This window comes from Pseudoalteromonas sp. S2721, assembly GCF_005887425.1.
In the GTDB taxonomy this organism is placed as follows: Bacteria; Pseudomonadota; Gammaproteobacteria; order Enterobacterales; family Alteromonadaceae; genus Pseudoalteromonas; species Pseudoalteromonas simplex.
In genome coordinates this window covers 1-57,671 of sequence record NZ_PNCZ01000044.1, presented here as the reverse complement: position 1 = coordinate 57,671, position 57,671 = coordinate 1, and the positions used below count along the sequence as shown (strand labels likewise).

Below are 57,671 nucleotides of genomic sequence, written 5' to 3'. Positions count from 1 at the left end.
ATGAGTTTCACGAGCGCTCAATTGCCGCAGATACGGCTTTGGCATTTGCCCTCGAAACACAGGCGGCACTTCGCGATGATTTAAAAATCTTACTGATGTCGGCAACCTTAGACGGCGAACGTTACAGTGAGTTTTTCAGCTGTCCTATTATCTCATCACAAGGACGAAGCTACCCTATTGATGAAGTGTATATTCCACTTAAAGACGAAAGCCGTTGGCTCGATGACATACCTGCACTAATAAAACAGGCGCTTAGTGAGCAATCGGGCAGTGCTTTAGTGTTCTTACCTGGGCAGCGTGAAATCATGCGCGTTCAGCAGTCTTTAAATGATTTAAATGATAGCGTTGAAGTATTTAGCCTGTATGGTGAGCAAAATAAAAAAGAGCAACAAGCTGCTATTGCGCCCGCTAAAAATGGCAAACGCAAAGTGGTACTAACCACCAATGTCGCTGAAACCAGTTTGACCATTGAAGGAATACGTATTGTGGTTGATAGCGGCAAACGCCGTGCTGCCAATTTCAATTTAAAAACCGGTGTTACAGAGCTTGTTACGCAAAGTATCTCTCGTTCTTCAGCTATACAGCGCGCAGGTCGTGCTGGGCGAATTGAGCCGGGGGTTGTGTATCGTTTAGGCTCTAAGCAAACCTTTGAGCGCCGTAACAGTCATGATGCGCCAGAAATTCTGACCAGTGATATTAGTCAGTTGTTATTAGAGGCAAAGCAGTGGGGGGCATCACTTGCTGAGCTTAGCTTACTCGACCCACCTAGTAACCAGCAAATTAAACAGGCAACGGCACTTTTGAAAATGCTCGAAGCCATTGATAAAAATGAAAAGCTAACACCCCTTGGCAGTCAAATGCTGAGTTATGGAGCCGATATTCGTCTCTCACACATGCTCATTAAGGCAAAGCAACTGGATCAGCGCATGCCTGGTATTTATATATTAGCGGGGTATTTAACGGCGCTGCTTGAAAGCCGCATTAGTATGCCAGCTGATCTTAATTTGGCATTACATAGTCAGCACAGTAAACCGCACCCAGTATTTAAGCAGCAATTAAATTATTGGCTATCGCGCTTACAGCTCAAGCCGGTTAATGAGCTTAAAACAGAATACTTGTCGCTGCTGGTGGCACTTGCCTTTCCTGACCGTTTAGCCAAAAAGCGCGGTAATGGTTATTTACTTGCCAATGGTGCAGGCGCCGACTTAAGTGAGGAGTTTTGGCATAACGATGATTATATTGCCATTGCTCACATGGGCGGTCATAAGGGAAACCGGGTTTTTGCTGCTGTTGCCTTTATGCCAAGTGAGCTTGAAGATGATCTTTCGCATTTATTTACTGAGCAAACTCGCTGCGAATACGATGAAAAAGCAGGGCGCTTTATCCATCAAGATGAGCTCAAGCTCGGTGCTATCACCATAGCGAGTCAACCAAGTAAACAGCCTCTAGATAAGAGCGAGCGCACTAAAGCGTGGTTAAACTTATTTAGTAAGCAGGGCTTTTCGTTATTTAATGAACAGCCCGATAGTGAGCAGTTACTTATTCGAATGAGCTTGGCAAGTAAGCTGTTACCAGAGTCATTCCCGCGTTTAAATCATGATGATTTAATTGCCGATAGCCAATGGCTTGCACCTTATTTGGATGATATAAAAAACCTTGAGCAATTAAAAAAGTTCAATTACAGCGAAGCGATTAAAAGCTGTTTTGATTGGCAGCAGCAAAGTTTATTGAATGAATTGCTCCCCTTACGATTAACGGTGCCAAGTGGTTCAAATGTAAAAGTGACCTATCAGCTTGATGGCCCTGCGAAGCTCAGTGTGCGCATGCAAGAAGTATATGGCATGACCAGCACGCCTTTGCTGGCCCAAGGTAAACTGCCATTATTAATGGAGCTATTATCACCAGCGCGGCGACCACTGCAGTTAACTCAAGATTTAGCTAATTTTTGGCAAACGAGTTACCGCGATGTGCAAAAAGAAATGAAAGGGCGTTACCCAAAACATTTTTGGCCAGATAACCCCGCAACCAGCCAAGCGACTAATAAAGTAAAAAGTAAGATGTGATTTTAATGAAGCTGAATGCTCAAAATTACAACACTTTGGATTAGGCTTAAGCGATTACTTCTAACCCTTTTTGCTCTGCCAGAGTGAGCATTTTCAATGCTGCTCCTCTTGGTGAGCTATCACCTTGCTCCCATTTTTTAACTAACTTGTCACTGACATTTAAGTATTGAGCAAAGACCGGTTGTGAGAGATTGTATTTCAGTCTTAAGTTACGAACTTGTTCGGGGGTAAATTCATGAACACTTGTAAGGCATAATGCGTCAAATTTACGCATCGTCGTTTTGTCTATAACTCCTGACTTTTTTAATCCACTCACTGTTTTGTGAACTGACTTTAATATGTCACTCATGATCATCACCTACAATTAAAAGTTCGCCATCATCGACTAGTTGTTCAAGTTCACTTTGGGAAAAACGAATAAACTCTTTTGCTAACTCTTTTAATGCTAATTTTTCTTTCGCATTTATATTAGCTCTAGCGTTTTTAGCAAACGCATAGAGAAAGAAATATTTATCACCAATTACCGCCCCGACGATAGTTCTATAACCAGTTCTTTTTCCTTTACTGCCCATGGCTACGCGCTTTTTATAAACATTACCACCTAGGTCTGCATCGTAAAGGCCTGCTGACATCTCTTTGCAAGCGTTTATTAAATCAATATCAGACAAACTTTCTTTTTTCGTGCGCGAAACAAAATCCTTTGTTTTATAAATTATAGTATACTCCGTTAGGGTACACTTTCAATGTTTCACTCAGTAGCCAATCAATGATAATGAGGTTTTCATTGGTGTCCCTCTAATGTTGATAGCAGAAGTAATGGGTGATTACCAGCTATCTATCTGCGCAAAACCAATACGAATAAAATAAACCGTTACAATTTCTAACCCTGTTTTGGTTTCTCTTTTATTGGCTGTTTAGTAGTCTAATTGAGTCATTAGTAAAAAGAGAAAGCCAGTGTCTGCAGCTATTTCCCTTGCTCAATACGTTAAAAAACGTACAGGTGTGCCTCTGGGGCATAAAGATTCGCTGCGCAATATGCTGACACGCTCGCTGGGTGCTAACTCGTTTTATTTGTTTTGGCGATATTGGAATCCGGTGTGGAGCTATTACTTATCTCGGTATGTCATGAAGCCTTGCAATGACATTATGCCGGTTTGGTGTGCGGTTGTTGTTACTTTTGCCGTCAGTGGGGCGCTGCACGATTTAGCGGTGAGTTTAGTGAAGTTAAAGCCACTATTCTTTTTTACTCCTTGGTTTACTGTGATGGGCGCTTTGGTATTAGTAAGCAAGTATAGCCAAATACAGTTTAGCTCTGCTCCATGGTGGTTAAGAGCGCTCGCCAACATCAGCTTTATTGTATTGAGCTATTGGTTGACGAGCCACCTTTTTTAGCGCGTTACTGCGTTGCTAAAGGGTAGTCAGTGTAGCCTTTTGCACCGCCTCCAAATAAGGTATCTGGATCATGCTGCGTAAGCTCAATACCTTGTTCAATGCGCGCTGGCAGATCTGGGTTGGCAACAAACGGGCGACCAAAACCAATTAAATCAGCCCAGCCTGCGGCTAATGCTTGCTCTGCTTTATCGCCAGTGTATTTGCCCGCATAAATCATTAATCCAGCATAGTTTTCACGTAGCGCTTGCTTAAAACTTTGCTCCATTAAAGGCGCATCATCCCAATCAGCTTCGGCAATGTGCAGGTAAGCAACGTTAAGGTCATTGAGTACTTTTGCTGCGCCAATATAGGTTTCAAACGGGTTATCATCGACCGTTCCATTGAGGGTTGTGAGTGGAGCAAGGCGTACGCCAACACGCTCAGCGCCAATTTCATCACAAACCGCTTGTGTCACTTGTTGTAAAAAGCGTAAGCGGTTTTCTAAACTGCCGCCGTATTCATCAGTGCGTTGGTTCGACTCTGAATCAATAAATTGATTAATTAAGTAACCATTGGCAGCATGAAGTTCAATACCATCAAACCCTGCATCTACAGCATTACGGGCAGCTTGACGGTATTCGTTTATAACCTGTTTGATGTCGTCATGGCTCATTGCGCGTGGCTGTGCAGTGGCAACAAAATCGGGTTTGTCATCTTCATCAATAAAAACTTTAACGTCTTTAGCTGCAATCGCTGATGGCGCAATTGGTTGCTCACCACCTGTGTTACTTGGGTGAGATACGCGGCCAACATGCCAAAGCTGAGCGAACATAATGCCACCAGCTTGATGAACTTTGTCGGTTACTTTTTTCCAACCGGCAATTTGCTCGGCAGTGTAAATACCCGGTGTCCAAGCATAACCCTTACCTAGGGCTGATATTTGTGTACCTTCGCTAATAATTAAGCCGGCGCTCGCACGCTGGGCATAGTAGTCGGCCATTAACTCATTGGCGATATCACCCGGTTGTGATGAGCGAGAGCGGGTCATCGGTGGCATAACAATGCGGTTTTTTAATGTATGACCGGCAAGTTGTACGGTATCGAATAATTTGTTCATTACGGCTCCTTGAAAGCGAATATGCTTTCAGCATAACGAAAATCATTTATGAAATTAATGCTACTAATCACAAAACACTTTTGTTAAAAGTGCAAAAAACTAAAGCGTTAACCTTGGTGCTATAAAGTCTAAAAACGCTAATACTCGTGATGACACACCGCTGTTTTGATAATACACCGCATGCACTTTTTCGCGGCGATTAGGGCTCAGTACTTCGCCTTCGAGCACTTTAACTAAACGGCCTGCTTTTAAATCTTCGTTGATCATAAATTCCGACAACAAGGAAATGCCATGACCTTGAATACAAAGTTGGCGCACAGTTTCACCGCTTGATGCACTGATTGAAAATTTAAGGTCTAAAGGGGTGGTTAGCGGCCAGTGATTTAAATGCGGCGCATCGGTAAAACCAATAAGCTGGTGCGAGGCTAAGTCGGTTAGCTCGTTTAATGGCGGTGCCGCTTTTAAATAATTAGGGCTGGCAACGAGCTGTAACTTACTGACTCCCAAAGTGCGCGCATGCAAGTTTGAGTCAGCAAGCTCACCAATACGAATAGCAATATCGGTTTTATGCTCAAGCAAATCGATAATGTTGTCGTGGCTGGTGATCTCAAGTTTTATGTCAGGATAAGCTTGGTTAAAGGCTTTTAAATGTGGTGCTAATTGGTGAAACACAAAAGGACTTGCAGCATCGACTCTTAATTTTCCTGATGGCGCACAATGCAGAAGCTTTAAGGCTTCTTCGCCTTGTGCAAGCTGACTGAGTGCTTCTCTAGCATAGCCTAAAAATAACTGACCTTCTTCGGTTAGCTCAATACGTCTTGTAGTGCGGTTGAATAAGGTAACGTTTAAGGATTTTTCGAGTCGAGTTACCGCCCGTGATATTTTTGCAACTTGCTCATCTAAGGCATTGGCTGCACTTGAGAAGCCGCCGGTATCAACCACGCTAATAAATGCTTCTAAATCTTGGGTGTTGGAGATCACGCTCATGGGTTTACCTTTTCATTTTTGACAAAAGTATTTTGTCACTACTGCTATTTTTTGCAAATTTAATTTTAGCCACAATAGCCGCACTTTCAAAATTAAATAGAGGATATGTGATGCCAATAGCATTACTTGCATTAACTCTCAGTGCGTTTGCCATAGGCACCACTGAGTTTGTGATTGTCGGCTTAGTGCCAACTATCGCTGATGATTTAGCGGTTTCGTTACCGAGTGCCGGGCTACTTGTTAGCTTGTACGCATTAGGGGTTGCGGTGGGGGCGCCAGTATTAACTGCGCTTACCGGACGCTGGAATCGAAAACATGTATTACTTAGCTTAATGAGCCTATTTGTAATCGGTAATTTACTGGCTTGGCAAGCACCTAGTTATGGTAGCTTGATCACCGCAAGGATTCTAACAGGCCTTGCCCATGGGGTGTTTTTCTCAATTGGTTCAACCATCGCTACAGGGCTTGTCAGTAAAGATAAAGAAGCTAGTGCCATTGCGATTATGTTTACCGGTTTAACGGTTGCATTAGTAACCGGTGTGCCATTAGGAACGTGGATTGGTCAGCACTTTGGCTGGCGAGCGACCTTTTTAGTGGTGTCTTTACTGGGATTAATTGCACTGATTGGTAGCGCGTTTTTAATTCCGAGCAACTTAAAGCAAAGTAAACCAGCTACTTTGAGTGAGCAGCTAAAAGTAATGGTGCAACCTAGGCTTTTACTGGTGTACTTGATGACCATACTTGGTTATGGCGGCACATTTACTGCCTTTACCTATTTAGCGCCAATTTTAGAGCAGCAAACTGGATTTGCATCAGCCACCATTAGCTTAATTATGCTGGTATATGGGGTATCGGTTGCTGTTGGCAATATCTACGGCGGTAAGTTAGCTGATAAAAAAGGCCCGATTAGTGCGCTGACCATTATCTTTAGTGCTTTGAGTATTGTGCTGTTAGTGCTGACCTTTACCATGCAATCTAAAGTCGCTGCGGTACTGACCATACTTGTATGGGGGGCATTTGCGTTTGGTAATGTGCCTGGGCTGCAAGTATATGTGGTTAAACTTGCCGAAAAGTTCACACCGAATGCTGTCGATGTGGCCTCAGGGTTAAACATTGCAGCGTTTAATATCGGTATTGCGCTGGGCTCAGTGTTAGGTGGTGTTGTCGTTGAAAACTACTCATTGCAAGACACTGCTTGGATTGGTGCTATCATTAGTCTAGCGGCGTTAATTGCAACACGATACAGCGGTTATTTAGATAAGCGAGCGCTTATAAAGCAACAAACAGCTTAAACTAATATATTGATAGTTCGGGGCTTTGTCGTTATTTTAGGTGCGTAGTTTGATTATTAGTCAATAACTAAAACCACAAGGAATAACGATGAAGCACCTTTATTTTCTAGCTATTTGTCTGTTAAGCACATTTAGTAGCCAAGCAAAGCAAGCTAATCCAGAGCTCACAGCATTAGCACAGCAGTACTTTAATACCATGGTTGCAACACAAGCACCTAATGCTACCAACAAAGAGTTAGAAGCTTTTTTAGCTTTATTAACTGATGATGTAGCAAACCAACATTTACCTTATCAAACAGATGATTCAAGAGAGCCAGATGGCAAAGCGATGATGCGCAAAGGCATGACTTTTTACCTTGGTGCGCACACTGAATACCAAGCAAACTTACTCGATACCTTTATTTTTAATGATTCTGCCATTGCTTTACGTTATACCCATCATGCTAAAGGTATACATCCGCAAAATCAGCAAGAAATTGAATACACACAAACCATTATGGATGTGCTCGAAATCGAAGATGGCAAGATAGCGGTTATTCGTAAATACCACGAATGAGCCTCGCTTAACTTTTAGCCTAATATGAGCGCTTTTATAAGCGCTTTTTTATTAAAAATACGCCTGCAATAAATTTTCTCTTTTTTCCGCATTTCAGCTTAAATTCATACTTTTTAGGCTTTATTTTGAATAAATTTAAAACTTTTTTATATTTCGGATAATAAACGTAAGAACAGTGGGTTAGCTTAACTTACCAGTGTAGCTTTGCGGTTGTTTACAATTTGTCAACCTTGAATTGCCATGCTCATTACCTTAACCTTTATTTTAATTGAACGTTCAATCAATAAAAAATTATGCCGAAAGTTGGAATGGAACCTGTTCGTCGTCAGCAGTTAATTGACGCCACAATAGAGTCGGTTGCAGAGCTTGGTTTGCAAGGCACCACCATAAATAGCATTAGTAAAAAGGCGGGCTTATCGTCTGGCATTATCAGTCATTATTTTGGTGGTAAGCAGGGCTTAATTGAAGCCACTGTGCGTTATTTATTGACCAGCTTAAAGCAAGCTCTGATGAACCAAGTAACGCCGCAGACCAGCCCTGAGCAACGATTAATGTTTATCGTTGAAGCAAACTTTTCGCGCATTCAGCAGCAAAGCAATAACACCAAAACTTGGTTGAGCTTTTGGGCGCATTCAATGCACGACGCCCAGTTGCATCGCTTACAAAACGTAAATAGTAAACGTTTATTTAGTAACTTATTAAACTCATTCAAACAGTTAATGAGCGATAGTGATGCCAACTTAGCCGCTGAGTTAAGTGCAGCCATGATCGATGGTTTATGGCTAAGAGCTGTATTAAGTAAGTCAGACCAAGATCAATTCGAACATTGTGAGCAATTAGCTAAAGACTACATTCGTTCACTGATAAAACAGTATGGAGCCTAAAATGACCACACCTGTTTACGAAAATTTTATTAATGGCCATTTTTTAAAGAATCAAACTGGCGATACCTTTGCGGTTAAGAACCCTGCAACGGATGAAGTGATTTATCACGTTGAAATCGCTGATGAGTTTATTCAAAACGCGGCAATCGAAAGCGCAAAACAAGGGTTTGCAGCATGGTCTGCAATGACGCCAATTGAGCGTAGCCGTATTTTATTAAAAGCCGTGGCAATCTTACGCGAACGTAACGATGAACTGGCAAAAGTAGAAGTACTTGATACGGGGAAGCCTTGGCAAGAAGCCGAGTGTGTCGATGTTGAAACAGGCGCCGATGTTATCGAATATTTTGCTGGTCTTGCTCCTGCGCAAGTGGGTCAGCAACAAATGGTTGGCAATGACTTTTACTACACACGTAAAGAGCCTTTAGGTATTTGTGCCGGTATTGGTGCATGGAACTATCCACTGCAAATTGCGTGTTGGAAATCAGGCCCAGCACTGGCTGCGGGTAATGCGGTTATTTTCAAACCTTCTGAAGAAACACCTCTTGGTGCAATTAAACTTGCAGAGATTTTCATCGAAGCGGGTGTACCTGCTGGCGTATTCAACGTTGTGCAAGGCGCTGCTGAAGTAGGGCAATGGTTAACAGCAAACCCAAATATTGAAAAAGTGTCTTTCACTGGTGAAGTAGGCACAGGCAAAAAAGTAATGGCAAGCGCTGCTGGTTCACTTAAAGATGTGACCATGGAGCTTGGTGGTAAGTCACCGTTATTAGTATTTGATGATGCCGATGTATCACAAGCTGTTAGTGCGGCAATGTTAGGTAATTTTTATACGCAAGGCGAAATTTGCACTAACTGTACGCGCATTTATGTGCATAAAAATGTTTATCAGCAGTTTATTGATGAGCTGAAAACACGCACTGAGCAAAATATTATTGCTGGCGACCCAATGGATCCGGAGGTGAATTTAGGGGCGCTTATCTCTAAAAAACACCAAGAGCTTGTACTTGGCTATATCGATAAAGGTATTCAAGAAGGCGCAACCTTGCTAACCGGTGGTAAGGCTCTGTCACCTGCATCTGCACCAAACGGTTACTTTGTTGAACCGACCGTTTTTGTCGACTGTAAAGACGACATGACCATAGTTAAAGAAGAGATCTTTGGCCCGGTAATGAGCGTGTTGGTGTTTGATGATGAAGATGACGTTATTCAGCGTGCAAACGATACCCACCTTGGCTTAGCCGCAGGCGTGTTCACTAAAGATATTCAGCGTGCACACCGCGTGATCCATCAATTACAAGCCGGTATTTGTTGGATAAACAGCTATGGTAATTCACCTGCAGAAATGCCAGTAGGTGGTTATAAGCAATCAGGAATCGGCCGTGAAAACGGTATCGAAACTTTAGATCACTATACCCAAACTAAATCGATTTATGTGGGTATGAGCAATATAGAGAGTCCATTTTAATGAGTACACAGAACTATGATTACATCATAGTCGGTGCTGGCTCAGCAGGCTGCGTGTTGGCAAACCGACTATCAGCAGACCCTTCTAATAAGGTGTTATTACTTGAAACGGGCGGTAGTGATAAAAGCATTTTTATAAAGATGCCTACCGCGCTATCAATCCCAATGAATACTGACAAATATGCATGGCAATTTCATACCGAGCCAGAGCCATATTTAGATAACCGCCAGATGCACTGCCCGCGAGGTAAGGTGTTAGGTGGCTCATCATCTATTAACGGCATGGTGTATGTACGTGGCCATGCCAAAGATTTTGATGAGTGGCAGCAACACGGCGCTAATGGTTGGGATTACCAAGCATGCTTACCGTACTTTAAACGTGCTGAATCATTCTACTTAGGTGGTAACAGTTACCGTGGCGATAACGGCCCATTAGGGGTTAATAACGGTAATGAAATGGCTAACCCGCTTTATAAAGCCTTTATCAAAGCGGGCCAACAAGCAGGTTATGCGCAAACTGATGACTACAATGCAGCCCAGCAAGAAGGTTTTGGGCCAATGCATATGACGGTAAAAGATGGCGTAAGAAGCTCTGCTAGCCGTGAGTATTTAGACCCTGTTAAGTCACGTAAAAACCTAACGCTAATCACCGGTGCTTTAGCTGAAAAAGTATTGCTCGAAGGCAAAAAAGCCGTTGGTGTTGAGTTTTCAGTGTCTGGCTCTAAGCAGCAGGCATTTGCAGCAAAAGACGTTATTTTAAGTGCGGGCCCAATTGGTTCACCGCATATTCTGCAATTATCAGGTATTGGTGATAAAGACATCCTGAGCGAAGCGGGGGTTGAGGTTAAACATCACTTACCAGGTGTTGGCCAAAACTTACAAGATCACTTGGAGTTTTACTTCCAATATAAGTGTAAGCAACCAATTACTTTAAACGGAAAATTAGGCCTTGTTTCAAAAGGGCTAATTGGTGCTCGTTGGCTATTAAACCGCTCAGGTTTAGGGGCAACGAACCATTTTGAATCATGTGCATTTATTCGCTCAAAACCGGGTGTTGAATGGCCAGATATTCAGTATCACTTTTTACCAGCAGCCATTCGTTATGACGGTAAAAGTGCCTTTGATGGTCATGGTTTCCAAGTTCATGTTGGGCATAACAAACCAAAAAGCCGTGGTGCAGTAACGATTAAGTCGGCGGATCCACAGGTTGCGCCAAAGATCCAATTTAACTACTTACAGCATCAAGATGACATTGAAGGCTTTAGAGCTTGCGTACGTCTAACTCGCGAGATTATTGAGCAAAGTGCGTTTGATGAGTATCGCGATGGTGAAATTCAACCCGGTAAAGATGTTCAAAGCGATGAAGAAATCGATGCGTTTGTTCGTCAAGCGGTTGAGAGTGCTTACCATCCGTCATGTTCGTGCAAGATGGGTGAAGACGAGATGGCCGTGGTTAACTCGCAAACTCAAGTACACGGTATCGAAGGTTTACGGGTTGTAGATTCATCTATTTTCCCAACCGTTCCAAACGGTAATTTAAATGCGCCAACCATTATGGTGGCAGAAAAAGCGGCGGACCACATTTTAGGTAAGCCTGTGTTATCGGCATCAACTGCAGATGTTGCTATGGAAAAACAATGGCAATCAACGCAGCGTAGTTCGGAGATCTAATAAGGCCACCCGCAGTTTCGGCTGTGGGGCTTGCAGTGGCGCGCATCACGAGTTGTTTGTGATGCGTTAATGCGAGGAATAAAACTGGAGAAACAATGAAGTATTATTACTTATTTTGGGGGGGTAACTATGACCTTTTGGCTTAGTGCTGGCATCATTTTTACCCTGTTAGCAATTGCGGTTATTTTATTTAAATGGGGTACGGTAAGGTGTGTTGGCGTCACACCGGTTAGAACGTTTACGTTCATTGCAATTTTATTTACATCGGGCCTAGATGTTGGCTTGATTATGTTTCCACTGACAGAGTTTGCAGGTTATGCAGACATAAAAGCAAGCCCAGAGTATGCGTTTGCCAATCCATTAGCCATCGAGTTTGGTTTTTGGGGCTTCTTGATCTGGGGATTTTATTTCCTTACGTGCTTTTATTTCTGTGTAATAGAACCCAAAGTAAAATTTTTTGAAATTGCTTGGGTAAAACTAATAAATAACATAGTTATTATTGGTACATGCGCATTTACTGCATTTTTACTGCTGTCGAATTTACCTTGGTATTTGCCGTCGCTTGGTGATGGTGAGTCAATTATTCCGACATTCTACTTAATGGTGTTTGCAGCGATTTGTTTTGCTGTGTATTCGAGCACAGACATTAAGTATGTACGCTTTTTAAGTATTTCTACTACTTGGTTGTTTATCGCTTTAATCGCATTTATGTGGTTCGGTGCCTTTGTGGGTTCTGATGCACAAACATCAGCATTTGTTGATAACCTTGCGTTAATTGGCAGCTACTTTGGCAATATTCATGAGTTTGTATTACCACTAAATGATTACCATGCCTTCTACCTGTTTTGGTGGTTTGCTTGGAGCATTATGATTGGTCAATTTACTTCGCGCTTTGTGGGTGGTTTAAAAACTTACCAAGTACTGGCAGCTATGTTGATTTTCCCGTCTATTCCAATCGCTATCTGGTTTAGTGTTTTGTATCAATACCATGAAGCGGGTATTGCAACAGCAGGCCTGAAAAACATCGCTATGGTGTTTGTTGGTGTGGTGTTTGTGATCAACTCACTTGATTCTTTGATCCGTTTATACACAGATAACCTAAACTTAACGGTGAAACGTTTAGGTAAATTTAATTATATTGCCTTAAATGTGGTGGCGCTTTCATTGTTAACCCTGCTGTTTAAGTTCGACTTTTTACAGATCCAATGGGTTGGTGCGCTCGTTATTGCATTATTTTTCGGCTGTGCTGCGTTTATTGGCTACAGCAAGTTAAAAACAGTGAAAAATATCGAAGGCTCACCAAAAGACAATAAATTAGATTACACAAAAATAGAAACAGTTAGCTAGGGGAAACCAACATGACAACAAGACAAACAGTATTAGCAGCAGCGTTGCCATTGGCATTACTATCGACATCAGCGATGGCTGACTTATCGACTACGGTTACATTGGCATCAGATTACACCTTCAATGGTGTAAGCCAGACTCAGAATGATCCTGCAATTCAAGGTAGTTTAGATTACGCCTTTGCCGATTCAGGCATGTATGTAGGTACTTGGGCTTCAAATGTAGATTTTGGTGAAGGTACTGACATTGAGTGGGATGCTTATTTTGGTAATTATGTTGAGATAAACGATGCCCTTAGTGTTGATTATGGTATTGCTTATTACTCTTACCATGGTGAAGATTACTCAAGCGACGGTAATTATTTTGAGACTTATGCAAAGTTTGGTTACACCAATAGTCTGGGTTTCACAGAACTTAACTTTTGGTACGCTTGGGATTATTTCGGTACCGATGCTGGACATGTAATTTCTATGCTTGCGCATACCTTTGAAATTGCCCCAAATCATGCAATTCGTGCCAGTTTTGATGTATCTAACTCATTAGATGGCAATAAGTTTGCTTGGGATGGTAATGACAAGTCATACAACCATTATCGTTTAGCCTATCAAACAAGCTTTGCAGGTTTTGATTTTGAGCTTGCTGGCGAAAATACCAGCCTAGACTGGGATACCGCAGACGAGCGTATTGTCGCGTCTATTTCACGTAGCTTTGATTTATAAGTAGCGTTTTATAGTACGGCTTTAATAAAACGGCTAACCTTCGTTAGCCGTTTTTTTATGCTTAGAATATGGGGATTAAATCTCTTCACCTTCGTGTTGCATCGCTAAATCATCAAGCTCTGCAAGGGTGTAATCAAAGCCACTATTATCGACTTCGTAACGTATTTTCACGCCATAACCACCTTGGCAAAGACTCGCAGTGACCTTAGCCACTGACCAATGCTTAAGCTTGTTTAAAAACCGATTGGCGGTTTGCTGTGAGTCAAAGCGATAACTGACTTGCGATTCCATCTCTTTTCTAGCCTAAAATTTTTTCGAGAGTGTATGAAATTGCTCTGTTTAAATCAATTGCTCATTGAAAAACGCCAATGTGCGCTGCCACGACAGCTCCGCCTGTTTTTCATCATAACGAGAGGTAGAGTCGTTATGAAAACCATGATTTGCCTGTTCATACATATGCATAGTGTAAGGCACTTGATGTGCTTTTAAGTCGCTCTCGTATTCTGGCCACGTTGCATTAACGCGTTTATCAAATTCAGCTAAGTGTACAAGTAGCGGGGCTTTGATATTTTGTCTGAGTTCTTTAACGGCTGGAGTGCCGTAATAGGGCACGCCCGCATTGATTAGTTTGCTATCAACGGCTGCTAGGTAGTTAACCATATAACCACCAAAGCAAAAGCCTACCGCACCGAGTTTGCCATTACTATTTGGGTGTCTTTTTATGTATTCAGCTGCGGCAATAAAGTCTTGTTGGATTTTTTGTTTATCCATAGAGCGCTGCATGGCGCGACCTTCATCGTCATTGCCAGGGTAGCCACCAAGAGGGTGTAATGCATCTGGCGCAAAGGCAATAAATCCAGCTTTGGCAAGGCGACGAGCAACATCTTTAATATAAGGGTTTAAACCCCTGTTTTCGTGGATCACTAATACTATTGGGAGCTTGCCGGTTAAATTAGCGGGTTCTACTAAATAACCTTTACCTTCGCCATGTCCTTTAAACGAGTCAAAGGTTTTATAGCTAGCTTTGATATCAGGGTCATTAAAGGACACTTGCTCAGCTAATGCGTAGTTTGGCAGTAAAGCGCTACTTAGCATTGCCATTGAATAACCAAGGGCGACTAAGCCACCTAGCTTTTTCATAAAGGTACGGCGGTCCATCAAGCCATGGGCGTATTCATCGTACCAATCGAAAGCTTCTTGGGGAATGTGATTATGGCGTTGCTCAGTCATACTTATATCCTTTAAAAACGAGTTAGGTTTATAACTTTAGCTGAAATATCAGCGATTAACAGCCAGTTGCTTTGTTTGTATTACCACATCCATAAAGCGGCGCTGCCAAATAGCCTTAAAGGCTTTATTAAATAGGTATAAAAATATTAGCGGCATTAATAACAGCTTTAAAATCAGTAGAGACAAGATATTCAAAAAGTCGATGAATAAGTCTTCGACGGCTGCCACCATGTTGCTAATGCCAGAGCTAACGGTGTCTATAATTTTACTCACTTGCGACGATTGGTCTTGATTGAGTGATGCATTTAAGTTTTCTAGTTGCTCATTTAAGGCGTCTTTGTCTAGGTTTAGCTGTCTTTGCTGGTTTAGTACCGCATTAAACTGCGCTGTTAATTGCTGCTTTTTATCAAGTAATGGCTTGGCTTGTTCAAGCTCAGTAAAGGTCAGTCGCTCAGACAAGCTGCGAGTTGCTTGAATCGCTTCTATTTGGCTATCGACCTCTGTTAGCTTAACTTTGAGTTCTGTCGCTTGCTGGTGGTTCTTAATCTGCTGCTCATTTAATAGAGAGAGCTTGTCGAAGATGGTTTGTTTTTCACTATCGACCTCGGCCTTTAGCTTGGCAGATATGGCCGAGGTATTATTTGCACTGCTATTCACTGTCTCGACTTTCTCGCTCACCAGCTCACTTTGCTGGTTAATTTGCTCATCTAAGAATATCTGGCTGACGAGGCCTGTTGCCAGCACCACCGCAGGCACTAAAAAGCGAATTAAAATCAGGCTTGCCATAATCTTATGACGTAAGTTAGGTAAATAGTTACGCCATTCACAGATAAAGTAAGCGACGACCGAAACAGTAAAAACACCACTAAAAATAACCCCAGAAGAAATGGTGTATAAAATGCGCTGTAAAAATAACGAGCCTATTGCAAGGCGCATAGCATCCGACATGTATTCAGCTAGGTCATTGACTGGGTCGAGTAGTTGTGCAGGTTGAATACTGGCAATACCAATGCCCACTTCGGCTGATTGCAATAGCGATATAGCAGCATTAACTGTACGAGATGAAGCATACACTAGGGTTGATTGTACAAGGGCGCTGTCGATAAAGCGCATAATGAAATGGTTATAATGCTCTAGCCAACAAAGAAGTAGCAGTATTGTAAGAGATAAATACTTGATAATATGTTGTTTAGTTAGCATAACGCCCCCGACAGTTAGTACGCTTCTTCACGCTACACTATTCATAGCCGTTGAAGCAATCTAATAGGATTGAATTATTTTGCCGATTAACTGTCTATGAATTGCTATTCATCGCTTTAGAGGAAATATGAAAGAACCTGCATCAATTGGCCAGTGCTGTATTGAAGATTTAGAACCCGTGCAAGACTTAGGTCGCTTAGCCTCTTATTTACGTTCAAATCTGGTGACTCATCTTGATAATGCGTTAGAGGATAAAGAGCTAACGTCGGCTCAGTATATCGTGGTTGTGCTACTTGCACGCGGTAAAGTAAATACCTTGGCTGAGCTTTGTGAGCACATGGTGTATGACCGTGGTGCCATGAGTCGATTACTTTCTCGTTTAGAAGACAAGGGCTTAGTTGCTAAGAAGCAGTCAGTTGAAGATCGCCGTTCAACTCTTTTATGCCTCACAGAAAAAGGCCAACAGCTCTACCCGGAAATTTTACCCACTGTAAATGATATCTATCGCAAAGCACTCACAGGCTTCTCTGATGATGAGCAAAAGCAACTCGCAAGCTTAATGTTTAGAGCAATTCATAATTTAAAAGCATAAATTTCTCTAAGCGGTACATTGTCGCTGTAGATGCATTTTGATAATATAGTTGCCTAGGCATTTAATTTTAACAAGTCCGGGTTGTTATGTTTGAATCATCTTTGCTTGCGCAGCTTCACGCTCAATTTCCAGCTCATCAATTTAGCCCAGAAGGTTTGTCGGTTGTTCACACAGGCCGCTTTGCCAATGCCATTGTCTATCGTTATAAAGACGCGCAATTTGATCTAATTATTAAAGACTTTCAGCACAGCCCGTGGTGGATGAGAAAAACCATCGCGCCGCTATTTATCAATCAAGAGTACAAGGGGCTGGCACGCCTGCAAGACGTAGACGGAGTGGTCGATAACTTTTGTCGTTTGTCATCAATTGCCATCGCTTATGATTTTATTGAAGGCACGCCACTTCGCCAGCTTGCCTTGCAACAGCAGCATTTACCGGGTGAGTTCTTTAAAGAATTTGAGCGTTTGGTAGCAAAAATGCATCGCCGCGGCGTGGTGCACCTCGACTTACGTAATTTGGGAAATGTGATTTGTTCAAAAGATGGCAAGCCTTATATTATTGATTTTCAGTCAGCGATTCGCTTTGCACGCTTTCCGCGCTGGTTACAGCGTTTTATGCGTGGTGCCGATATGAGTGGGGTTTATAAGGCGTGGCAGAAGTTAGCCAAAGACTCGTTACCGCAAGCAAAGGCGGATTATTTGCACGACTTTAATCATGTGCGTAAGCGTTGGATTTTTAAAGGTTATCCGATTCAACGTGCCTATTTGTGGTGTAGCGGAGCAGTTACTCAGATTCTTAATTCTGAATTTGTTCGCAGTCTTTTAGATAGATTGTAAAAAGCGCGCTTGCACGCGCTTAGTGGGGAGAACTAGTATTTAGGCCAACCGTTTGCATCCCAATTCAGGGTGCTGATGAGCAATTTAGGGGTACCATTATCACCTGCATCATAGGCATGACGAACAATCACATCGGTATTTAAAATGTCTTGTCCACCTGGACCTACCCATTGGCTGTTACCCGCATCAAGAATGCTCCCGCCGCTAGCTAGCATGTCGGTGCCATTTTTATCTAGGTATGGGCCGCGGATGTCACTAGAGCGACCATACGCAATACGGTAAGTACTATTCGTGCCATCACAGCATTTGCCAACTGAAACAAACAAATAGTAATAGCCTTGGCGATACACTATGGTAGGCGCTTCGATGCCACCAGAGCGACTTGCTAAAGAGTAGATTTGACCAAATGGTTTCATGGTTATAGGGTTAATTCGTGTTAGTTTAATACCCGAATTCCATGAACCAAAGGCAAGCCAAGGTGCACCATCTTTTGCCACCACAAGATCAGGGTCAATGGCGTTGTAATCATTGCTATTAGTCGTGTTAATGACTAAACCATCATCACGCCAATCACCGGTTGCTACACTGCTTGCTGATGTAAGGCCAATAGCACTGACACGTGAACCAAAGGTCGAAATCGAATAATAAAGCCAGCTACGACCATTGTAGCTTTTTAATTCAGGCGCCCAGACATCAATTCCATCATGATCTGGCACATAGTTGCTCCACCAGCTTAAACCATTTGAGAAAATTGGTTGCGCATCATTCCAATCTACACCGTTGCTTGAATATTTACCGTAGATACCAGGGCCTGTTTGAAAAACCCACCAAGTGCCATTTTCATAGCCAAGGGTTGGATCGTGGGTGACTAAATTACCTGTAAGTGGCCAGTGATCTGCTGCGCCATTGGTTGTGGATGGATCCCAAGGGGTTGATTCAACATTAGCAAGCTTGGTTAGCTGCCACTGCTGTGCATCGCTGCCGTTGTAGCTCCACTGGCTAATATTTGCGCCATCGTTGCCATTAAAAGCATAAAGGTCGAGTGCCTTACCACTGTGATCGTTAATGAAGCTGTAATAGCCGCTACCTTCATCATTAATTTGCCAGTGTTGGCTGGCAACATCAGCGTACTCATATTGCACCACATTACCGCCATCGGCAGTCGAGAAGTCAAACACTTCGAGGGCTTTACCACTGTTTAAGTTAATAACCGAATAGTTGCTGCCTCCTATGTTGGTGATTAACCAGCGCTGGGTGTCGTGATTAGTGTCAGCCCACTGACTAACATTTGCACCATCGTTGGTTTGCGCGCTGGCTACTTCAACAAATTTAGCACTGTACTTTGATTTAATGGTGTATACGCCATTATCAATCGCATAAGCATTGGGCAGTATGAGTGTTGTTGCCAAGCTGAGTGCAGCTAGGGCTTTTTTTGAAAGTATCATTGTGTCTCCAAATCATTGTTATTGAGCTTTCCTTGTGTGTTCTGCTCCTTGGATGAGTTTTGATCAACACCAATTAATTAAGAGTAATGGTGCAAATGAAAACTATTTATAATACTTTATTATATTATTACCTTTGTAAAGGTGAACGGTAAAGATAATTAACAAAAATTTTACCTTCAACTGTTTTGGAAGGGACTTTAGTGTTTAGCTGAGATACAAAAAAGCCACTCAGTGAGTGGCTTTTCGGATGTTATTGAGTAATAAACTGGCTGGGAATATCCCATTTGAGGGTATGCAGTTGGCCTTGCCAAGTTTGTATTGTGATCCACAGTTTATCATCTGCTGAGATGGATTTAGGAGCTATCGCATGGGCGTGCTGACCATGATTGGTGCCATGCATTATGCCTTCTTCATCTTTAGCAAACTCCGTTAGTGCTAAAGGCGCTTGGCCAATATTTAAATACGCCTGACGAACATTGCTTATGTCACCTTGATTAAAGGCGATAAAGAAATCTTTCACATACTCATTGTGGTGTGAGTACGGGGCATCTTCATTTAGCGGCATCGGGGCGATTTTAAATTCGCCCGCTTGTTGCTCTTGCCAAAGTGCAGGAAACTGAGGGTTTAATGACTGATAAATAAACCATACAGGTAAAGCCAGTACCACAGCATGTAAAACATACTTTTTACGTTGCCACCAAGTTGCTTGTAAACGAGCCATTAGTTTGCCTCCTGAACGTTATTCACTGGCGCTGATTGGCGCGCTTTTACAGGTTTGTTATTTACTAATTTTGCGGCGTACATCATAAAACCAGTGATCGACATACCACTTAAAATCAAACCAAAGATAAACCAAATAACCTTTGTCCACAGACCGCCAATATTACCGTAATGCAGCGGATCGGCGATATGCGAAAGGGTGAGTAATCCCGACATGGTTTCTGGGCTTTTACTTGCTGCAATTTCACCCGTCCAAGGATTGATTGAAGTTGAGTAAGCGTAGTTATCGTAGAAAATAGTATCGCCACTGCCCATGATATTAAACATGCCGCGGTTATGCTCTGGCAGCATCACATAACTAGGTTTGAAATCTGGGAATTTCTCTTTGGTAATAGCCAGTGCCGCTTTTAAATCGGTTGGCGGTGTTTGTTTATTCGCAGGCAAAGTTGAAACCGCCACGAGCGGTGCATGCTCTTCTATGTCTATTTCGTTATGCCACATGATGGCTTGCACTAAATACCACAGGCCTGTGAGTGCCATTACTGCCATAAACCAAATTGACCAAACGCCACTTAGGGTATGTAAATCTTTTAGGAAGGTTTTTTTGCCTTGGTTAAAACGTAGTTTTGGCTGACTAAATGCACGCCAAAAGTTTTTATAAATCACTAAGCCTGTTACTAGTGCACCTAAAATAACAAAAGCCATGGCGCTGACAAGATAGTAACCTACGCTGTAACCCTCTTGCCAAGGGAAGAATAGCCAGCCGTGCAGGGTACGCATAAATTCAATGAATGAGATAGTGTCATTAACCGCTTGTACTTCGCCAGTGTATTGATTGACGTAAGCCACAGCGTAAGGTTTGTCGGTATCAGTGAAAATAACCGCATTTACCAAGTAAGGCTCATAATTGAGTACACTCATTACATCGGCAGTCGGGTAGGCTTTTTCAACGCTATTAATAACTTGATCAACACCAAGTGCTGGTAAATCATTTGGGTTGTTTGCACGTGCTTCACTGTTGGTCAGCCAAGTAAGCTCATGGCTTATCACAGATACAGTGCCTGTGACGCAAATAAAGCAAAATAGCACCCATACTGGGAGCGAAAACCAACCATGTAGTTGGAACCAAAGACGTTTACTCATGGTAAAAATAGCCCGACGTTAATTGATGATAGTAATTGTTATCATTTAAATTGTACTACAATCTTTTGAGTAAACACAATCTCTGTCGACGAGCTGCAAAAAAGGCGCTTTAAGCGCCTTTATCATTAGTTTGGTTGAGGGTAACAATTCGTTGTGGGAAAGGTATTTCGATATCCGCCTCTTGAATTACTTTAAATACATTGCGGTTCACCGCTAATTTAGTCTCAATAATTTTGGTGGTTGGCACCCAAAAGCGATAGCTCAAGGTAACACCGCTCTCAGCAAAGCGCTCGATACCGACTTGTGCATGAGGAGAATCACTAACTAGCTCATGATCGTTTAGCACCTTTTCGATAAGCTCAATTGCAAGGTCTGCATTGGCATCATAAGCGATGTCTATTTCACCTTTAACTAACGAATAGCTAAACGAGTTATGTATAATTTCGCCAACAATATGTTTGTTAGGAATGGTGATTTCGACTTTTTCTTCGTTAATCAGAATAGTGTGACCAAGTTCAATGGTTTTAACTTGTCCACTGACACCTTTTACTTCGATGGTATCGCCAACGACAAAGGGTCTTGTTGCAATGATAGCAAGGCCCGCACCGTAGTTTGAAAGCATGCCTTGCATTGCTAAGCCAGCACCTAGTGATGCGGCACCAATGGCAGCGACAAATGGGGTCACGCTAATGCCAATTTTGCCAAGGGCAATAACTAAGAACATAATGATCAGCAATACTTTGATGACATTGCTGACAAAGTTGGTGAGGGTAATATCGATATTGTGACGCTGCATGAGGCCAGCAACCATGTTCGATACTTTTTGCGCAATCCATAGGCCAATAAATAGAATTAAGATGGCACCTAAAATTTGCATACTATAGGTGACCAAATATTCCATGATTAGATTGTAGTATTTTTCGACTTGTTGTATTTCTGAGTCAATCATGTGTTTTCCTAACAAGGTTACTGCGAATTCTGACTATACCAGAACATGCTGTATTACAGGATAGAGTAGCGGCACGATTATAGCACTGAGCAGCGCACTTAATGCCATCGCCACAGAGGCAAAGGCCCCCGCTTTTGGCTGATCACTAATCAATGATGCTGTGCCAATGGCATGGCAAGCCGTACCAATGGCAACGCCTTTTGCTTGGGCATTGCGAATATTTATCAGCGAGAAAATCAAATTACCAAATATAGCCCCAAGTACGCCAATAAAAATCACCATGGCTGCCGCCAAAGAAGGTATGCCGCCTAGTGACTCAGTTACTAACAAGGTGATGGGGGTTGTTACAGATAAACTTGCTAAAGATGCGCTTAACTGTGCTGGGGCTGCAAAAAAATAACAAATAAGCGACGCGACAAAGGTGGCATTGATCACCCCTAAACTACAACTTATGAGAATTAGCAGCAGGTTCTTTTTGACATGGATAAATTGCTGATAAAGCGGTAAAGCCAATGCCACAATGGCAGGCTCAAGCAACCAGCTTAGGACTTTACTGTGCTCGGCAAAAGGCTCATAGGGGAGCTTAAGTGCCACTAACAAGGCTGCAATTAACACAATTGCCCAGCACACAGGGTTACTAAGCGCTTTAGCAGTGGCATGCTGGGTTTTCGCGTTTAAAAATCGCAGTACTAAGAAAAGTACAATAATAAGCGGGACGCTGAGCCACCATAAACTAACTGTCATTTTCACGGCCCTTAAAATAGGCGATAACAGCGCCTATGATTAAAACACTACTCAGCGGCACGACTATAAAAATAGTCAGTAATAAAGGCCAGTTCTGTGAAATTAAACCCAGATGTTCAATAATACCAACCCCTGCAGGGATGAAAAACAACGGCATGTAATTAAGTAAAGGGCTGGCTGTTGGTTTTAAATGCTGTTCTTTAACGAGGCCTGTTAACAGTAGCACGAGCAGTAACACCATACCGAGTAATGGAGCAGGGAATGAGCTTTCAAGCAAAGCCGTTAAAAACTTTGCAACGGCTAAGCAGGTAAGAATAATAACGCTACTGATAAGGTATTTCATAAGTCAGGATAATTGCGAATAAAGTACAACTACATCATACCCTTGTCAGTTGTACTATGCGACTTTAGCTTACCATGATTTGGCATTATTAAACTTGATATCCTCTGCGCCTTTCGCTTTTGCAATCGCTTTTTTAGTATTTGGATTCATCAGTAAGCGAATTTGACTCCAGGTTTCTTTAGCGAGAATCTTGCGCTGCTGTGAGCGAAAGCTTTGCTGTGTGATTCGTTTAATTGCAGCAAGGGTATCCGGCGAGCGCGCCATGAGGGTTTCTAGTACAGCATCGGTTTGTTTATCAACGTCATCAGTAAGTTGTGTAACTAAGCCATATTCTTTAGCGTCTTCAGCTGAGACAGGCCCTGCATGACTTGCCAACCAAAGTGCTTGGTCACGCTTCATTAAACCTGCAAGCACCACGTTAGCCCCCATATCAGGGCATAAGCCCCACCGGGCTTCCATGATCGCTAATTTAGCGTTTTTATCGACGATGCGATAATCAGCGCCGAGTGCGATTTGCATACCGCCACCAAAGCAGTGTCCGGTTACTTTTGCTATCACCGGAATACTTATGTCTTGCCAACCTAGCACCACTTTTTGCGCTAGATTTTGGTTTCCTGGTAACCATTTGAATAAAAGCTTGATGATATTGCTTGGCTTTTTCATCACTGCAGCAACATCCAGTCCAGAGCAAAAATGTTCGCCTTCGCCAGAGATAACCACTGCACGTAAGCTGCGATCACGTTTAATTTCTTTGATTACGTTTGAAAGCTCAACGAACATAGCAAAACTGAGTGCATTTTGTTTCTCGGGACGAGCAAGGCTAACCCATGCGACTTGTTGTTTTATTTCTAGTTTTATCATGGTAACTCCTCTGACCTGTTTGTTAGAGCTTACGAGTTAATTACATCTAAGTAAAGAATTGCTGATGTGTCGCAAGTAATCATTAAATTTTCCAAAAATGGGTAACCTTGTCATATATTTAGTTACAAATTGGTGTATATTTTTAAAACAAAGGTGCTAGTTCGCAGCTAGCTTTGTTTTGTGATTAGTTAGATACTTTCGCAAAATCTCATGACACGACTAGACTTAGTTTTAAGTCGCGCTACTAGGAGTAAATATATGCTGATGGGCAAAACAGCTCGCATAACTAAACAATCATCTCGTTCTTTGGCTTTTGCTGCAATTTCTGTCGCATTAACAACCACATTAGTTGGCTGTTCAGATGATAAAGCACAACAACAAACTACGCCGCCACCGGCCGTATCAGTATTTAATGTCGTCACACAGGAAGTTGGTAATTACCGAGAGTTTGTCGCGCGTACTGAAGCATTCCAAGAGGTTGCTATTAGAGCCCGAGTTGAGGGTGAACTCATTGAACGCCACTTTAATGAAGGCTCATCGGTTGAGAAAGATCAGCTTTTATTACGTATTGACCCATCTGAGTATCGCTCAACTGTTGCAGAAGTTGAAGCTGATTTAAAAAGTAAAATTGCCGCAGCGGGCGCCGCTGAAAGAGATTTAAAACGTGGTAAAGATGTGGCTGCGCAAGGTTTTATTTCACAATCAGACCTCGATAAACTCACCACAAATTTTGAACAGGCTACAGCAGCTGTAAAAGCCGCGGAAGCTGAGCTTGAAAAAGCAAAACTTAATTTAAGCTATACTGAGATACGCGCACCGTTTGCAGGGCGCATCGGTAAAGTGAACTATGATGTGGGTAATATTGTTGGGCCATCATCCAATGAGCTTGCAGAGCTGACCGATGTTGACCCAATTTATGTAAGTTTTCAGGTTGAAGAAGCTGACTACATCTCTTATCGCCAAAATAATCAAGCACCTTCAGATAAAGACCCTCGTGATGTGCCTATCGACTTAACTTTGCGTTTACCAAACAACTCAACTTTTGCTGATAAAGGCGAACTTGATTTTGCAGATACCAAAATTAACCGCAATACAGGCACGGTTGAGCTAAGAGCCGCTTTTGATAACCCTGATGGCATCGTTATGCCGGGTCTATTCGTCACTTTAATCGTTGAAAGTACGAATAAACAAAACTTGGCACTCATTCCTCAAGTTGCAGTGCAAGAAAACCAGCAAGGTAAGTTTGTGCTCGTTGTTGATGACGAAAACAAAGTGGCTATGCGGATTGTTAAGCTGGGTCGTCGTATTAATGCAATGTGGGTGGTTGAGTCTGGTTTAGAGGCGGGTGAAAAAGTCATTATTGAAGGTTTACAAAAGGTACGCCAAGGCGCTGAAGTGAAAGCTGTTGAAAAAAATGTCGATGAAACAACCGGCACTATTTCTAGCAAAGCTAACTCTTAGGAGTGAGATATGATCAGTAAAACCTTTATATCTCGCCCAAAATTTGCCTTGGTAATTTCGATTGTTATTACCATTGCGGGTTTAATTTCAATGGCTTTGCTGCCAGTGAATATGTACCCGCAAATAACCCCTCCGCAAGTACAAATTAGTGCTAGTTACCCAGGTGCAAGTGCGCAAATTGTCGAAGAGTCGGTGATCCGGCCCATAGAAGAGCAGGTTAATGGTGTTGAAGATATGATGTATATCGAATCAACATCGTCTAACAATGGCACGGCAAGTATCACTGTGTATTTTAAAGTCGGCACAGACACAGATATAGCCCAAGTTAACGTACAAAACCGTGTGGCACTTGCAGAAGCTGGGTTACCTGAAGAGGTTAAACGCCAAGGTGTGTCGGTTAAGAAAAAGTCGAGTTCGATGCTTCTCGGTATCAACTTGTACTCGAATCAAGAAAATATCGACGCTATTTTCTTAAGCAACTATGCAACCAACTACTTAACCGAGCCACTTGGCCGTATTAATGGGGTTGCCTCTGCTGAAGTAATGGGGGAACAAACCTATTCAATGCGTTTATGGTTACGCCCAGATCGAATGGCTTCACTGGGTTTAACTGTGTCAGAAGTTCAAGCAGCGCTGCAAGAGCAAAATACCATCGTAGCAGCAGGTAAACTCGGTGCTGCACCCTCTGCACCGAGCCAGCAATTTGAATATTCGATTCAGGCAAAAGGGCGTTTAAAAACCCCTGAAGAGTTTGGCCAAACCATTATCCGCTCGAGCAAAGATGGTAACTTTGTGCGCTTAAATGATATTGCCCGTATTGAATTAGGTGCAGCAAGCTACAGCACAACAGCAAAATTAAACCAGCAAGACACTGCATTCATCGTTATTTATCAGCTAACAGAAGCGAATGCGACGCAAGTAGCTGCTGATGTAAAAGCCCGTATGGCAGAGCTGGCTAAACAGCTACCTGATGGTGTTGAGTACTCAATTCCTTATGACACCACAGAGTTCATCAATCGCTCGATTGATGAAGTGGTTGTCACCCTTGTCCAAGCGGTTGGCTTGGTTATTTTAGTGGTGTTTTTATTCTTACAAAATTGGCGCGCTACGCTCATTCCAACGGTGGCTATTCCGGTATCTTTGGTGGGGACTTTCGCGTTTATGATGATGATGGATTACTCCATCAACTTAATCACCTTGTTTGGTTTAGTACTTGCAATCGGTATTGTGGTCGATGATGCCATTATCGTTATTGAAAACGTTGAGCGAATACTAAAAGAAGAAAAGCTGCCAATTAAAGAAGCGGTTACCAAAGCGATGGAGCAGGTATCGGGGCCAATCGTGGCAACGACCTTAGTATTACTTGCGGTGTTTGTGCCAGTAGGCTTTATGCCGGGAATAACTGGGGAGCTTTATAAACAGTTCTCGGTGACGATTTCATTTGCGGTACTCATTTCATCTTTAAATGCACTGACTTTAAGCCCTGCATTGTGTGCTTTATTGTTAAATGAAAAAGCCATGAAGCCGATTAAATGGTTAGCCCCATTCGAAAATATCATTACTCGTTCGACCAATGGCTACAGTAAAGTTATTAACTTTATCCTCAAACGTACCGCGAGAATGGCATTGTTTGCGGTGGTTATTTTTGCGGCTGCAGGTTGGCTAGTAAAAACAGTGCCTACAGGCTTTGTACCAGCAGAAGACCAAGGCTTTCTTTTTGTTGATGTGCAATTACCAGATGCGGCAGCTAGCGGTCGTACCCAAGATGTAATGCATAAGCTGGGCGAGATTGTAAGAAATGAACCAGCGGCAACTGACTTTATTGCGGTTTCTGGCTTTTCATTACTCGGTGGTGCGGGTTCTAATAATGCGCTTGGTATTGTGGTACTCAAGGATTGGGAAGAGCGTACCAGCCCAGAGCTTGGCTTACGTGCAGTACTAACGCGCCTGATGGGGCAGTTCTGGGCGATGCCAGATGCGCAAATCATGGCCTTTAATCCGCCTTCAATACCTGGACTTGGCACAAGCGCAGGCTTTGAGTTTAGGTTACAAGACAGTGAAGGACGCGAGCCTGCTGAACTTGCACAAGTGTTAAATGGCTTAATTTATGAAGCGAACCAGCGTCCAGAGCTGTCAAATGTTTACAGTACATTTAGAGCAAATGTGCCACAGTATTTCCTTGAAATTGACCGTAATAAGGCAAAAGCTCAAGGGGTGGCGCTTAGCGATATTTTCTTAACCTTGCAGGCGCAACTTGGCTCGTTATACATAAATGACTTTAACCAATTTAGCCGTACTTACCGCGTTATCATGCAGGCGGAAAGCCGTTTTCGTCAAAACCCTGCAGACTTACAGTACTACTATGTACGTAATGATGAGGGAGCAATGGTGCCGCTCACTACATTGGCTAAGCTGGAGCCAATTTTAGGCCCTACAAGCTTAACGCACTTTAACTTATATCGTAGTGCAAGCATTAGCGGACAACCTGCAGCAGGTTATGCCAGTGGTGATGCCATTAAAGCAATGCAAGAGCTAGCTGAGCAATTACCTACAGGCTATGTGTATGAGTGGGCTGGGCAGTCTAAACAAGAGATTGAAGCGGGTAATATGGCGCCAATCTTATTTGGCTTAGCGGTGGTATTTGTGTATCTATTCTTGGTTGCGCAATACGAAAGCTGGACAATTCCGTTTTCGGTCATTGCAGCGGTACCGTTGGCGTTATTTGGTGCCATGCTTGCGCTGTATGTGATTGGTATGGAAAACAACATCTATGCGCAGGTTGGTTTAGTGTTACTGATTGGCCTATCCACCAAAACCGCTATTTTGATTGTCGAATTTGCTATGGAAGAGCGTGCGGCAGGTAAAGGTATTTTTGAAGCGGCTCTTAATGCGGCAAGATTACGCTTTAGGGCCGTATTGATGACGGCATTGTCGTTTGTACTTGGCGTATTACCGCTGGTGTTTGCAAGTGGCGCAGGGGCTGGCAGTCGAATATCGCTCGGTATTACCGTGTTATTCGGGATGTTAGCTGCAACCATTTTTGGCACCTTGCTTGTTCCGCTATTTTATACGCTCGTGCAATCAATGCGCGAAAAGATAAAAGGCACAGCAAGTGCGGAGTAAAATCTGTTATTAATTACAAAAAAGTCAGGGCAACCTGGCTTTTTTTTTGGTAAAACTCAAAAGAGGTTTGTTATCATAGCCAGATTCAAAGCGATACACATGTGCAGAGGTTTAAGGAATGGCTGGTCCACGCTTATACAGTGAAGAAGAAGTAACTCATCAGGCTTATGATATCTTTTTAGAGTTAGCACCTGATAATTTAAGCGAGCAAGATATTGCTGATTTTAACGAGCACAGAGAAGAGCTTGGCTTTATTGAAGAAGGTGAGCCTGACGAGCAGTGGCAAGATTTTGTTGCACTAGAAATTGAACCTGAGCTATTTGTGCAAGTCTTAGTAGGACTTGAATTCGACAATCAAGATATCTTGTTTGCGAAAATTTTAATTAGCCGAGACAAAGATGCACCGTTTTGCCACATTCTTTGGAAAGATAGCGAATAACTCTCCAGCCGATGTTTGACTCTACTTTTAGTTGTTTTAATTCAATAAAACGAATTATTTTGCCCGCCCTACTAGTTTGCAGTTGGCAGGCTTTTGCTGTTGATCCGTTTGAAGACTTTCATGAGTACGGGCAATTATCAGAAGAAGAAATCCATAAAATTCATAAAGGCGAGTTGCTGTACGGAGATATGGAGTTTGGTTTTATGGTAAGCCGCGGTAATACCAACTCAACTAGTTTCAAACTTAAAGGTAACCTTTACCAAGATTTCGAAAAGTGGCGTAACCAATTTAAGCTCGATACTTTATACAAACGTGACCGTAATGAAGAAACCGGTGATGAAGAAGTTTCTGCTGACCGTATTTTTGTATCAGGCCAAGGTAACTATAAGCTAAATGTGAAAAATGAGTCATTTTTCATTTACGGTGACTACGAGCGAGATAAGTTTAGTGGTCTAGAGTTTAAGAGCACCATAGCGACGGGTTACGGTAACCGCATTTACCAAGGCAGTAAGAATAAAGTCGATATCGATGTGGGCCCTGGTTTATACCGCTCGGTGGCTGATCAAGAGACTGCAACAGAAGAAGATGAAACAAAAACCGGTTACCTGCTTCGTTTAGCGCTGCAGTGGGAGCGTACGGTTTCTGCTCGCACTCGCTTTAATCAAGATGTCAGTTATGAACAATCATTGTCAGGGTTAAACTCGCGTTTAAAATCAGAAACATCCCTGATCAGCAAAATTATGGGTGATGTGTCACTCAAATTTACCTACATGTATCGCTATAACTCAAAACCAGAGGAAGATAAGCTCAAGTACGATTCTGAGCTGAGTGCAACCTTTGTTTATAGCTTTTAAGAGAATACTTCAGAATGTATCAACATAAACAGTACGCTATTTTTATTTTTGTTATCTTAGGCTGGATTGGCGCCTTCATCGCCTTAGCTTGGAACTTAATTGGTGCAGATATTCCTCTTATGGTGTTTAGCGCTATCTTAGTGCTGGTGGCTTTTTTGTTTCATGGCTTAACCATTAAGGTGAGCGATAAAACACTAAGCTGGGCATTCGGTCCGGGTGTATTTGGAAAAACCGTGACTTTTGATGAGATTGAATCTGTTCGGGCTGTGAGTAATTCTTTTCGACATGGTATTGGTCTGCGTATCACGCATGATGGCTGGGTTTACAGTGTATCTGGATTTAGTGCTGTTGAATTGGCGATGAAAGACGGTACGCACTATCGCTTAGGAACCAATGACCAAGAAGGTTTACTTGCTGCGCTTAGAGAGCATATTGCTGAACCAGAGCCTGCTCTAGATGCTCAGAAAACTGTTGCATAAGCACAAATTTGAGATATAAGAAAAGCGCCAGTGGCGCTTTTTTTATAGTAATGGTTTAGTGGCTGTGACCACAACCACCTTCACCGTGCACATGACCATGTGCTAATTCTTCTTCAGTTGCATCGCGTACTTCAAGTACTTCAACATCAAAATGAAGGGTAATACCTGAAAGTGGGTGGTTACCATCGACAATAACGTCTTCGTCTTGAATTTCGATGATCATCACTGATTGGTCGCCAGCGTCAGTCGTAGCGCGGAACTGCATACCCACTTCAATTTCCATACCTTCAAACATTGATTTTGGTACTGCTTGCATTAGGTCATCGTGACGCTCACCATAGCCTTGCTCTGGCTCAACAGTTACGCTGAATGTGTCGCCCGCTTCTTTACCTAATAGCGCATTTTCGAGGCCTGGAATTAAGAAACCCGTGCCAACGATAAACACCAGTGGCTCGCCATCGAAAGAGTTGTCGATGGTGTTTTTGTTATTATCCAATACTGAATAATGCATTTTTACCACTTTGTTTGCTGCTACGATCATAGTCATTCCTATTTATTCATCTTCGAGAGAGTAAGGCAGAGCTTGAATAGATAACTCTACCTGAGGGAGGTGTTTAGCTCGCAAAATTTGGCCTGCTTCATTATCGTTCGGAAGCACAACAAGGCCCATTAAGGTTTGCGTTTGTTGATTATAACTTTGGCTAATAAGCTTGCCAGCACGGCGCCAGTTTTCGCCCAGTTGGGTTTCAAGTTCTAGCTCATCAAGCAAGCCTTCAGCTTTGCCCGAAACTATATACATAGCACGTTTATTTTTGCCTAGGTATTTCATACGGGCGACAGTTTCTTGCCCTGTGTAGCAACCTTTTCTGAAACTGATACCACCAAGCGCTTGCAAGTTAACCATTTGCGGTACGTATTCGCCAATAGCGTCGCTGTTTAATGACGGCTCGCCTGCGGCAATAGCTGCCTGTTGCCATAACGCGTCATCATCAAGGGCTGTTATGTCATCAGGTAAGCTAAATTCTTCGTTGACCATAAGCAATACGCGGTTATCTGCAAGCTTTAACGCTTTACCGCCAGCAAAATCGACAGCGTTGTGCTCGTCGTCAAAATTAATTGCTAAGGTTTCTAGTGTCGCTGTTAGGTCATCACCTAGTAAGCCAATTAGCGGTTTTTCAGATTGCTGAATTTCTACTTGCGAAAAAACGGCGTATTTTTTTAACTCGACTAGCGATTGCTCTACCTCAGGTTTTGAGCCCGCAAGGTAATAGCTATCAAGGTGTGAAAACAACCTAAATACACCCCAAAGCTTGCCTTTTGCATTACAGTGGCCAGCCCAAAGGAAGTTATCATCAGTTAATTTGTTGATATCTTGCGTAATTTGTCCGTGAAGGTAAGACAACTTATCTTTGCCAGTTAGGCTGATAAGTGAATAAGATAAAGGACATGCGTAAACAGTCGACATAAAAACCTTCTTTACGATATGAATGAGCGCTAATGATAACTTAGTTAGGGTAGCAATTTAAATAGCTGTTTATTCGATAGCAATTTGGTAAACTGCAGACAAATAAGTACGAGGTTTAAAATGACTGAAATTCACAGTAAAGAACGTATTCGTTGGGCATGCCGTCGCGGTATGTTAGAACTAGATGTTTTATTTATGCCATTCGTTGAAGAAGCGTTTGACTCACTATCAAAAGAACAGCAAGCCGTTTTTCAACGCTTACTTGAGTGCGATGATCCTGATTTATTTGCCTGGTTCATGGGTCATGAAGAGTGTAAAGACCCAGAGCTTAACGGTATGGTCGCGTTAATTTTAGACCGAGTTCGTGTATAGATTTACCGTTACAAATAACACCCCCGACCACAAACCCTTTGTGGTCTTTTTTTGCTTAACAGCCATCACTTTATGCTTTGTTTACCAGCATGTTTTCGCTCAGCTGTTGGCTTGTTTAGCGTGCTTCTTCTTAGCCATTCTTAGTTTTAAAAAAGTCCAACAAGCACAGCCTGAAAAGGGTTTTATAATTTTAGAGCAAGCAGAGCTTAGATTTGTAAACGACAAACTTAAAATTCAAGGCCAGATAACAGCTAAAAGTTATGTGTTTGCTAATTTTGTAGTGCTGAGGTTGGCTGGGTTTTATCAATCACACTGGCTGATTATAAGCTCAGCCAGTGTTGATGAAGAAAGTTTCTCGCGCTTAAAGCGTGCAATTATTGCAGTGCAGCAACCGACTTAGGCGTTAAAATTGTCGGTGTTGGATTTTCGTTTTGCTCTGGGTAATCAATCGTGTAATGAAGACCACGACTTTCTTTACGCTCAAGGGCGCTGCGAATAATAAGCTCTGCAACCTGTACTAGGTTTCGAAGTTCTAATAAGTTATTTGTCACCCTAAAGTTTGCGTAATAGTCGTGAATTTCTTGCTGCAGTAATTCAACGCGGTGAAGCGCACGTTCTAAACGTTTTGTTGAGCGTACAATACCCACGTAATCCCACATAAATAACCTTAGCTCATGCCAGTTGTGGGTAATAACGATTTCTTCGTCTGAGTTAGTTACGCGACTTTCATCCCATAATGGTAAGGCTTCAAGGGCAGGGCTTGCATCGATTTTGCTCAGAATATCTTTCGCGGCAGCATGGGCAAATACAATGCACTCAAGTAGAGAGTTGCTCGCCATACGATTAGCACCGTGTAAGCCTGTGTAAGCTACTTCGCCAACCGCATATAAGTTATCTAAATCTGTACGGCCATTAAAGTCGGTCATAACACCGCCGCAGGTATAGTGTGCAGCAGGCACCACAGGAATGGCTTCTTTGGTAATGTCGAGGCCAACACTTAAGCATTTTGCGTAGATAGTTGGGAAGTGCTCAATGATAAAATCTTTATCTTTGTGGCTAATATCAAGGTACACACAGTTCGCACCAAGGCGTTTCATTTCAAAATCGATGGCACGAGCAACAATATCGCGAGGGGCAAGTTCTTCGCGCTCATCAAAGTCTTTCATAAAGCGAGTGCCATCAGGGCGTTTTAAATACGCACCTTCACCGCGCATAGCTTCTGTGATCAAAAAGTTTTGCAGCTCTGGGTGATACAAACTTGTTGGGTGGAATTGGTTAAATTCCATATTGGCTACACGGCACCCCGCACGCCATGCCATTGCGATACCATCACCACTCGATACATCAGGGTTGGAAGTATATAAATATACTTTACTTGCGCCGCCTGTTGCCAGTGATACGAACTTGGCAGCGATAGTTTCAACTTTTTTATCTACACAATTCCAGACGTATAAGCCGTGAACATGCTTGCCTTTTTTAGCTAAGCTTTTATCTGTGATTAAATCAATGGCATTGTAATTTTCTAACAGGGTGATGTTAGGGTGTGCTTGTACTTGGCTAATTAAGGTTGTTTGCACTGCTCGCCCTGTGGCATCGGCGGCATGTAAAATACGACGATGACTATGACCACCTTCGCGAGTTAAATGAAAACGCTCTTTACCTTTTGAATCGAACTCCATATCAAAAGGTACGCCTTGCTCAATAAGCCATTTTAAACATTTTTTAGCATTGCTCGCTGTGTAGTGAACCGCATCACGGTCACATAATCCGCCGCCTGCATCGAGAGTATCTTCAACATGAGATTCAATGCTGTCATTCTTTTTATCAAATACTGCTGCAATACCACCTTGAGCATATAAGGTAGAACCCTCAGTTAATGCGCCTTTACTAAGTACTGTCACCTTACAGTGATTAGCAAGCGATAAGGCAAGAGATAGGCCAGCGGCGCCGCTGCCAATGATAGCGACATCAGTAATGTGATGTTTATTTTGGTTCATGTCTGTGGTCTTTGCGGTTACAATGCTCGGCTAGTAGTGCCAAAAGTTTGAGCAAATAAATTTTTATGTGGTATACGTATATGTACCATATTTGCTTTAACACTATTAGTCATTTTAATACGTTATACCAATCTTATTAGTTTTATCGTCACATAAACAGTTTATTGTTAGCTGTTTTAAATTGTGAGTTTAATTTAGATAACCGTTGATTCTTAAGCAGTTATTGAGGTTGTCGTGTAATAAGATTGGTATGACTCAATTTATTTGCGTGCTATTTTATAAAAAAATCATTTTAAACTGAACTTTTATATTCATGGTGCAGTCAGAGTTTGTGTAAACAATGGCGAGTATATGAATAGCAAGCAAGAATCAAACAGAGGAGTACCGGCTCGAATGAGCGAGCAGGATTTGGATTTAGCGCTAGTTAAAAGGGTCCAGCAAGGAGATAAAAACGCCTTCAACCTATTAGTTAGAAAATATCAGAATAAAATTGCAGGTTTGATTTCACGTTATGTATCGAACCAAGGTGATGTTGCTGATGTCGCACAAGAAGCTTTTATTAAAGCCTACCGTGCTTTACCTAACTTTAGAGGTGATAGCGCCTTTTATACTTGGTTGTACCGTATCGCCGTAAATTGTGCTAAAAATTACTTAGTTGCGCAGGGTCGCAAACCCCCAGCTAACGATGTTGATGCCGAAGAAGCAGAATTTTATGACAGTGCAGATGCAATGCGTTCAAACGCATCGCCAGAAAACCTGTTATTAAGTGACGAAGTACGTGCTGTAATTTTTAATACGATTGATAGTTTGCCTGAAGATCTAAAAACCGCGATTACCCTTCGTGAAATTGAAGGTATGAGCTATGAAGAAATAGCCGTGGTTATGGATTGCCCTGTGGGAACGGTGCGTTCACGTATTTTCCGTGCCCGTGAGGCGATTGATAATAAATTGAATCCATTAATAGGTGAGTCTTAGTATGACAAAAGCAGACGTTAACAAGTTGGATAATGAGCAGTTGTCCGCGTTACTTGACGGCGAGCAGCAGTTAACTGATCAAGCGATCACAAACGACGATGTGTCTACATTTGGTCGTTACGCAATGATTGGTGATGTAATGCGTGCTGAGGCAAATAACAACGCTTTTAATTTTGACATTGCAGATGCAGTGGCTGAATCACTAGAGCAAGAACCTGTTTACGCAGATTTCGCGAATAAAACAACGGCACCAAAAAGCGAAGAAATCGTGGCGGCAACAGGCACTGATAACGTAGTAGCATTTAATTGGCGTCGTCCATTTGCCCAAGTGGCCATTGCTGCTAGTGTTGCCATGTTTGCTATTGTGGGCGTACAAACTTTGCCACAAAACAGTGAAGTGCCACAAAATGACATCCCAACATTACAAACTGTACCATTAACCGGTATGGCCTCTCCTGTTAGTTACTCATCTGAGCAACCTGCATTAGAAAATGCAGAGCAAGGTTTACGTGAGTTACAACAACAGCGTATTGGTGCATTAGTGCTTGAGCACCAACGTCAAGCACGTGTTGCATATTCGCTAGAAAAATCGCAAACTGCAGAAAATGCAGACGAGGAAAAAAACTAATTAAATGAAAGTTTTTACTTTTATTTTGTCGCTGGTATTAACGGCTCCAGCCATTGCCAGCGACGAAAATCCCGCCAAGACTTTATTAAATGATATGGCTATGGCCGTTCATACTCGCAACTTTGACGCATCATTTGTGGTTGTAAAAGGCCAAGCCATGGAACCCTATCGCTGGTTACATGCAAAACAAGGCGATATTGAGCTTGAGCATTTAAGTTTACTCAACGGCGCTGGCCTAGAAATGGTGCGCGTTGATGATCAAGTGACCTATTTTGAGCCTCATTCTGAGCCTTATTCAGTGAAAACAGACTCTATAGCCGGGCCAATTCCTGAAGTGCTTTTTAAAGATATCAATCGGCTAAGCGCTCACTATGATTTTGTGCTTGGCGGAAAAGGCCGTATTGCAGGGCGCTCAGCACAGTTAGTGCGTATCGAATCAAAAGATGAATACAAATATAACTATTGGATTTGGCTAGATACTGAGTCATCGTTGTTGCTTAAATCTGCCTATGTGAATCACAAAGGTGAAATGCTTGAGCAGTTACAGTTAACTCATATCAGCGTAACAGAGCAGCCAGCACCTATGTTAGTTGAAATGCAAAACCGTGACTTTCCTGCGGTGTTGGCGACTAACGATTTAGCCAGCGATGGTGACGGCGCAGCGAATGATTGGAAAATTGGTTGGCTCCCTGATGGCTTTAAGTTATTAAAGTCAGATCGCCATAAACTTGATTTAAATAATGAACTTGCTGACTATTATTTATATTCAGATGGGTTTGTTGAAGTGTCTGTTTTTATTCAAAGACCGTTACCTGGAAAGCGTGCAAGCGGCGCTTTAACCTCAGGTGCAACGACTGTGTATGTGCACAATGGTGGTAGCTTTGATGTATCGGTTGTTGGTAATATCCCAGCTATGACAGCCAAAGCTATAGCTGAGTCGGTAGCGCGACCTCTTTAAATCATGATTGAACAAACACTCACTGTCGTGTCAGTTAAAGGCACGACAGCGAATTTAGAAGCAGAACAAAAGCAAGCCTGTGCCGGCTGTAATGGTCGTTGTGGTTCGCAAGTTTTTGCAAAGCTGTTTGGAACAGCTAAAAAAACCTTTCCTTATACCTTCGAAAAAGAGCTCCAAGTAGGGCAAAAAGTAACTTTAGCACTCGATGATAGCCACTTAGTTAAACACGCTATGGCTGTTTACATGCTACCCCTTTTGTTTAGTTTAGGGTTTGCTTTAATCGCATTTTCGGCTTTTTCGCTTGCCGAAGGCTGGCAAATTTTAGCCGCCGTGATTGGTGGTTTGACGGGCTATGCGATAGCAAAATCAAGGGTTAAGAGCCTGAAGCATGATATTAAAGTAATAAAAATTCACCCAATTACTATTCCTTTCACTCAAATAGATGGTGATTAAAGCCAATTAAATGTAAAATTGTCGCTTTATACACTTAGTCCATTTTATATAGAAGTTTAGAATCCAGTTTATGAAGCATATCCGTAATTTTTCGATCATCGCCCATATTGACCATGGTAAATCGACTCTCTCTGACCGTCTTATCCAAGTTTGTGGTGGTTTAACAGACCGTGAAATGCAGCAGCAGGTGTTAGACTCAATGGACATAGAGCGTGAGCGTGGTATTACCATCAAAGCGCAAAGTGTAACGCTAAATTATAAAGCTAAAGACGGCGAAACATACCAGTTAAACTTTATCGACACGCCAGGACACGTTGACTTCACATACGAAGTATCACGTTCACTTGCAGCCTGTGAAGGTGCACTTTTAGTTGTTGATGCGGGTCAAGGTGTAGAAGCTCAAACTTTAGCTAACTGCTACACAGCAATCGAAATGGACTTAGAAGTTATTCCAGTTCTAAATAAAATCGACTTACCACAAGCCGATCCACTTCGTGTAGCAGAAGAAATTGAAGACATCATTGGTATCGATGCCCTAGATGCAGTGCAATGTAGTGCTAAAACGGGTATTGGTATTGAAGAAGTACTCGAAATTATTGTTAAAGATATTCCGCCGCCAGAAGGTGACAAAGACAAGCCACTACAAGCGCTTATTATTGATTCATGGTTTGACCCATACCAAGGCGTTGTATCATTAGTACGTATTAAGCACGGTGAATTGCGCTCGGGCGATAAAATTAAGATCATGTCGAATGATCAAGTTCATATCGCAGATAAAGTGGGTATTTTCACACCAAAACAAACCAACACGGGTATCCTAAAAACCGGTGAGGTAGGCTTTGTTATTGCGGGTATTAAAGAAATCCATGGTGCACCTGTAGGTGATACCATCACTTTACAACGTAACTCTGCGCCAGAGCGTTTACCGGGCTTCCAACGCATTAAACCGCAGGTTTATGCAGGTATGTTCCCAATTTCATCAGATGACTATGAGTCATTCCGTGATGCGCTTGATAAATTAAGCTTGAACGATGCGTCGTTATTCTTCGAGCCAGAAAACTCAACAGCACTAGGCTTTGGTTTCCGTTGTGGCTTCTTAGGTATGCTACACATGGAAATCATTCAAGAGCGTCTTGAGCGTGAATACGACATTGATCTTATTACCACTGCGCCAACAGTAATCTACGAAGTAGAGACTAAAGACGGAACTAAACAGATAGATAACCCGTCTGACTTACCGCCAGTGAATAATATTCTTGAAATCCGTGAGCCAATTGTTGAAGCTAACATATTAGTTCCGCAAGAGTTTTTAGGTAACGTAATTACGCTTTGTGTTGAAAAGCGTGGTATGCAAACTAAAATGAGCTACCATGGTAAGCAAGTTGCGGTGACGTACGAATTACCGATGGCTGAAGTAGTCATGGACTTTTTTGATAAGTTAAAATCAACAAGCCGTGGTTTTGCATCGCTTGATTATAACTTCAAGCATTTCCAAGCTTCAGACATGGTACGTGTTGACGTATTAATTAATGGTGAGCGTGTTGATGCGTTAGCGATTATTGTTCACCGTGATATTGCACAATCACGTGGTCGTCAGTTAGCTGAAGCACTGAAAGACTTAATTCCACGTCAGCAGTTTGATATTGCGATTCAAGCAGCGATTGGTCAGCATGTTATTGCCCGAACAACCGTTAAGCAATTACGTAAAAACGTAATCGCAAAATGTTACGGTGGTGACGTGAGCCGTAAGAAGAAACTGCTACAAAAACAAAAAGAAGGTAAAAAGCGAATGAAGCAACTAGGTAACGTTGAAGTACCTCAAGATGCATTCTTAGCTATCCTTAAAGTTGGTAAATAATTAGAAGTAAATAAAGGAATTAATGCATGGCGGGTTACTTTTCTATTTTCTTAGTGTTGTTAACGCTAGGCTCAGGATTAATTTGGTTAATTGACCACTTTATGTATGCGCCAAAGCGTCAGCAACGCATTGCCCTTGCTCAAAATGCAGCAGGTGGTGAACTAGACGAAGAAACCGCCGCATTAATTGCGCCTGAGCCAAGTATCACTGAAACGGCTAAGTCAATTTTTCCGATGATTGCAGCGATCACGATTTTTCGCTCTTTCATTTTTGAACCGTTTCAAATTCCATCTGGCTCAATGATGCCAACCCTATTAGTGGGTGACTTCATTTTGGTACAGAAGTACTCATATGGCATCAAAGACCCAATTTGGCGCAGCCAGTTAGTTGATGTTGATGAACCTGAACGTGGTGATATTGTGGTATTTAAATACCCATTAGACGAGCGTGTAGATTACATTAAACGTACGATTGGTTTACCGGGCGATAAAATTGTTTATCGCAATAAGCACCTTTATATTCAGCCAAAATGTGCCGAAGGTGAAACGCAGCAAGGTGATTTGCTGTGTAATGAATACAACAAAATTGATATGGAAATCCTCAATAGTGACGAGTTCAAGCAGGGTTCGATGAATTTAGTGCGCTTAGAAGAAAACCTAAGCACATTGAATCATAACATTTTAATTAACCCGCAAGCTCCTGAAATGAAAGGCCGTTATTATCAACAACCAGGTACACGCTCTGATGAGTGGGTTGTTCCTGCCGATCATTATTTCATGATGGGTGATAACCGTGATAATAGCCAAGACAGTCGCTTTTGGGGCTTTGTACCTAAAGAAAACTTGGTAGGTAAAGCCGTCTTTATATGGATGAGTTTTGAATTTGAGAATGGCCCAGATGACTTTTTACCAGGCTGGGTTCCAACTGGTGTTCGTTTTGAACGCCTAGGTAATATTCAGTAACGATGAAAAAAAACGTAACAGAGTTATACAACAAAATAGGTTATACATTTACTGATCAAGCTTTGCTTGAGCAGGCAATGACGCACCGCAGTCATAAAGGTCAACATAACGAGCGCTTAGAGTTTTTGGGCGATTCGATTTTGAGCTTTGTGATTGCGAATGCGCTTTACACTAAATTTCCAAAAGCACGCGAAGGTGATTTAAGCCGCATGCGTTCGACCCTAGTTCGTGGTCAAACGTTGGCTGAATTTGGCCTAGAGTTTGGCTTAGGCGATTACTTACGCTTAGGTCCAGGTGAGCTTAAAAGCGGTGGTTTTCGCCGTGAATCAACCCTTGCTGATGCCGTTGAGGCGATTATTGGTGCGGTGTTCTTAGACTCAAACATTGAACAATGTGGTGAGTTAATTTTAAGCTGGTACGAGTCGCGTCTTGATGCAATTTCGCCGGGCTTAAATCAAAAAGATCCGAAAACATTACTTCAAGAATACTTACAAGCGCGCAAATTATCGTTACCTGGCTACACTGTAATTGATACAAAAGGCCAAGCGCACAATCAAACATTCACGGTTGAATGTATTGTTGAAGGGATGGATAGCATTATCTCAGTAGGTAGCTCACGTCGTAAAGCTGAGCAAAAAGCCGCTGAAAAAGCCTTAAAGATACTTAAAAATGAATCTTGATGATTTAATTAGCAAAGAACCTGCAGAGCTAGACACGTACTGCGGTATGGTTGCCATTGTTGGCCGCCCAAATGTAGGTAAATCAACCTTACTTAACTATATTGTTGAGCAAAAGGTGTCTATTACCTCGCGTAAGCCACAAACCACACGTCACCGTATCATGGGTATTCATACCGAAGGTAAATACCAAGCTGTTTATGTGGATACACCAGGCTTACACGTCGAAGAAAAACGCGCTATTAACCGTTTAATGAACCGTGCTGCATCAAGCTCAATTGGCGATGTCGAACTGATCATCTTTGTGGTTGAAGGCACACACTGGAACGAAGACGATGAGATGGTACTAAATAAAGTACGCCAAAGTGGTCGCCCAGTGTTATTAGTTATGAATAAAATTGACCAAGTTAAAGACCGTGATTTAGTGCTTCCGCACATGCAGTTTTTAGGTGGTAAATTTGATTTTGTGGCTATTATGCCGGTCTCTGCGAAGCAGGGTAAAAATATTGATTTAATCAAAGATGAAGTGAAAAAGCGTTTACCGCTTTGTGAGTTTTACTTCCCTGAAGACTACGTAACAGACCGTTCAATGCGCTTTATGGCAGCTGAAGTGATCCGTGAAAAGCTGATGCGCTTTATGGGTGATGAGTTACCATATTCAGTCACTGTAGAGATTGAACAGTTTAAATGGCAAGAAAACGGTGTTTGGCAAATTAATGGTTTGATCCTCGTTGAGCGTGAAACGCAAAAGCGTATGGTGATCGGCAATAAAGGCGAAAAGCTGAAAGTTATTGGCCGTGAAGCTCGTAAAGACCTTGAAGATATGCTTGATAACAAAGTGTTTTTAGAACTTTGGGTAAAAGTGAAGTCTGGCTGGGCCGACGATGAGCGTGCGCTACGTAGCCTTGGCTATGGTGAAGACTAAGTAAAGTCTTACACGCCATGGATAGCGAATTCTACACAGCATACTTGCTGCACCGACGTCCATTTAGCGACTCGCAAGTCATGCTCGATATGCTGGTAGAAGGCGTTGGTCAGCTGAGAATGCTGGCCCGTGTTAGTGGTCGCCAGGCCACTAAACATAAAGCACAATTACAACCTTTCCAATCTCTGCTCGTACAATATAACGGCAAGTCTGATTTAAAATACATTAATCGTTTTGAACCCCATGGCCGGCAAACTATGTTGCAGGGTACCGAGCTTTATTGCGGCTTCTATATGAACGAATTAACCAATCGTATCGTACCTATCAATGAGCCGATGGAAAGTGTTTATCATCTTTATAAACAGCATCTAGGTGAATTATCAACCACTAAAAACCTGCAAGCGGTGCTTCGCTCTTATGAGTTTCAGTTACTTGAAATGCTTGGTTATGGCGTTGATTTTAGTGTTGATGCCGAAGGTGATGAAATTATCGATGCAGCAAATTACCAGTACTTTGCTGAATACGGTTTTTTACTGCATGACGACCCCCATAGTGGTTTTTCAGGAAAGCAATTAAATGCCATAGCAGCTCATGACTTTAGCGCCCCTGATGTGTTATATATGGCAAAGCAATTAAGTCGATACTTACTCAAGCCTTTACTTGGTAAAAAGCCATTAAAAAGCCGTGAGTTATTTATTAAGTAGGCTGATGTTCAGCCTTGAATCGTTGTTTTAAACAGGTAAAAAAATGAAAGATATTCTTCTTGGTGTAAACGTTGATCACATTGCCACTTTACGCCAAGCGCGTGGCACGAGTTACCCAGATCCTGCGCATGCTGCAGCTGTTGCAGAGCATGCTGGTGCAGATGGTATCACCATTCATTTGCGTGAAGACCGTCGTCATATTCAAGACCGCGACGTATATGTGATGGCAAAAACGATTCAAACACGTATGAATCTTGAAATTGCAGTGACCGATGAAATGATCGACATCGCCCTTGAAGTGAAACCTGCTTATGTTTGTTTAGTGCCTGAAAAGCGTGAAGAGCTCACCACAGAGGGTGGTCTTGATGTTGTGGGTAATTTTGAAAAAGTAAAAGCAGCAACAGAAAAGCTAACAGCAGCGGGAATTAAGGTCTCGTTATTCATAGATGCCGACAACGCACAACTTGACGCTGCAAAAGCGTGTAATGCTCCATACGTTGAAATTCACACCGGTGCTTATGCTGATGCTGAAAATGACGAAGAGCTTCACACTGAGCTTGAGCGTATTCGTAGCGGTGTACAATATGCCGATAGCCTAGGTTTAATCGTTAATGCCGGTCATGGTCTTCATTACCACAATGTAAAACCCATTGCGGCAATGCCAGAAATTTATGAGTTAAACATTGGTCATGCGATTATTGCCCGTGCAGCGATTGATGGATTAGAAAAAGCAGTCAGCGATATGAAACGTTTAATGATTGAAGCAAGACTTTAAGCTGACGCCTTTAATAAGAGCCAGCAAATTTGAATACTGAGCGCGGTGGATGTGATATCCACCGCGTTTTTTATTTACTCAGATAAACAATAAATTGTGCAAGCAATGAAGATAGCCAAGGGGAAAGGCAGAGTAGGACCACTAAATATTGATGCTTTTTCTTAAAGCTTTTCAAAACATCATCATCTATTGCCGACAATTCACCTTTCTTAATTGAATGAATAACCATTGAGTCAGGTTTTGCTTTCATTAAGCGGGCTTTACTCTCGTATGCTTGCCACTGTTCAGTGTAATTAGTTTTTACGTATTCGTTTGCCATCACACACAGCTTTTTAGAACTGAGTATGAACCAAAAGAACGATAATGATGTAAAAACCAAAAATAAAATAAAAAACATTAATCTTCCTTGATATCCTTCATAACTTTTAACGTTGCTGCTCAAGCATTCCAGCATCGCTCAACAAATTATTTAGCTCATCAACAAGCTCAAACAATTCAGGCTCAATGTAATTTAAATCGCAATCACCTTTTAGTGCTGTCTCGAGTGTTTCGGCGAGGGATTTAAGTTTTGGCACACCAGTGTAACAACATGCGCCATGGAACTTGTGCACAATGCTAAGCACATGTTCACAATCTTCTTTTTCTATAGCTTCATTGAGCAGACGCAAGGTTTCCGGCACGCTGAGTAATAACATATTGAGCATTTCTAGTGCTAGCTCTTCTTTACCGCCAGCACGTTGTAGTGCTAACTGCCAATCTAAGCGGGCACTATCAAATGGAGGCTCTGAATTAATTGCTGCAACTTTGTTGCGTTCGCGGTTAATCGGTGATTGTGGACTATGATCGCTAATTATCTGCTTTAGCATATCTTCATCAATAGGTTTGGTTAAATAGCCTTTAAAACCGTCCTTAAGTAGCTGTTCTTTTTCACCCGCTAGGGCGTGAGCGGTTACAGCAATGATAGGGGTATCTTCATTAAGAGATGACTCGCGGATAAGTTTACATGCGGTAATACCATCCATAATTGGCATTTGGATGTCCATGAAGATTAAGTCATATTTGTGGCTTTTACTTAAGCTGTAAGCTTGAGAACCGTTGTGTGCAGTATCTATCAGTTCTATTTGTTCATCAAGCAAGGTGCAAATAAGTTTAAGGTTGGCATCGTTATCGTCTACAACCAGTACTTTTAGCGGTAATAGTTTTTCATCGCCTTGTTCAATGTTATGTACAGGGTGATCAAGGCGATAAGGTGCAGCAAGCACTTCGCATAATTTACGGTGGTTAAGTGGTTTGCTTAAGCACGCATCTGCTCCGCTGCCAATAAAGGCTTCGCGCATATTATGCGAAACTGTATTGAGCATAAGGTAAAGATAGTCAGTGACAGGGCGAACGGCTTTTACATAACTCTTGAGCTGTTGCATATCATCAATTGCAGCTGTATGACCGATAATACAAATATCGTAACTGAAGTCTTTGTTAATCTCAGCTAAGAAACTTTCTTCATCTAAGCAGGCAGTTACTCGTGCTTGCCACTCATTGAGCAATGACAGAGTCGCTTGGTGTGTATGCTCGTGAGGTTCAAGGTAAAGAATACGTTTATTAATTAGTGACTGAGTCGGTAAGTCACTGGTAATTGAGTTGCTTGGCGTTCTGAATACGGCATTGAATGTAAAGCAGGTACCATTACCAGGTGCTGAGTTTAGGGTGATGCGGCCATTCATCGCTTCAACAATATGCTTAGTGATGATTAGCCCAAGACCTGTGCCACCAAATTTACGGGTGATACTAGAGTCTGCTTGGCCAAATGGGGTAAATAACGCATCTTGTTTATCCATTGGGATGCCTACACCGGTGTCGGTGACAGACACTAAAATAGAGGCGCGTTCTTCATCTAATAAGCGATAGCCAACATCAACTTTGATTGAGCCTTTTTCAGTAAACTTAATGGCATTACTTAACAGGTTGATTAAAATTTGTTTAAAGCGGGTCGGGTCGCCAGTTAAGTTGTCGGGTACTTGTGGATGGATAAATATCGATAGTTCAAGTTGTTTTTCGTGAGCACTTGGTGCCAACAAAGTCATAACTTCATTAATATTGTCACGGAGCTGGAATTGCATTGACTCAAGTTCCATGGCTCCGGCTTCTAATTTCGAAAAGTCTAAAATATCGCTGATAATGGTAAGTAAACTATTTGCCGACAGTTCAATGGTATCAAGATAATCTTTTTGATGTTTATTCAGCGGAGTCTTATAAAGCTGGCGTGTAAAACCAATTACACCATTCAAAGGTGTGCGTAATTCGTGACTCATTTTAGCTAAAAAGTCTGATTTTACTCGGTTCGCGTCTTGCGCGTCTTTTTTAGCAATACTTAACTGAATATTTTGGGTTTCGTATTGTTCGAGTGTTTCGCGGTAATCAGAGGTTGCTTGGTCAATGTGCTTTTGCATCTCATCACGTTGCACGACCATGGTTTCTGCAATGGTATTTAAACCTGTGCGTAATAACTCAAACTCACCAAACATTTTTTGATCAAGTCCAGTGTCTACTTTACCTTCAATAAGCTTGTCGGTAGCTAGTACTAACTTATTAAGAGGCTGAATAAACATGCGAGTTAGTCTAAACGCTAATACGATAGCAAGTATGAGCGCGAGTAATATCACTACGCCACTGACCAATAATGCTCGTTGCTGGCCAATAATGGCTTGTTGTTTGTTAAGCATGATCACCACAGTACCAAGTGATGCTTGATAGCTGTGATGATTCCAAATCGTGTCTTGGCGGCTATGATTAATTATGGCAGTGGAGAATGTTAAATAGTGCTCAGAATTTTGTACTTGGATGCCATCCATGTTGTTTGCGTTGCTGCTAACAATTTCTTTGAACTCACTTTGGTATTTACTAAAAATCACTAACTCATTGTTTTCATCAAAAATAGCAATTGATTGGATAGCAGGGGAGTGTTTGTTGTGCGTATGACTAACTAAGCGAGTTAATAAGGCTTTATCACGCTTTAATAGCGGTTGCTCAACAGCAATGGCGAGAGGCTCAATAATAGTCACGCCCTGTTGATACAAAATTTCATCGAGCTCAATGTAACGATTTATTGTAAAATAACCGCCCAGCAACAAGCCTATGATCACAGTCGGTATAAGTGTAAGGGTTAAGACTGAGTCACGTAAGCCAAATTTAGTCATAAAGAATGTTGTTATCATTATTATCGTTGTTTAAGAGTATATACTTACTCCCGCTTTATCAATAATTAAGGTGTTGCCCAATGGCACAGATTTTCAAAGCCAAAAAGAAATCCGTTTCGCAAAAAATGCTAACCCTGAATGTCACTGCTATGGATCACCAAGGGCGGGGCGTTGCTAAGCAGGGAAATAAAGTCTGTTTTGTTAATGGTGCTTTGCCGGGTGAAGAAGTAAAAGCATTATTGATTGAAGATAAGGCACGCTTTGCCAGTGCTGATTGTAAAAAAGTGCTATCAGCCTCAGCGCATAGGGTTACTCCTTTTTGCCAGCATTATCAGGTTTGTGGTGGTTGTCAGCTACAGCACCTTGATGCAGAGCAGCAATTGGTTGAGAAGCAAGCGGCGGTAAGTCAGCTGTTTAGCAAGTTTGCCAAAGCTGATAACTTAAATTGGCAAGCACCTCTGCTTAGTGAAGAGCGCCATTATCGTCGCTCTGCGCGCATTGCCGTAATGCACGACAAAGCCGCAAAGAAAATGCGAGTAGGGTATCGGGCTCAAGGTTCTAAACAATTAGTGAGCATAGAAAACTGTGATGTGCTGAGCGGCACTTTTAAAGACGTTTTTTCAGTTTTTGATGTTCTTATCAACAGCCATTCAGGTCTGAGTAGCATTAGTCACTTACAATTATGTGAAGCTGATAACGCGGCCTTTGTGGTTATTAGGCATACCAAAGCCATTAACGCAGAGTTAAAAGCTATTGTAGTCGCAGCGTGTGATGAATATAGCTGGCGTGTTGTGTGGCAGTCACACAGTGGCGAAATTGATCACAGTGACCATCCAATGCCGTACTACCATATACCGGCTTATGATTTACGCTTTGAGTTTGGCCTTGAAAACTTTATTCAAGTTAACCCGCAAGTAAACCAAGCTATGCTGCATCAAGCAAAACAGTGGCTTGATTTACAAGGTCATGAGCAGGTATTGGATTTGTTTTGTGGCATTGGTAACTTTTCATTATTGATTGCAAAGTATGCTAAATATGTTATTGGTGTTGAAGGGGTCGATTCTGCGGTTGCATTAGCAAAACAAAATGCGCAAACTAACTCATTGTCGAATACCGATTTTTATTGTTTTGATTTAACAAAATCACTGCAATCAGCTGCTTGGTTTAGTGCCGAACTTGACGTGTTAGTACTTGACCCATCACGTACTGGTGCAATGGCTATTTTAGAGCAGTTACCACTTACTCAGTTTAAAACGATTTTATACGTCTCTTGTGATCCTGTTACTTTAGCCCGTGACAGTGCAATTATTTTACAAGCAGGCTTTAGCATTGAAAAAATTGGGCTTATGAATATGTTCCCGCATACCGGGCATATTGAAACGATGGCGTTATTTCACAGGAGGTAAAGCGCACATGGTAGCCACTAGACAGTCACATCAGCTAACTAAGCCGAGTGATTTTGCCAGCCGTATCGAGCTGTTAGCGCTAACAGAAGACAAACATACCTTATTAGAGCAGGCTCACCAACTGTGCCTGCATTGCGATGATGCAAAACGTGAAAACACAGCCATTGAAATGGTGGAGATTTTAGCTGAGCTAAATTTAGACGCAGATTCCCTTGCTACTGCTTTTTTAACGCCTTATTTTTTAGCTGAAAAAATCTCGATAGAGACAGTCACTGAAAAGCTGGGTAACCACGTTGCATTATTACTAACTGGCGTAAGCCAAATGGCGACCATCAGTACCTTAGCCCACCAAGGGAAAGGCACTGTACAAATTGATAATATCCGCCGCATGTTATTAGCCATGGTTGAAGATGTGCGGGCTGTAGTGATTAAACTGGCAGAGCAAGTGTGCCACTTGCGTGATGTTAAAGACGCCAGTGAAGAAGAGCGCGTTATTGCCGCTAAAGAAACTCGCGACATTTTTGCCCCCCTTGCTAACCGTTTAGGGATTGGCCAGCTTAAGTGGGAACTTGAAGACCTGTCGTTCCGTTATCTGCATCCAGATACCTATAAAAATATCGCTAAACAGCTAGATGATAAGCGCCTTGCCCGTGAAGCTTACATGGAGAACATGGTTGCTTTAGTTAAAGCACGCTTGGCTGAGGCGGGTATTGAAGGTGAGGTGTATGGTCGCCCTAAGCATATCTACAGCATCTACAAAAAAATGGCACAGAAGAACTATGAGTTCGACCAGCTTTTTGACATTCGCGCTATGCGCATAGTGGTAGAGCGTCTGCAAGATTGTTACGCGGCGTTAGGTATCGTTCATACTAACTGGCGCCATTTAAATAAAGAATTTGATGATTACATCGCAACACCTAAACAAAACGGTTATCAGTCAATCCATACCGTGGTATTTGGCCCTGAAGGTAAAACCGTTGAAATTCAAATTCGTACGAGCGAAATGCATCAAGATGCTGAGTTAGGTGTTGCTGCGCATTGGATGTACAAAGAAGGTGCATTGCCAGGGCGAGGGTCGGGCTACGAGCAAAAAATTAGTTGGTTACGTAAGTTACTGCAATGGCAAGAAGAAGTTGTTGATGGTAGTGATCTTGCGGAAGAGCTTAAAAACCAAGTAGTAGAAGACCGCGTTTATGTGTTTACGCCTAAGGGTGATATTTTCGATTTACCGCTGGGTGCAACACCACTTGATTTTGCTTATTACATTCACTCAAACGTAGGGCATCGCTGTATTGGTGCAAAAGTGTTCGGCAAAATCGTACCCTTTACTCATCAATTAAGTACCGGTGATCAGGTTGAAATTTTAACTCAAAAGCAGCCTAATCCAAGCCGTGATTGGTTAAACCCATCGCTTGGTTATATTAAGTCATCACGAGCTCGTTCTAAAATCCATCATTGGTTTAAGCAGCTTGATCGCGATAAAAACTTAAGTGCCGGTAAAGAGATTCTTGAAACTGAGCTGCAAAAGCTGGATTTATCGACCAAAGATCTAGCGCCAGCAATTGAGCGTTTTAACCTTAAAGGCCTTGACGACCTTATGGTTGCGGTAGGTGCTGGGGATGTTCGCTTAAACCAGTTATTAAACTTTATTAGTGACCGTGAGCATGACGAACCACAAATTAAGTTTAAAAAACCAAAAAGTGTCACTGGCGATAAGAACGGTATTGTTGTTGATGGGGTAGGTAGCTTAATGAGCCATGTTGCTAAATGCTGCCGACCCGTGCCGGGTGATGAAATCATCGGCTACATTACGCAAGGCCGAGGGATTGCAGTTCACCGAGAGGATTGTGATTCGTTTGAGAAACTTCGCCAGAAGCATCCTGAGCGGGTGATATCAGTAAGTTGGTCAGACGACATTAATGGCTCATACTCATTAACGATTAAAGTTGAAGCCACTGACCGCTCAGGTCTTATTCGAGATATCAGCTCAGTGCTTGCAAACGAAAAAGTGAATGTGCTGAACATGAACGTCAACACAATTGAAGATAAGCAACTTGCGCTGTTTTCAATGCAGGTTGAAGTACATGACTTATCAAGCACCAACCGCTTATTGTCTAAGTTACACCAAATCGAAGGTGTACATGATGCAAAGCGTGGTCATTCGTAATGGGTGATAAACAGGCAATTGAGCAATCGCTTGCAATTATGGCCAAACTACGGGACCCAGAATCTGGGTGCCCGTGGGATTTAAAACAAGACTTTAAATCGATTGTACCGCATACCCTTGAAGAAGCTTACGAAGTAGCAGACTGCATTGAAAAAGGTGAACTCACTGAGCTTAAAAGTGAGCTTGGCGATTTACTTTTTCAAGTCATCTTTTATGCTCAACTTGCTAAAGAGCAGGGCTTATTTGATTTTGCCGATGTGGCTAATACGCTTAATGATAAATTAGTTCGTCGTCATCCCCATGTCTTTGCAAAGCAAAGTGAGCTGTCGGACGCTGAGCTTTCAGCGCAGTGGCAAGCTATTAAAGCACAAGAGCGAGCAGAAAAAACCGCCTCTCCACAAATGAGTTTATGGCAAGATATTCCTGATGCGATGCCGGGCTTATCAAAAGCGAAGAAGATTCAACAGCGTGTAGCAAGCCTAGGGTTTGATTGGCCAAGTTATCATGGGGCACTCGATAAAGTTGCTGAAGAAGTAGACGAAGTTAAAGAAGCACTGGCTCATGATCCTAACTCTGATCATAGTGCAGAGGAGCTGGGTGATTTACTTTTTGCAACGGTAAATGTAGCCCGTCATATTAAACGTGACCCTGAGCAATTATTACGAAGTGCCAATGCTAAGTTCGCGTCACGCTTTGAAAAAGTGGCTGCTTACTTAGGTGAACGTGGTCAAAGTTTAGAGACGGCTAGCCTCGAAGAAATGGACAACGCATGGGAAGCCATTAAAAAGCAGGCAAACTAAGTAAGTTATGATACGGCTTGGGTACAGTGTAACCAAGCTCGTTTTTTGTGCACTTATTTGCTAATTTTATCTGGATTGATAGCAGCCCCTTTGCTATAATATCGCCCCGTCTTGATTCTATATTATTCCTTTTAATTCCTGATATTCTAGGGTTCGCATGAGTACAAAATTTATCTTCGTAACTGGCGGGGTTGTTTCTTCGTTGGGTAAGGGTATTGCAGCAGCGTCATTAGCCGCTATTTTAGAAGCACGTGGTCTTAACGTGACTATTTTAAAGCTGGATCCTTACATTAACGTTGACCCAGGCACTATGAGCCCAATTCAGCACGGTGAAGTATTTGTAACTGAAGACGGTGCAGAGACTGACCTTGACTTAGGTCACTATGAGCGTTTCATCCGTACCAAGATGACTAGCCGCAACAACTTCACACAAGGTCGTGTTTATGAAGATGTATTACGACGTGAGCGTCGTGGTGAGTACCTTGGTGCAACAATTCAGGTTATTCCACACATCACAAACGACATTAAGCAACGTGTATACGACGGTGCTGAAGGTCGCGATGTAGCAATCGTTGAAATTGGCGGTACAGTTGGTGACATCGAGTCACAACCATTCTTAGAAGCAATTCGTCAGCTTGGCACTGAAATTGGCCGTGAGCGCGCATTGTTTATCCACCTAACGCTAGTGCCATTCTTAGGCCCTGCAGGTGAAGTTAAAACTAAGCCAACACAACATTCAGTAAAAGAATTACGTTCGATTGGTATCCAACCTGATATCTTGATCTGTCGTTCTGATCGTAAATTACCAAATAACGAGCGTGCGAAGATTGCACTTTTCACTAACGTTGAAGAGAAAGCTGTTATTTCATTACCAGACGTAGAAAGCATCTATAAGATCCCTGCGTTACTTAAGTCACAAGAATTAGATAACTTCGTATGTCGTCGTTTCTATCTTGAGTGCCCAGAAGCAGATTTATCTGAGTGGGAGCAAGTGTTATATCAAGAGTCTAACCCAACAGGTGAAGTGACAATTGGTATGGTTGGTAAGTACATCGAGCTACCAGATGCATATAAATCAGTAAACGAAGCATTAAAGCATGCAGGTCTGAAAAACCGTTTAACTGTGAACATCGAATACGTTGATTCACAAGACTTAGAAAGCAAAGGTACTGAATTACTCTCTCACCTTGATGCTATCTTAGTTCCAGGTGGCTTCGGCGGCCGTGGTGTTGAAGGTAAGATCTTAGCGGCTAAATATGCACGTGAAAACAAAGTTCCTTACTTAGGCATTTGTTTAGGTATGCAAGTAGCGCTTATTGAATATGCGCGTAACGTTGCAGGCCTTGAAGATGCAAACTCAACAGAGTTTAATGCTAAATCAGCACACCCAGTTGTTGGTTTGATCACAGAATGGCAAGATGCTGACGGTAACGTTGAAATCCGTGATGAGCAATCTGACCTAGGTGGTACTATGCGTTTAGGTGCACAGAAGTGTCACTTAACACCGGGTTCTAAAGTAAGTGAAGTATACGGTAGTGACGAGATTGTAGAGCGTCACCGTCACCGTTACGAAGTGAATAACCACTTTGTAGAGCAGCTTGAAAAAGCAGGCTTAAGTTTCACTGGTTTATCTGAAGATAAGAAACTAGTCGAAATTATCGAGAATAAAGATCACCCTTGGTTTATTGCCGCGCAATTCCACCCGGAATTCACGTCAACACCACGTGATGGTCACCCGCTATTTGAAGGGTTTGTTGCAGCTGCACATACTCACCAAAAAGCGTCATCGTAATTTAAATAGGCCGTGCTTTATGCACGGCTTATTTGTTTTAATAAGCCAATGGCATTAAGGATAATTAATAAAATTGGCACTAACTCACCATTTTCGGGAAAAGAGGAATCAAGATGTCAGAAATCGTAAAAGTGATTGGTCGCGAAATCATGGACTCGCGTGGTAACCCAACTGTTGAAGCTGATGTACATTTAGCTGATGGTTCATGGGGCCGTGCTGCAGCACCATCTGGTGCATCAACAGGTACTCGCGAAGCGCTTGAATTACGTGATGGTGATAAAACACGTTACCTAGGTAAAGGTGTTTTAAAAGCAGTAGGCTATATCAATAACGAAATCGCTGAAGCTCTTAAAGGCCAAAACGCAGTTGACCAAAAAGCGGTTGACCAAGTAATGCTTGACTTAGATGGTACTGAAAACAAAGAAAAACTAGGTGCTAACGCTATCTTAGCTGTGTCTTTAGCAACAGCTAAAGCGGCTGCAAACTCAAAAGGCGTTGAGCTTTATGAGCACATTGCAGACCTAAACGGCACGCCAGGTGTTTACTCAATGCCATTACCTATGATGAACATCATCAATGGTGGTGAGCACGCTGATAACTCTGTTGATATTCAAGAGTTCATGATCCAGCCAGTTGGCGCTACAAACTTCCGTGAAGCGTTGCGCATGGGCGCTGAAGTTTTCCACAGCCTAGCAAAAGTACTTAAAGCTGAAGGTCACTCTACATCAGTAGGTGATGAAGGTGGTTTTGCTCCTAACCTTGAATCAAACGAAGCGGCACTTGCTGCAATCAAGGTCGCTGTTGCAAATGCAGGTTATGAGCTTGGTAAAGATATCACTCTAGCTCTAGACTGTGCGGCATCTGAGTTCTACGACAAAGAAGCAAATATCTACGACCTTAAAGGCGAAGGTAAAAAATTCACTTCTGAAGAATTCAACCACTTCCTTAAAGGCCTTACAGAGCAATACCCAATTGTTTCAATTGAAGACGGCTTAGATGAGTCTGATTGGGATGGTTTCGCACACCAAACACAACTAATTGGCGACAAAGTACAATTAGTAGGTGATGATCTTTTCGTAACTAACACAAAGATCTTAAAGCGTGGTATTGATAACGGTATTGCTAACTCAATCCTAATCAAGTTCAACCAAATCGGTTCATTAACTGAAACGCTTGCTGCTATCAAAATGGCTAAAGACGCTGGCTTCACAGCTGTTATCTCACACCGTTCAGGTGAAACTGAAGATGCGACAATTGCTGATTTAGCAGTAGGTACTGCAGCGGGTCAAATCAAAACGGGTTCATTAAGCCGTTCTGACCGTATTGCTAAGTACAACCAATTACTTCGCATTGAAGAAGTATTAGGTGAGAAAGCACCTTACAATGGTCTTAAAGAGGTTAAAGGTCAGTAATCTGGCTTTTAGCTCATCAAGACCTTAAAAACCTCCTTCGGGAGGTTTTTTTATAGCTGAAATTGTTGTTTTAGGATCTCGCCGGTAAAGCTGGTTTTTAGATAAAAACCGCGAGGTAAGGTTTGTACTATCTGGCCATTCGGGCCAATTGCATCAGTCAGTGCTTTGCTATTGGCTGCTTTTGGCCTTATTTGCATTACATCACCTAAATGACCCGAAATTTCATCTACGCGCCCAAGGGCGATTAGCTCCATTTGTTCTTCCCAATCACGCTGTAAAAGGGCATCTTGCTCTGCACTTGGCTGCCATAAAAAGCCACTGCCTATGGTACGGTGAAAAGGCAGTATCTCACGTTCGCCTAAAATCGGTAGCCATAAAACATGATTCAACTTTTTACGAACCGTGCTTTGCTGCCAAGTCATTCCTGTCACATTTAATAGTGGTGTGACCGAAACAAAGGTTGTTTCGAGAGGTTTGCCTTTAAATGAAATAGGTAAGGTTTTTAGCTCAATACCTAACTCTTCAAAATCAGGTGTTGGTTTTGAACCTGCCGTTGCGCCAAGTACATATTCAATAAGTTGCCCGGTCCAGCCTTTTTCACGTAGTAAATCGTCAGGGGTTTTAAATTGATATTGCTCAGCTAATTGCCCTAAGGTGAGGCCGGCTATAGCATCAACACGTTGCATTAATTCGTTTACTGAGGCTGGTTTTATAGGTCGCATAAGGCGTTTATTTGATTGTCTATTTATCCGGTTCATGATAGCAAATGCGCGCCTTAGTGGATATCTTTGTGTTTGGGTGTTTTTTGCGCACGTTAAGTGTGGGCTAAAAATAATCAGTTTTATTTTGAGGTGTCATACCCTAACTAATTGATATTTATCTATTTTACTGTTTTTGTACGGTGTTTCCATTTCATTAATTAATCAGTTGTTTGTATAAATACAGATATATAAACATGTTTATCCACAGTTTCTGTGGAGAAAGTGGATATTTAAACTGTGGATTGTGGATTTGTTTGCAATTTAGGCATGATTTACAAAAGTTATGCACAAGCTGTGGGTAAGGTGATGAAAATACGGTTGTAAATGGTTATTTTAATCAAACGGCACATTTTTATGATAATTACTTCGTAACACCTTGATTAAACATGTTTGTTAAAAAATAATTTTTCAATCTAATTTAGGCTTAGGTGTAAAGTGTTTGCTGTATCGCAGGTTATGTGGAACAATCAATAAAAATCGACTTACAAATGAGGCACTAAGGTGATTGATGCCGAAGGTTTTCGTGCCAATGTCGGAATTGTAATTTGCAATAATCAGGGACAAGTATTTTGGGCTCGTCGCTATGGTCAGCACTCTTGGCAATTTCCCCAAGGTGGTGTGGATGACGGCGAAACAGCAGAGCAAACCATGTACAGAGAATTACACGAAGAAGTGGGCTTGCTTCCTGAAGACGTTGAGATCGTCGCAAGTTCTAAACATTGGTTACGCTATAAATTACCCAAGCGTTTAATTCGCAGAGACTCAAGTCCTGTGTGCATTGGGCAAAAACAAAAATGGTTTTTACTGAAACTTCGTTGTAAAGATGAAGATGTAAATTTACTTAAAACTCATCACCCCGAGTTTGATGATTGGCGATGGGTGAGTTATTGGTATCCGGTTAGGCAAGTTGTTTCGTTTAAGCGCGATGTATATCGTCGAGTAATGAAAGAGTTTGCTCCGTTTGCAATGCCGTTTAATAAACGAGAGCAACACAAAGATCATTGGCGACATAAACGATAAGGGCAACCTTATTTAAATCAAAGGAGCAGCATCATGTTAGCCACGCTCAGATCAATTGCTGAGGCAGTGTCGCAACAGGCGGACTTAAACAGTGCGCTGGGGTGTTTTGTGCAAATGGTAAAAGATGCCATGCAAACACAGTGCTGCTCGATTTATTTTGCCGATTATAGCCAAGATAACTTTGTATTGATGGCCACCCAAGGCCTCAACCCAGATGCCGTGGGTAAGTTTCGTATAGGCTTTACCGAAGGTCTCGTTGGCCTTGTTGCTCAGCGTGAAGAGCCCATTAATATAGCTTTTGCTAAATCTCACCCTCGTTTTAAACTCTCACCTGAAGTTAATGAAGAAGGCTACAACGCGTTTTTATCAGTGCCAGTCGTGCATCAGAAAAAGGTTTTAGGCGTTATTGTTGTTCAACAAAAACTAGCCCGTGTTTTTAGCCCTGACGAAGAGTCATTCTTAATTACGCTCTCGGCCCAGTTAGCTTCTCAGTTAGCGCATGCAGAAATAAAAGAAATATTACGGGTCGATGAGTTTTCACACCAAACCTCAGTATTAAAAGGGGTATCAAGTGCGCCGGGTATTGCCATAGGTGAAGCCTTTGTAGTGATCCCTAAACTTGACTTTAGCTCTATAGAACTGCAAAAAGACGACGATGTGAGCACCCAGCGCAAACTATTTACACAAGCGGTTGCTGCAACGCGTAACGAGTTTAATACCTTATCTATGACACTGAGTGACTCTATTCCGCAAGAGGCACTTGCTGTATTTGATGTTTATCAGCAGTTACTCGATGCCAAAAGCCTTGGTCAAAATGTTGAAGCGCAATTAAAACAAGGATGGAACGCCAAAAGTGCTCTGAAAATTGTTATTGAGAAATTGGTGACTCAATTCAATGCCATGCAAGACCCTTATATTAAAGAGCGCGCTGTTGATGTTAAAGATATTGGTTTACGGGTCTTGCATCATTTAGTTAATACTGAGCATGCGGCAAAACCTTACCCTAAAGACACTATTTTAATTGCTGGTACATTAACTCCTGCGATGCTTGCTGAAGTACCTAAAGGGCACCTTGCTGGGGTTGTAAGTGTTAATGGTGCAGCAAATAGCCATGCTTCAATTTTAACTCGTGCTATGGGGATCCCAGCAATTTGGGGCATTGAAGATGTGCCGTTATTGCAGTTTGAAAGCAAGCAAATGATATTAGACGCCTATGCAGGGCGTTTATATATTTCTCCTTCACAAATGCTGCAAGAGGAATACAGCCAGCTTAAATATCAAGAAGCCTTATTGAACGACCGTTTTGTTGCAGAGCAAAACCTAGATGCCGTCACTAAAGATGGCGAACACATTAGCTTGTTACTAAACGCGGGTCTTGAATTAAATACCGAGCATGACAATAAGCCATTTTGCGATGGGGTAGGTCTTTATCGCACCGAAGCCTGGTTTATGCAAAAAGGCCAATTTCCTTCACAGTCAGAACAAGAAAACTGGTATCGCGAAGTGCTAACGAGTTACCACCCTAATCCTGTGGTGATGCGTACACTCGATATTGGTGGTGATAAAGTTTTAGATTACTTCAATATAACCGAAGAAAACCCATTTTTAGGTTGGCGTGGTATTCGTGTGACCTTAGATCACCCCGAGCTATTTTTAGATCAACTTAAGGCGATGTTAAAAGCCAACATTGGTTTGGGGAATTTAAAAATTATGCTGCCGATGATCAGTGGCTCAGAAGAAGTCGATGAATCTTTAAAGCTGCTCGAACAAGCCTATTTTGAGTTAAGTGAGCAATACCCCGAACAAGCCATTGAGCGCCCTGAAATCGGGGTGATGTTAGAAGTACCTTCGAGTGTATTTATGCTTGAAGAGTGGTCGCAAAAAGTCGATTTTTGCTCTGTAGGTAGCAACGATTTAACCCAGTATATGCTGGCAGTTGACCGCTCTAATGCCCGCGTTGCTGAGCTATTTAATCCTTATCACCCAAGTGTTCTTAGAGTGTTGTTAAAAATAGCACAGGAGTGTCAGCAACATGAGCTGCCATTTAGCTTGTGTGGCGAGTTAGGCGGCGATCCAGAAGGCGCATTACTGCTTATTGCGATGGGGTATCGAAGCTTGAGTATGAACTTTGCTTCGATCAGTAAAATTAAGTTTGTGCTTAGGCGATTAAATGTCAGCGATATGGAAAAGTTACTTGCTGAGTGTTTATTACAACCCACTGCAAAACATGTACTTAGGTTAACGCGTAACTTTATGATTGAACATCAACTCGGTGAGCTATTTTACACCCCAAGCCAAGGTCAATCATGAGGGAAAATTGTGCTGTGAAGCTCCTATACCCAAGCCACCTCAAGATGTAGAATTCAGCGTTTCACTGGTGCTTAATATCAAGGCGTTACTTTGCAACAATGGCAGTCCCTTTTAAGAAGTAACAATGATGAGAGTAAGTGCCTGTGAAACGCCCAAAGGGTTGGTTTAAA

At 42.2% G+C, this 57,671-nt stretch carries 55 protein-coding genes (1 of these 55 running past the window's edge); 35 read left to right on the top strand and 20 right to left on the bottom strand.

Annotated features, from left to right (window positions below):
* On the top strand, positions 1-2,063 hold the 3' portion of the coding sequence (gene hrpB, locus CWC02_RS16530) for an ATP-dependent helicase HrpB (RefSeq protein WP_138619415.1). It extends 358 nt beyond the left edge of the window; 2,063 of the gene's 2,421 nt are visible here — the last part of the coding sequence; its start codon lies off the left edge, out of view; the stop codon is at positions 2,061-2,063.
* Between the two features lie 46 nt (positions 2,064-2,109).
* Here the strand turns inward: hrpB and CWC02_RS16525 are convergent, their stop codons facing one another.
* Complete coding sequence (locus CWC02_RS16525; protein WP_138600233.1) at positions 2,110-2,412, bottom strand: helix-turn-helix domain-containing protein; 303 nt, start codon at positions 2,410-2,412, stop codon at positions 2,110-2,112.
* The gene (locus tag CWC02_RS16520) at positions 2,405-2,776 is read right to left on the bottom strand and encodes a type II toxin-antitoxin system RelE/ParE family toxin (protein ID WP_138619413.1); all 372 of its coding nucleotides are present in this window, start codon (positions 2,774-2,776) and stop codon (positions 2,405-2,407) included. Before CWC02_RS16520 ends, CWC02_RS16525 begins: the two co-directional genes overlap by 8 nt.
* 241 nt (positions 2,777-3,017) lie before the next feature.
* Between CWC02_RS16520 and CWC02_RS16515 the strand changes: the two genes are divergently transcribed.
* Positions 3,018-3,455 (top strand): acyltransferase, encoded by a 438-nt coding sequence (locus CWC02_RS16515; RefSeq protein WP_138619411.1) that lies wholly within the window; start codon positions 3,018-3,020, stop codon positions 3,453-3,455.
* 4 nt (positions 3,456-3,459) lie between these two features.
* Here the strand turns inward: CWC02_RS16515 and CWC02_RS16510 are convergent, their stop codons facing one another.
* Positions 3,460-4,551: an alkene reductase gene (locus tag CWC02_RS16510; RefSeq protein WP_138619409.1), complete on the bottom strand. Its 1,092-nt coding sequence runs from the start codon at positions 4,549-4,551 to the stop codon at positions 3,460-3,462.
* A 99-nt stretch (positions 4,552-4,650) separates the two neighbouring features.
* Positions 4,651-5,538: a LysR substrate-binding domain-containing protein gene (locus CWC02_RS16505; RefSeq protein ID WP_138600240.1), complete on the bottom strand. Its 888-nt coding sequence runs from the start codon at positions 5,536-5,538 to the stop codon at positions 4,651-4,653.
* A 110-nt stretch (positions 5,539-5,648) separates the two neighbouring features.
* On the opposite strand from CWC02_RS16505, the gene CWC02_RS16500 reads away from it, so the two are divergent.
* The 7 genes from CWC02_RS16500 (at position 5,649) to CWC02_RS16470 (ending at position 13,471) form a co-directional block, all read left to right on the top strand.
* Positions 5,649-6,830, top strand: coding sequence for an MFS transporter (locus CWC02_RS16500; protein WP_138619407.1), 1,182 nt, complete (start codon positions 5,649-5,651; stop codon positions 6,828-6,830).
* An 88-nt stretch (positions 6,831-6,918) separates the two neighbouring features.
* A complete protein-coding gene (locus CWC02_RS16495; protein ID WP_130166591.1) occupies positions 6,919-7,386 on the top strand; it encodes a nuclear transport factor 2 family protein in 468 nt (155 codons plus the stop codon).
* 293 nt (positions 7,387-7,679) lie between these two features.
* Complete coding sequence (gene betI / locus CWC02_RS16490; protein ID WP_138619405.1) at positions 7,680-8,270, top strand: transcriptional regulator BetI; 591 nt, start codon at positions 7,680-7,682, stop codon at positions 8,268-8,270.
* A 1-nt stretch (position 8,271) separates the two neighbouring features.
* Positions 8,272-9,735, top strand: a complete 1,464-nt coding sequence (gene betB / locus CWC02_RS16485) for a betaine-aldehyde dehydrogenase (protein WP_054554308.1) — start codon at positions 8,272-8,274, stop codon at positions 9,733-9,735.
* Positions 9,735-11,405 carry a choline dehydrogenase gene (gene betA, locus CWC02_RS16480; protein WP_138619403.1) on the top strand — a complete coding sequence of 557 codons (1,671 nt, stop codon included), beginning with the start codon at positions 9,735-9,737 and terminating at the stop codon, positions 11,403-11,405. The genes betB and betA overlap by 1 nt, the downstream gene beginning before the upstream one ends.
* A 129-nt stretch (positions 11,406-11,534) precedes the next feature.
* On the top strand, positions 11,535-12,752 hold the full coding sequence (locus tag CWC02_RS16475; RefSeq protein WP_138619401.1) for a BCCT family transporter: 1,218 nt from the start codon (positions 11,535-11,537) through the stop codon (positions 12,750-12,752).
* An 11-nt stretch (positions 12,753-12,763) separates the two neighbouring features.
* Positions 12,764-13,471 carry a TorF family putative porin gene (locus tag CWC02_RS16470; RefSeq protein ID WP_138600250.1) on the top strand — a complete coding sequence of 236 codons (708 nt, stop codon included), beginning with the start codon at positions 12,764-12,766 and terminating at the stop codon, positions 13,469-13,471.
* A 75-nt stretch (positions 13,472-13,546) separates the two neighbouring features.
* Here CWC02_RS16470 and CWC02_RS16465 read toward each other — a convergent pair whose 3' ends face one another.
* The 3 genes from CWC02_RS16465 to CWC02_RS16455 are packed head-to-tail and all read right to left on the bottom strand — an operon-like array spanning position 13,547 to position 15,901.
* Positions 13,547-13,762 carry a hypothetical protein gene (locus CWC02_RS16465; RefSeq protein WP_054554312.1) on the bottom strand — a complete coding sequence of 72 codons (216 nt, stop codon included), beginning with the start codon at positions 13,760-13,762 and terminating at the stop codon, positions 13,547-13,549.
* Positions 13,763-13,810: 48 nt separating this feature from the next.
* A complete protein-coding gene (locus CWC02_RS16460) occupies positions 13,811-14,701 on the bottom strand; it encodes a dienelactone hydrolase family protein (protein ID WP_138619399.1) in 891 nt (296 codons plus the stop codon).
* 48 nt (positions 14,702-14,749) lie between these two features.
* Entirely contained in the window at positions 14,750-15,901 is a 1,152-nt protein-coding gene (locus tag CWC02_RS16455) for a hypothetical protein (protein ID WP_138619397.1), read from the bottom strand.
* A 127-nt stretch (positions 15,902-16,028) separates the two neighbouring features.
* On the opposite strand from CWC02_RS16455, the gene CWC02_RS16450 reads away from it, so the two are divergent.
* Positions 16,029-16,493, top strand: a complete 465-nt coding sequence (locus CWC02_RS16450) for a MarR family winged helix-turn-helix transcriptional regulator (RefSeq protein ID WP_138619395.1) — start codon at positions 16,029-16,031, stop codon at positions 16,491-16,493.
* A gap of 86 nt (positions 16,494-16,579) precedes the next feature.
* Positions 16,580-17,329, top strand: a complete 750-nt coding sequence (locus CWC02_RS16445; RefSeq protein ID WP_138619393.1) for an RIO1 family regulatory kinase/ATPase domain-containing protein — start codon at positions 16,580-16,582, stop codon at positions 17,327-17,329.
* 32 nt (positions 17,330-17,361) lie between these two features.
* Here the strand turns inward: CWC02_RS16445 and CWC02_RS16440 are convergent, their stop codons facing one another.
* From CWC02_RS16440 to CWC02_RS16410, 7 genes are all read right to left on the bottom strand, one after another.
* Complete coding sequence (locus CWC02_RS16440; protein WP_138619391.1) at positions 17,362-18,774, bottom strand: family 43 glycosylhydrolase; 1,413 nt, start codon at positions 18,772-18,774, stop codon at positions 17,362-17,364.
* 250 nt (positions 18,775-19,024) lie between these two features.
* Positions 19,025-19,495, bottom strand: coding sequence for a PA2404 family protein (locus CWC02_RS16435; protein ID WP_054562267.1), 471 nt, complete (start codon positions 19,493-19,495; stop codon positions 19,025-19,027).
* On the bottom strand, positions 19,495-20,646 hold the full coding sequence (locus CWC02_RS16430; protein ID WP_138619389.1) for a PepSY-associated TM helix domain-containing protein: 1,152 nt from the start codon (positions 20,644-20,646) through the stop codon (positions 19,495-19,497). Before CWC02_RS16430 ends, CWC02_RS16435 begins: the two co-directional genes overlap by 1 nt.
* 100 nt (positions 20,647-20,746) lie before the next feature.
* Positions 20,747-21,586, bottom strand: coding sequence for a mechanosensitive ion channel family protein (locus CWC02_RS16425; RefSeq protein WP_054554320.1), 840 nt, complete (start codon positions 21,584-21,586; stop codon positions 20,747-20,749).
* A 33-nt stretch (positions 21,587-21,619) separates the two neighbouring features.
* A complete protein-coding gene (locus CWC02_RS16420) occupies positions 21,620-22,330 on the bottom strand; it encodes an LrgB family protein (RefSeq protein ID WP_138619387.1) in 711 nt (236 codons plus the stop codon).
* A complete protein-coding gene (locus tag CWC02_RS16415) occupies positions 22,320-22,673 on the bottom strand; it encodes a CidA/LrgA family protein (RefSeq protein ID WP_138619385.1) in 354 nt (117 codons plus the stop codon). The genes CWC02_RS16420 and CWC02_RS16415 overlap by 11 nt, the downstream gene beginning before the upstream one ends.
* A gap of 69 nt (positions 22,674-22,742) precedes the next feature.
* On the bottom strand, positions 22,743-23,534 hold the full coding sequence (locus CWC02_RS16410) for a crotonase/enoyl-CoA hydratase family protein (protein WP_138619383.1): 792 nt from the start codon (positions 23,532-23,534) through the stop codon (positions 22,743-22,745).
* 258 nt (positions 23,535-23,792) lie between these two features.
* On the opposite strand from CWC02_RS16410, the gene CWC02_RS16405 reads away from it, so the two are divergent.
* From CWC02_RS16405 to CWC02_RS16385, 5 genes are all read left to right on the top strand, one after another.
* Positions 23,793-24,995 carry an efflux RND transporter periplasmic adaptor subunit gene (locus tag CWC02_RS16405; protein WP_249364124.1) on the top strand — a complete coding sequence of 401 codons (1,203 nt, stop codon included), beginning with the start codon at positions 23,793-23,795 and terminating at the stop codon, positions 24,993-24,995.
* A gap of 9 nt (positions 24,996-25,004) precedes the next feature.
* On the top strand, positions 25,005-28,118 hold the full coding sequence (locus tag CWC02_RS16400; protein ID WP_138619381.1) for an efflux RND transporter permease subunit: 3,114 nt from the start codon (positions 25,005-25,007) through the stop codon (positions 28,116-28,118).
* A 118-nt stretch (positions 28,119-28,236) separates the two neighbouring features.
* Complete coding sequence (locus CWC02_RS16395) at positions 28,237-28,557, top strand: HI1450 family dsDNA-mimic protein (RefSeq protein ID WP_054554325.1); 321 nt, start codon at positions 28,237-28,239, stop codon at positions 28,555-28,557.
* A 59-nt stretch (positions 28,558-28,616) separates the two neighbouring features.
* A complete protein-coding gene (locus tag CWC02_RS16390) occupies positions 28,617-29,411 on the top strand; it encodes a DUF481 domain-containing protein (protein ID WP_370316364.1) in 795 nt (264 codons plus the stop codon).
* A gap of 14 nt (positions 29,412-29,425) precedes the next feature.
* Complete coding sequence (locus CWC02_RS16385; protein ID WP_138619379.1) at positions 29,426-29,890, top strand: hypothetical protein; 465 nt, start codon at positions 29,426-29,428, stop codon at positions 29,888-29,890.
* Positions 29,891-29,945: 55 nt separating this feature from the next.
* Here the strand turns inward: CWC02_RS16385 and CWC02_RS16380 are convergent, their stop codons facing one another.
* Positions 29,946-30,431, bottom strand: a complete 486-nt coding sequence (locus tag CWC02_RS16380; RefSeq protein WP_054554327.1) for an FKBP-type peptidyl-prolyl cis-trans isomerase — start codon at positions 30,429-30,431, stop codon at positions 29,946-29,948.
* A gap of 12 nt (positions 30,432-30,443) precedes the next feature.
* Entirely contained in the window at positions 30,444-31,355 is a 912-nt protein-coding gene (ygfZ, locus tag CWC02_RS16375; RefSeq protein WP_138619377.1) for a tRNA-modifying protein YgfZ, read from the bottom strand.
* Positions 31,356-31,475: 120 nt separating this feature from the next.
* Between ygfZ and CWC02_RS16370 the strand changes: the two genes are divergently transcribed.
* Both CWC02_RS16370 and CWC02_RS21140 read left to right on the top strand, forming a co-directional pair.
* Positions 31,476-31,727, top strand: coding sequence for an FAD assembly factor SdhE (locus CWC02_RS16370; RefSeq protein ID WP_054562257.1), 252 nt, complete (start codon positions 31,476-31,478; stop codon positions 31,725-31,727).
* Positions 31,720-32,127, top strand: coding sequence for a protein YgfX (locus CWC02_RS21140; RefSeq protein WP_235372630.1), 408 nt, complete (start codon positions 31,720-31,722; stop codon positions 32,125-32,127). The genes CWC02_RS16370 and CWC02_RS21140 overlap by 8 nt, the downstream gene beginning before the upstream one ends.
* Here CWC02_RS21140 and nadB read toward each other — a convergent pair.
* Positions 32,102-33,724 (bottom strand): L-aspartate oxidase, encoded by a 1,623-nt coding sequence (gene nadB / locus CWC02_RS16365; protein WP_054554331.1) that lies wholly within the window; start codon positions 33,722-33,724, stop codon positions 32,102-32,104. The genes CWC02_RS21140 and nadB overlap by 26 nt on opposite strands.
* A gap of 393 nt (positions 33,725-34,117) precedes the next feature.
* Here nadB and rpoE point away from each other — a divergent pair, with 393 nt between their 5' ends.
* The 10 genes from rpoE to pdxJ all read left to right on the top strand — a co-directional run bounded on the left by rpoE (position 34,118) and on the right by pdxJ (position 42,639).
* A complete protein-coding gene (rpoE, locus tag CWC02_RS16360) occupies positions 34,118-34,699 on the top strand; it encodes an RNA polymerase sigma factor RpoE (RefSeq protein WP_036969086.1) in 582 nt (193 codons plus the stop codon).
* A 1-nt stretch (position 34,700) separates the two neighbouring features.
* Positions 34,701-35,327, top strand: a complete 627-nt coding sequence (locus tag CWC02_RS16355; RefSeq protein WP_138600274.1) for a sigma-E factor negative regulatory protein — start codon at positions 34,701-34,703, stop codon at positions 35,325-35,327.
* Positions 35,328-35,331: 4 nt separating this feature from the next.
* Positions 35,332-36,285 carry a MucB/RseB C-terminal domain-containing protein gene (locus CWC02_RS16350; RefSeq protein ID WP_054554333.1) on the top strand — a complete coding sequence of 318 codons (954 nt, stop codon included), beginning with the start codon at positions 35,332-35,334 and terminating at the stop codon, positions 36,283-36,285.
* Between the two features lie 3 nt (positions 36,286-36,288).
* Positions 36,289-36,738 carry a SoxR reducing system RseC family protein gene (locus tag CWC02_RS16345; protein WP_054554334.1) on the top strand — a complete coding sequence of 150 codons (450 nt, stop codon included), beginning with the start codon at positions 36,289-36,291 and terminating at the stop codon, positions 36,736-36,738.
* Between the two features lie 70 nt (positions 36,739-36,808).
* Positions 36,809-38,596 carry a translation elongation factor 4 gene (gene lepA, locus CWC02_RS16340; protein WP_054554335.1) on the top strand — a complete coding sequence of 596 codons (1,788 nt, stop codon included), beginning with the start codon at positions 36,809-36,811 and terminating at the stop codon, positions 38,594-38,596.
* Between the two features lie 26 nt (positions 38,597-38,622).
* Positions 38,623-39,558 (top strand): signal peptidase I, encoded by a 936-nt coding sequence (gene lepB / locus CWC02_RS16335; RefSeq protein WP_054554336.1) that lies wholly within the window; start codon positions 38,623-38,625, stop codon positions 39,556-39,558.
* A 2-nt stretch (positions 39,559-39,560) separates the two neighbouring features.
* Positions 39,561-40,238, top strand: coding sequence for a ribonuclease III (gene rnc / locus CWC02_RS16330; protein WP_054554337.1), 678 nt, complete (start codon positions 39,561-39,563; stop codon positions 40,236-40,238).
* Positions 40,228-41,160 (top strand): GTPase Era, encoded by a 933-nt coding sequence (gene era / locus CWC02_RS16325; RefSeq protein ID WP_138619374.1) that lies wholly within the window; start codon positions 40,228-40,230, stop codon positions 41,158-41,160. Before rnc ends, era begins: the two co-directional genes overlap by 11 nt.
* 17 nt (positions 41,161-41,177) lie before the next feature.
* Complete coding sequence (gene recO, locus CWC02_RS16320) at positions 41,178-41,864, top strand: DNA repair protein RecO (protein ID WP_138600276.1); 687 nt, start codon at positions 41,178-41,180, stop codon at positions 41,862-41,864.
* A gap of 43 nt (positions 41,865-41,907) precedes the next feature.
* Complete coding sequence (pdxJ, locus tag CWC02_RS16315) at positions 41,908-42,639, top strand: pyridoxine 5'-phosphate synthase (protein WP_054554340.1); 732 nt, start codon at positions 41,908-41,910, stop codon at positions 42,637-42,639.
* A 70-nt stretch (positions 42,640-42,709) separates the two neighbouring features.
* On the opposite strand, the gene CWC02_RS16310 is transcribed toward pdxJ, so the two are convergent.
* A complete protein-coding gene (locus CWC02_RS16310) occupies positions 42,710-43,036 on the bottom strand; it encodes a hypothetical protein (protein ID WP_054554341.1) in 327 nt (108 codons plus the stop codon).
* A 28-nt stretch (positions 43,037-43,064) separates the two neighbouring features.
* Positions 43,065-45,833, bottom strand: a complete 2,769-nt coding sequence (barA, locus tag CWC02_RS16305; RefSeq protein WP_138619430.1) for a two-component sensor histidine kinase BarA — start codon at positions 45,831-45,833, stop codon at positions 43,065-43,067.
* Between the two features lie 80 nt (positions 45,834-45,913).
* Here barA and rlmD point away from each other — a divergent pair, with 80 nt between their 5' ends.
* The 5 genes from rlmD to eno all read left to right on the top strand — a co-directional run bounded on the left by rlmD (position 45,914) and on the right by eno (position 53,410).
* The gene (gene rlmD / locus CWC02_RS16300) at positions 45,914-47,239 is read left to right on the top strand and encodes a 23S rRNA (uracil(1939)-C(5))-methyltransferase RlmD (protein ID WP_138619372.1); all 1,326 of its coding nucleotides are present in this window, start codon (positions 45,914-45,916) and stop codon (positions 47,237-47,239) included.
* 7 nt (positions 47,240-47,246) lie between these two features.
* Positions 47,247-49,406, top strand: coding sequence for a GTP diphosphokinase (gene relA / locus CWC02_RS16295; RefSeq protein ID WP_054554344.1), 2,160 nt, complete (start codon positions 47,247-47,249; stop codon positions 49,404-49,406).
* A complete protein-coding gene (gene mazG, locus CWC02_RS16290; protein WP_138619370.1) occupies positions 49,406-50,206 on the top strand; it encodes a nucleoside triphosphate pyrophosphohydrolase in 801 nt (266 codons plus the stop codon). Before relA ends, mazG begins: the two co-directional genes overlap by 1 nt.
* A gap of 157 nt (positions 50,207-50,363) precedes the next feature.
* On the top strand, positions 50,364-51,998 hold the full coding sequence (gene pyrG / locus CWC02_RS16285) for a CTP synthase (RefSeq protein ID WP_054562242.1): 1,635 nt from the start codon (positions 50,364-50,366) through the stop codon (positions 51,996-51,998).
* Positions 51,999-52,111: 113 nt separating this feature from the next.
* Positions 52,112-53,410 (top strand): phosphopyruvate hydratase, encoded by a 1,299-nt coding sequence (gene eno / locus CWC02_RS16280; RefSeq protein WP_138619368.1) that lies wholly within the window; start codon positions 52,112-52,114, stop codon positions 53,408-53,410.
* A 50-nt stretch (positions 53,411-53,460) separates the two neighbouring features.
* Here the strand turns inward: eno and mutH are convergent, their stop codons facing one another.
* Positions 53,461-54,132, bottom strand: a complete 672-nt coding sequence (mutH, locus tag CWC02_RS16275; protein ID WP_063707194.1) for a DNA mismatch repair endonuclease MutH — start codon at positions 54,130-54,132, stop codon at positions 53,461-53,463.
* Positions 54,133-54,672: 540 nt separating this feature from the next.
* On the opposite strand from mutH, the gene rppH reads away from it, so the two are divergent.
* Together rppH and ptsP are read left to right on the top strand one after the other, a co-directional pair.
* Positions 54,673-55,191, top strand: coding sequence for an RNA pyrophosphohydrolase (gene rppH / locus CWC02_RS16270; protein ID WP_054554350.1), 519 nt, complete (start codon positions 54,673-54,675; stop codon positions 55,189-55,191).
* A 33-nt stretch (positions 55,192-55,224) separates the two neighbouring features.
* Entirely contained in the window at positions 55,225-57,501 is a 2,277-nt protein-coding gene (gene ptsP, locus CWC02_RS16265; protein ID WP_138619366.1) for a phosphoenolpyruvate--protein phosphotransferase, read from the top strand.
* Positions 57,502-57,671: the final 170 nt, after the last annotated feature.

What these genes read in the sequence shown, in the direction of transcription:
- lepB (WP_054554336.1), top strand. Translation starts at nt 38,623, where the DNA reads ATGGCGGGTTACTTTTCTATTTTCTTAGTGTTGTTAACGCTAGGCTCA.
- ptsP (WP_138619366.1), top strand. Translation starts at nt 55,225, where the DNA reads ATGTTAGCCACGCTCAGATCAATTGCTGAGGCAGTGTCGCAACAGGCG.
- betA (WP_138619403.1), top strand. Translation starts at nt 9,735, where the DNA reads ATGAGTACACAGAACTATGATTACATCATAGTCGGTGCTGGCTCAGCA.
- CWC02_RS16495 (WP_130166591.1), top strand. Translation starts at nt 6,919, where the DNA reads ATGAAGCACCTTTATTTTCTAGCTATTTGTCTGTTAAGCACATTTAGT.
- CWC02_RS16415 (WP_138619385.1), bottom strand. Translation starts at nt 22,673, where the DNA reads ATGAAATACCTTATCAGTAGCGTTATTATTCTTACCTGCTTAGCCGTT.
- pdxJ (WP_054554340.1), top strand. Translation starts at nt 41,908, where the DNA reads ATGAAAGATATTCTTCTTGGTGTAAACGTTGATCACATTGCCACTTTA.
- CWC02_RS16410 (WP_138619383.1), bottom strand. Translation starts at nt 23,534, where the DNA reads ATGATAAAACTAGAAATAAAACAACAAGTCGCATGGGTTAGCCTTGCT.
- CWC02_RS16455 (WP_138619397.1), bottom strand. Translation starts at nt 15,901, where the DNA reads ATGCTAACTAAACAACATATTATCAAGTATTTATCTCTTACAATACTG.
- CWC02_RS16380 (WP_054554327.1), bottom strand. Translation starts at nt 30,431, where the DNA reads ATGATCGTAGCAGCAAACAAAGTGGTAAAAATGCATTATTCAGTATTG.
- CWC02_RS16465 (WP_054554312.1), bottom strand. Translation starts at nt 13,762, where the DNA reads ATGGAATCGCAAGTCAGTTATCGCTTTGACTCACAGCAAACCGCCAAT.
- CWC02_RS16370 (WP_054562257.1), top strand. Translation starts at nt 31,476, where the DNA reads ATGACTGAAATTCACAGTAAAGAACGTATTCGTTGGGCATGCCGTCGC.
- CWC02_RS16435 (WP_054562267.1), bottom strand. Translation starts at nt 19,495, where the DNA reads ATGGCTCGTTTACAAGCAACTTGGTGGCAACGTAAAAAGTATGTTTTA.
- rlmD (WP_138619372.1), top strand. Translation starts at nt 45,914, where the DNA reads ATGGCACAGATTTTCAAAGCCAAAAAGAAATCCGTTTCGCAAAAAATG.
- relA (WP_054554344.1), top strand. Translation starts at nt 47,247, where the DNA reads ATGGTAGCCACTAGACAGTCACATCAGCTAACTAAGCCGAGTGATTTT.
- CWC02_RS16505 (WP_138600240.1), bottom strand. Translation starts at nt 5,538, where the DNA reads ATGAGCGTGATCTCCAACACCCAAGATTTAGAAGCATTTATTAGCGTG.
- CWC02_RS16405 (WP_249364124.1), top strand. Translation starts at nt 23,793, where the DNA reads ATGCTGATGGGCAAAACAGCTCGCATAACTAAACAATCATCTCGTTCT.
- CWC02_RS16470 (WP_138600250.1), top strand. Translation starts at nt 12,764, where the DNA reads ATGACAACAAGACAAACAGTATTAGCAGCAGCGTTGCCATTGGCATTA.
- CWC02_RS16350 (WP_054554333.1), top strand. Translation starts at nt 35,332, where the DNA reads ATGAAAGTTTTTACTTTTATTTTGTCGCTGGTATTAACGGCTCCAGCC.
- CWC02_RS16310 (WP_054554341.1), bottom strand. Translation starts at nt 43,036, where the DNA reads ATGTTTTTTATTTTATTTTTGGTTTTTACATCATTATCGTTCTTTTGG.
- rnc (WP_054554337.1), top strand. Translation starts at nt 39,561, where the DNA reads ATGAAAAAAAACGTAACAGAGTTATACAACAAAATAGGTTATACATTT.
- recO (WP_138600276.1), top strand. Translation starts at nt 41,178, where the DNA reads ATGGATAGCGAATTCTACACAGCATACTTGCTGCACCGACGTCCATTT.
- CWC02_RS16500 (WP_138619407.1), top strand. Translation starts at nt 5,649, where the DNA reads ATGCCAATAGCATTACTTGCATTAACTCTCAGTGCGTTTGCCATAGGC.
- barA (WP_138619430.1), bottom strand. Translation starts at nt 45,833, where the DNA reads ATGACTAAATTTGGCTTACGTGACTCAGTCTTAACCCTTACACTTATA.
- CWC02_RS16400 (WP_138619381.1), top strand. Translation starts at nt 25,005, where the DNA reads ATGATCAGTAAAACCTTTATATCTCGCCCAAAATTTGCCTTGGTAATT.
- CWC02_RS16445 (WP_138619393.1), top strand. Translation starts at nt 16,580, where the DNA reads ATGTTTGAATCATCTTTGCTTGCGCAGCTTCACGCTCAATTTCCAGCT.
- CWC02_RS16425 (WP_054554320.1), bottom strand. Translation starts at nt 21,586, where the DNA reads ATGATTGACTCAGAAATACAACAAGTCGAAAAATACTACAATCTAATC.
- lepA (WP_054554335.1), top strand. Translation starts at nt 36,809, where the DNA reads ATGAAGCATATCCGTAATTTTTCGATCATCGCCCATATTGACCATGGT.
- CWC02_RS16440 (WP_138619391.1), bottom strand. Translation starts at nt 18,774, where the DNA reads ATGATACTTTCAAAAAAAGCCCTAGCTGCACTCAGCTTGGCAACAACA.
- CWC02_RS16420 (WP_138619387.1), bottom strand. Translation starts at nt 22,330, where the DNA reads ATGACAGTTAGTTTATGGTGGCTCAGCGTCCCGCTTATTATTGTACTT.
- betB (WP_054554308.1), top strand. Translation starts at nt 8,272, where the DNA reads ATGACCACACCTGTTTACGAAAATTTTATTAATGGCCATTTTTTAAAG.
- CWC02_RS16345 (WP_054554334.1), top strand. Translation starts at nt 36,289, where the DNA reads ATGATTGAACAAACACTCACTGTCGTGTCAGTTAAAGGCACGACAGCG.
- nadB (WP_054554331.1), bottom strand. Translation starts at nt 33,724, where the DNA reads ATGAACCAAAATAAACATCACATTACTGATGTCGCTATCATTGGCAGC.
- mazG (WP_138619370.1), top strand. Translation starts at nt 49,406, where the DNA reads ATGGGTGATAAACAGGCAATTGAGCAATCGCTTGCAATTATGGCCAAA.
- rpoE (WP_036969086.1), top strand. Translation starts at nt 34,118, where the DNA reads ATGAGCGAGCAGGATTTGGATTTAGCGCTAGTTAAAAGGGTCCAGCAA.
- CWC02_RS16475 (WP_138619401.1), top strand. Translation starts at nt 11,535, where the DNA reads ATGACCTTTTGGCTTAGTGCTGGCATCATTTTTACCCTGTTAGCAATT.
- CWC02_RS16510 (WP_138619409.1), bottom strand. Translation starts at nt 4,551, where the DNA reads ATGAACAAATTATTCGATACCGTACAACTTGCCGGTCATACATTAAAA.
- betI (WP_138619405.1), top strand. Translation starts at nt 7,680, where the DNA reads ATGCCGAAAGTTGGAATGGAACCTGTTCGTCGTCAGCAGTTAATTGAC.
- eno (WP_138619368.1), top strand. Translation starts at nt 52,112, where the DNA reads ATGTCAGAAATCGTAAAAGTGATTGGTCGCGAAATCATGGACTCGCGT.
- ygfZ (WP_138619377.1), bottom strand. Translation starts at nt 31,355, where the DNA reads ATGTCGACTGTTTACGCATGTCCTTTATCTTATTCACTTATCAGCCTA.
- CWC02_RS16395 (WP_054554325.1), top strand. Translation starts at nt 28,237, where the DNA reads ATGGCTGGTCCACGCTTATACAGTGAAGAAGAAGTAACTCATCAGGCT.
- CWC02_RS16355 (WP_138600274.1), top strand. Translation starts at nt 34,701, where the DNA reads ATGACAAAAGCAGACGTTAACAAGTTGGATAATGAGCAGTTGTCCGCG.
- CWC02_RS16525 (WP_138600233.1), bottom strand. Translation starts at nt 2,412, where the DNA reads ATGAGTGACATATTAAAGTCAGTTCACAAAACAGTGAGTGGATTAAAA.
- pyrG (WP_054562242.1), top strand. Translation starts at nt 50,364, where the DNA reads ATGAGTACAAAATTTATCTTCGTAACTGGCGGGGTTGTTTCTTCGTTG.
- CWC02_RS16385 (WP_138619379.1), top strand. Translation starts at nt 29,426, where the DNA reads ATGTATCAACATAAACAGTACGCTATTTTTATTTTTGTTATCTTAGGC.
- CWC02_RS16460 (WP_138619399.1), bottom strand. Translation starts at nt 14,701, where the DNA reads ATGACTGAGCAACGCCATAATCACATTCCCCAAGAAGCTTTCGATTGG.
- mutH (WP_063707194.1), bottom strand. Translation starts at nt 54,132, where the DNA reads ATGCGACCTATAAAACCAGCCTCAGTAAACGAATTAATGCAACGTGTT.
- era (WP_138619374.1), top strand. Translation starts at nt 40,228, where the DNA reads ATGAATCTTGATGATTTAATTAGCAAAGAACCTGCAGAGCTAGACACG.
- CWC02_RS16450 (WP_138619395.1), top strand. Translation starts at nt 16,029, where the DNA reads ATGAAAGAACCTGCATCAATTGGCCAGTGCTGTATTGAAGATTTAGAA.